The sequence below is a fragment of the Pseudooceanicola nitratireducens genome, from assembly GCF_900109195.1.
GTDB classification, from domain to species: domain Bacteria; phylum Pseudomonadota; class Alphaproteobacteria; order Rhodobacterales; family Rhodobacteraceae; genus Pseudooceanicola; species Pseudooceanicola nitratireducens.
Window position 1 is genome coordinate 256,191 of record NZ_FNZG01000002.1, and the last position, 56,148, is coordinate 312,338.

Annotated in this window: 52 protein-coding genes (1 of these 52 cut by a window edge); 28 read left to right on the top strand and 24 right to left on the bottom strand. The window is 65.5% G+C overall.

Going from position 1 to position 56,148, the window contains the following annotated elements; genetic code table 11:
• Window positions 1–167: 167 nt before the first annotated feature.
• The gene (locus BMX99_RS07095) at window positions 168–1,778 is read right to left on the bottom strand and encodes a methyl-accepting chemotaxis protein (protein ID WP_139199453.1); all 1,611 of its coding nucleotides are present in this window, start codon (window positions 1,776–1,778) and stop codon (window positions 168–170) included.
• Window positions 1,779–2,229: 451 nt separating this feature from the next.
• On the opposite strand from BMX99_RS07095, the gene BMX99_RS07100 reads away from it, so the two are divergent.
• From BMX99_RS07100 to BMX99_RS07115, 4 genes are all read left to right on the top strand, one after another.
• Window positions 2,230–3,018 carry an exodeoxyribonuclease III gene (locus BMX99_RS07100; protein ID WP_093449356.1) on the top strand — a complete coding sequence of 263 codons (789 nt, stop codon included), beginning with the start codon at window positions 2,230–2,232 and terminating at the stop codon, window positions 3,016–3,018.
• A gap of 133 nt (window positions 3,019–3,151) precedes the next feature.
• Window positions 3,152–4,084, top strand: a complete 933-nt coding sequence (locus BMX99_RS07105) for a thioredoxin family protein (protein WP_093451156.1) — start codon at window positions 3,152–3,154, stop codon at window positions 4,082–4,084.
• Between the two features lie 40 nt (window positions 4,085–4,124).
• Window positions 4,125–4,787 carry an LON peptidase substrate-binding domain-containing protein gene (locus BMX99_RS07110; protein WP_093449359.1) on the top strand — a complete coding sequence of 221 codons (663 nt, stop codon included), beginning with the start codon at window positions 4,125–4,127 and terminating at the stop codon, window positions 4,785–4,787.
• Entirely contained in the window at window positions 4,784–4,987 is a 204-nt protein-coding gene (locus BMX99_RS07115) for a Trm112 family protein (RefSeq protein ID WP_093449362.1), read from the top strand. The genes BMX99_RS07110 and BMX99_RS07115 overlap by 4 nt, the downstream gene beginning before the upstream one ends.
• On the opposite strand, the gene BMX99_RS07120 is transcribed toward BMX99_RS07115, so the two are convergent.
• A complete protein-coding gene (locus tag BMX99_RS07120) occupies window positions 4,984–6,195 on the bottom strand; it encodes an FAD-dependent monooxygenase (protein ID WP_093449365.1) in 1,212 nt (403 codons plus the stop codon). The genes BMX99_RS07115 and BMX99_RS07120 overlap by 4 nt on opposite strands.
• A gap of 81 nt (window positions 6,196–6,276) precedes the next feature.
• Between BMX99_RS07120 and BMX99_RS07125 the strand changes: the two genes are divergently transcribed.
• The 4 genes from BMX99_RS07125 to BMX99_RS07140 all read left to right on the top strand — a co-directional run bounded on the left by BMX99_RS07125 (window position 6,277) and on the right by BMX99_RS07140 (window position 13,048).
• The gene (locus BMX99_RS07125; protein ID WP_093451159.1) at window positions 6,277–7,602 is read left to right on the top strand and encodes an amidase; all 1,326 of its coding nucleotides are present in this window, start codon (window positions 6,277–6,279) and stop codon (window positions 7,600–7,602) included.
• Window positions 7,603–7,755: 153 nt separating this feature from the next.
• A complete protein-coding gene (locus tag BMX99_RS07130; protein ID WP_244525490.1) occupies window positions 7,756–8,934 on the top strand; it encodes an aminotransferase class I/II-fold pyridoxal phosphate-dependent enzyme in 1,179 nt (392 codons plus the stop codon).
• 12 nt (window positions 8,935–8,946) lie between these two features.
• A complete protein-coding gene (locus BMX99_RS07135) occupies window positions 8,947–12,003 on the top strand; it encodes a DNA translocase FtsK (RefSeq protein ID WP_093449370.1) in 3,057 nt (1,018 codons plus the stop codon).
• Between the two features lie 442 nt (window positions 12,004–12,445).
• Entirely contained in the window at window positions 12,446–13,048 is a 603-nt protein-coding gene (locus tag BMX99_RS07140) for a LolA family protein (protein ID WP_093449372.1), read from the top strand.
• Window positions 13,049–13,088: 40 nt separating this feature from the next.
• On the opposite strand, the gene BMX99_RS07145 is transcribed toward BMX99_RS07140, so the two are convergent.
• Window positions 13,089–13,670 (bottom strand): transglycosylase SLT domain-containing protein, encoded by a 582-nt coding sequence (locus tag BMX99_RS07145; protein WP_093449374.1) that lies wholly within the window; start codon window positions 13,668–13,670, stop codon window positions 13,089–13,091.
• Between the two features lie 87 nt (window positions 13,671–13,757).
• Window positions 13,758–14,639 carry an AEC family transporter gene (locus BMX99_RS07150; RefSeq protein ID WP_093449377.1) on the bottom strand — a complete coding sequence of 294 codons (882 nt, stop codon included), beginning with the start codon at window positions 14,637–14,639 and terminating at the stop codon, window positions 13,758–13,760.
• Window positions 14,640–14,722: 83 nt separating this feature from the next.
• Here BMX99_RS07150 and hspQ point away from each other — a divergent pair, with 83 nt between their 5' ends.
• Window positions 14,723–15,049, top strand: a complete 327-nt coding sequence (hspQ, locus tag BMX99_RS07155; RefSeq protein WP_093449380.1) for a heat shock protein HspQ — start codon at window positions 14,723–14,725, stop codon at window positions 15,047–15,049.
• Between the two features lie 53 nt (window positions 15,050–15,102).
• Here hspQ and BMX99_RS07160 read toward each other — a convergent pair whose 3' ends face one another.
• The 3 genes from BMX99_RS07160 to BMX99_RS07170 form a co-directional block, all read right to left on the bottom strand.
• The gene (locus BMX99_RS07160) at window positions 15,103–16,680 is read right to left on the bottom strand and encodes a gamma-glutamyltransferase family protein (protein WP_093449382.1); all 1,578 of its coding nucleotides are present in this window, start codon (window positions 16,678–16,680) and stop codon (window positions 15,103–15,105) included.
• A 423-nt stretch (window positions 16,681–17,103) separates the two neighbouring features.
• Complete coding sequence (locus BMX99_RS07165) at window positions 17,104–17,640, bottom strand: ATP-binding protein (protein ID WP_139199455.1); 537 nt, start codon at window positions 17,638–17,640, stop codon at window positions 17,104–17,106.
• Entirely contained in the window at window positions 17,630–17,968 is a 339-nt protein-coding gene (locus BMX99_RS07170; RefSeq protein ID WP_093449385.1) for an STAS domain-containing protein, read from the bottom strand. Before BMX99_RS07170 ends, BMX99_RS07165 begins: the two co-directional genes overlap by 11 nt.
• 88 nt (window positions 17,969–18,056) lie before the next feature.
• On the opposite strand from BMX99_RS07170, the gene BMX99_RS07175 reads away from it, so the two are divergent.
• Genes BMX99_RS07175 through BMX99_RS07190 form a run of 4 tightly spaced genes read left to right on the top strand, consistent with a single transcriptional unit; the run spans window position 18,057 to window position 21,477 of the window.
• A complete protein-coding gene (locus BMX99_RS07175) occupies window positions 18,057–19,229 on the top strand; it encodes a thiolase family protein (protein WP_093449388.1) in 1,173 nt (390 codons plus the stop codon).
• Between the two features lie 46 nt (window positions 19,230–19,275).
• Window positions 19,276–20,316, top strand: a complete 1,041-nt coding sequence (locus BMX99_RS07180; RefSeq protein ID WP_093449391.1) for an alpha/beta hydrolase — start codon at window positions 19,276–19,278, stop codon at window positions 20,314–20,316.
• Complete coding sequence (locus tag BMX99_RS07185; RefSeq protein ID WP_093449394.1) at window positions 20,313–20,777, top strand: GAF domain-containing protein; 465 nt, start codon at window positions 20,313–20,315, stop codon at window positions 20,775–20,777. The genes BMX99_RS07180 and BMX99_RS07185 overlap by 4 nt, the downstream gene beginning before the upstream one ends.
• Window positions 20,778–20,829: 52 nt before the next feature.
• Window positions 20,830–21,477, top strand: a complete 648-nt coding sequence (locus tag BMX99_RS07190; protein ID WP_093451165.1) for an RluA family pseudouridine synthase — start codon at window positions 20,830–20,832, stop codon at window positions 21,475–21,477.
• Window positions 21,478–21,498: 21 nt separating this feature from the next.
• On the opposite strand, the gene BMX99_RS07195 is transcribed toward BMX99_RS07190, so the two are convergent.
• The 3 genes from BMX99_RS07195 to BMX99_RS07205 all read right to left on the bottom strand — a co-directional run bounded on the left by BMX99_RS07195 (window position 21,499) and on the right by BMX99_RS07205 (window position 24,406).
• A complete protein-coding gene (locus BMX99_RS07195; protein ID WP_093451168.1) occupies window positions 21,499–21,990 on the bottom strand; it encodes a transglycosylase SLT domain-containing protein in 492 nt (163 codons plus the stop codon).
• Window positions 21,991–22,112: 122 nt separating this feature from the next.
• Window positions 22,113–22,769 carry a hypothetical protein gene (locus BMX99_RS07200; protein WP_093449397.1) on the bottom strand — a complete coding sequence of 219 codons (657 nt, stop codon included), beginning with the start codon at window positions 22,767–22,769 and terminating at the stop codon, window positions 22,113–22,115.
• A 191-nt stretch (window positions 22,770–22,960) separates the two neighbouring features.
• Window positions 22,961–24,406 carry an aldehyde dehydrogenase family protein gene (locus tag BMX99_RS07205; protein ID WP_093449400.1) on the bottom strand — a complete coding sequence of 482 codons (1,446 nt, stop codon included), beginning with the start codon at window positions 24,404–24,406 and terminating at the stop codon, window positions 22,961–22,963.
• A 198-nt stretch (window positions 24,407–24,604) separates the two neighbouring features.
• Here BMX99_RS07205 and BMX99_RS07210 point away from each other — a divergent pair, with 198 nt between their 5' ends.
• Together BMX99_RS07210 and BMX99_RS07215 are read left to right on the top strand one after the other, a co-directional pair.
• Window positions 24,605–25,258: a peroxiredoxin gene (locus BMX99_RS07210; RefSeq protein ID WP_093449403.1), complete on the top strand. Its 654-nt coding sequence runs from the start codon at window positions 24,605–24,607 to the stop codon at window positions 25,256–25,258.
• 113 nt (window positions 25,259–25,371) lie between these two features.
• The gene (locus BMX99_RS07215; protein ID WP_170848675.1) at window positions 25,372–26,145 is read left to right on the top strand and encodes a DUF4336 domain-containing protein; all 774 of its coding nucleotides are present in this window, start codon (window positions 25,372–25,374) and stop codon (window positions 26,143–26,145) included.
• A gap of 7 nt (window positions 26,146–26,152) precedes the next feature.
• On the opposite strand, the gene BMX99_RS07220 is transcribed toward BMX99_RS07215, so the two are convergent.
• Window positions 26,153–27,190: an NAD(P)/FAD-dependent oxidoreductase gene (locus tag BMX99_RS07220; protein ID WP_093449406.1), complete on the bottom strand. Its 1,038-nt coding sequence runs from the start codon at window positions 27,188–27,190 to the stop codon at window positions 26,153–26,155.
• Between the two features lie 84 nt (window positions 27,191–27,274).
• On the opposite strand from BMX99_RS07220, the gene mnmD reads away from it, so the two are divergent.
• Both mnmD and BMX99_RS07230 read left to right on the top strand, forming a co-directional pair.
• Entirely contained in the window at window positions 27,275–27,997 is a 723-nt protein-coding gene (mnmD, locus tag BMX99_RS07225) for a tRNA (5-methylaminomethyl-2-thiouridine)(34)-methyltransferase MnmD (protein ID WP_093449409.1), read from the top strand.
• Window positions 27,990–28,856: a DMT family transporter gene (locus tag BMX99_RS07230; RefSeq protein WP_093449412.1), complete on the top strand. Its 867-nt coding sequence runs from the start codon at window positions 27,990–27,992 to the stop codon at window positions 28,854–28,856. Before mnmD ends, BMX99_RS07230 begins: the two co-directional genes overlap by 8 nt.
• Here the strand turns inward: BMX99_RS07230 and BMX99_RS07235 are convergent.
• On the bottom strand, window positions 28,821–30,824 hold the full coding sequence (locus BMX99_RS07235; protein ID WP_093449415.1) for a lytic transglycosylase domain-containing protein: 2,004 nt from the start codon (window positions 30,822–30,824) through the stop codon (window positions 28,821–28,823). The two genes, BMX99_RS07230 and BMX99_RS07235, sit on opposite strands and share 36 nt — an antisense overlap.
• A 135-nt stretch (window positions 30,825–30,959) precedes the next feature.
• On the opposite strand from BMX99_RS07235, the gene dapA reads away from it, so the two are divergent.
• Window positions 30,960–31,835 carry a 4-hydroxy-tetrahydrodipicolinate synthase gene (dapA, locus tag BMX99_RS07240; protein WP_093449417.1) on the top strand — a complete coding sequence of 292 codons (876 nt, stop codon included), beginning with the start codon at window positions 30,960–30,962 and terminating at the stop codon, window positions 31,833–31,835.
• A 102-nt stretch (window positions 31,836–31,937) separates the two neighbouring features.
• Here dapA and BMX99_RS07245 read toward each other — a convergent pair whose 3' ends face one another.
• Together BMX99_RS07245 and BMX99_RS07250 are read right to left on the bottom strand one after the other, a co-directional pair.
• Window positions 31,938–32,294 (bottom strand): hypothetical protein, encoded by a 357-nt coding sequence (locus BMX99_RS07245; protein WP_093449420.1) that lies wholly within the window; start codon window positions 32,292–32,294, stop codon window positions 31,938–31,940.
• Window positions 32,295–32,341: 47 nt separating this feature from the next.
• Window positions 32,342–33,052: a DUF599 domain-containing protein gene (locus tag BMX99_RS07250; RefSeq protein WP_093449423.1), complete on the bottom strand. Its 711-nt coding sequence runs from the start codon at window positions 33,050–33,052 to the stop codon at window positions 32,342–32,344.
• 89 nt (window positions 33,053–33,141) lie between these two features.
• On the opposite strand from BMX99_RS07250, the gene BMX99_RS07255 reads away from it, so the two are divergent.
• The 6 genes from BMX99_RS07255 to BMX99_RS07280 all read left to right on the top strand — a co-directional run bounded on the left by BMX99_RS07255 (window position 33,142) and on the right by BMX99_RS07280 (window position 39,054).
• On the top strand, window positions 33,142–34,578 hold the full coding sequence (locus tag BMX99_RS07255) for an FAD-linked oxidase C-terminal domain-containing protein (RefSeq protein ID WP_093449427.1): 1,437 nt from the start codon (window positions 33,142–33,144) through the stop codon (window positions 34,576–34,578).
• Window positions 34,575–35,765, top strand: coding sequence for an FAD-binding protein (locus BMX99_RS07260; RefSeq protein WP_093449430.1), 1,191 nt, complete (start codon window positions 34,575–34,577; stop codon window positions 35,763–35,765). The genes BMX99_RS07255 and BMX99_RS07260 overlap by 4 nt, the downstream gene beginning before the upstream one ends.
• A gap of 25 nt (window positions 35,766–35,790) precedes the next feature.
• A complete protein-coding gene (locus BMX99_RS07265) occupies window positions 35,791–36,147 on the top strand; it encodes a hypothetical protein (protein ID WP_093449433.1) in 357 nt (118 codons plus the stop codon).
• Entirely contained in the window at window positions 36,147–37,436 is a 1,290-nt protein-coding gene (glcF, locus tag BMX99_RS07270; RefSeq protein ID WP_093449436.1) for a glycolate oxidase subunit GlcF, read from the top strand. The genes BMX99_RS07265 and glcF overlap by 1 nt, the downstream gene beginning before the upstream one ends.
• 83 nt (window positions 37,437–37,519) lie before the next feature.
• Window positions 37,520–38,356 (top strand): trypsin-like serine peptidase, encoded by an 837-nt coding sequence (locus tag BMX99_RS07275; protein WP_093449439.1) that lies wholly within the window; start codon window positions 37,520–37,522, stop codon window positions 38,354–38,356.
• A gap of 212 nt (window positions 38,357–38,568) precedes the next feature.
• Entirely contained in the window at window positions 38,569–39,054 is a 486-nt protein-coding gene (locus BMX99_RS07280; RefSeq protein WP_093449442.1) for an Hsp20 family protein, read from the top strand.
• A 190-nt stretch (window positions 39,055–39,244) separates the two neighbouring features.
• Here BMX99_RS07280 and BMX99_RS07285 read toward each other — a convergent pair whose 3' ends face one another.
• The 4 genes from BMX99_RS07285 to BMX99_RS07300 form a co-directional block, all read right to left on the bottom strand.
• Window positions 39,245–39,646 (bottom strand): PaaI family thioesterase, encoded by a 402-nt coding sequence (locus tag BMX99_RS07285; RefSeq protein WP_093449445.1) that lies wholly within the window; start codon window positions 39,644–39,646, stop codon window positions 39,245–39,247.
• Between the two features lie 48 nt (window positions 39,647–39,694).
• Window positions 39,695–40,309, bottom strand: a complete 615-nt coding sequence (locus tag BMX99_RS07290) for a VOC family protein (protein ID WP_093449448.1) — start codon at window positions 40,307–40,309, stop codon at window positions 39,695–39,697.
• A gap of 140 nt (window positions 40,310–40,449) precedes the next feature.
• Complete coding sequence (locus BMX99_RS07295) at window positions 40,450–40,872, bottom strand: GlcG/HbpS family heme-binding protein (protein WP_093449451.1); 423 nt, start codon at window positions 40,870–40,872, stop codon at window positions 40,450–40,452.
• Entirely contained in the window at window positions 40,869–43,022 is a 2,154-nt protein-coding gene (locus BMX99_RS07300) for a malate synthase G (protein WP_093451174.1), read from the bottom strand. Before BMX99_RS07300 ends, BMX99_RS07295 begins: the two co-directional genes overlap by 4 nt.
• Window positions 43,023–43,124: 102 nt before the next feature.
• Between BMX99_RS07300 and BMX99_RS07305 the strand changes: the two genes are divergently transcribed.
• Window positions 43,125–43,880 carry an IclR family transcriptional regulator gene (locus BMX99_RS07305; RefSeq protein WP_093449454.1) on the top strand — a complete coding sequence of 252 codons (756 nt, stop codon included), beginning with the start codon at window positions 43,125–43,127 and terminating at the stop codon, window positions 43,878–43,880.
• Between the two features lie 11 nt (window positions 43,881–43,891).
• Here the strand turns inward: BMX99_RS07305 and BMX99_RS07310 are convergent, their stop codons facing one another.
• From BMX99_RS07310 to secA, 3 genes are all read right to left on the bottom strand, one after another.
• Entirely contained in the window at window positions 43,892–45,445 is a 1,554-nt protein-coding gene (locus tag BMX99_RS07310) for a phosphate ABC transporter substrate-binding/OmpA family protein (protein ID WP_093451177.1), read from the bottom strand.
• 24 nt (window positions 45,446–45,469) lie between these two features.
• Window positions 45,470–46,546 (bottom strand): translocase, encoded by a 1,077-nt coding sequence (locus tag BMX99_RS07315; RefSeq protein ID WP_139199457.1) that lies wholly within the window; start codon window positions 46,544–46,546, stop codon window positions 45,470–45,472.
• Window positions 46,547–46,762: 216 nt separating this feature from the next.
• Window positions 46,763–49,531 carry a preprotein translocase subunit SecA gene (gene secA, locus BMX99_RS07320; protein ID WP_093449460.1) on the bottom strand — a complete coding sequence of 923 codons (2,769 nt, stop codon included), beginning with the start codon at window positions 49,529–49,531 and terminating at the stop codon, window positions 46,763–46,765.
• 203 nt (window positions 49,532–49,734) lie between these two features.
• On the opposite strand from secA, the gene BMX99_RS07325 reads away from it, so the two are divergent.
• The 3 genes from BMX99_RS07325 to mutT are packed head-to-tail and all read left to right on the top strand — an operon-like array spanning window position 49,735 to window position 52,260.
• A complete protein-coding gene (locus BMX99_RS07325; RefSeq protein WP_093449463.1) occupies window positions 49,735–50,628 on the top strand; it encodes a peptidylprolyl isomerase in 894 nt (297 codons plus the stop codon).
• A 4-nt stretch (window positions 50,629–50,632) separates the two neighbouring features.
• Window positions 50,633–51,862 carry a bifunctional glutamate N-acetyltransferase/amino-acid acetyltransferase ArgJ gene (gene argJ / locus BMX99_RS07330; protein ID WP_093449466.1) on the top strand — a complete coding sequence of 410 codons (1,230 nt, stop codon included), beginning with the start codon at window positions 50,633–50,635 and terminating at the stop codon, window positions 51,860–51,862.
• A complete protein-coding gene (gene mutT, locus BMX99_RS07335) occupies window positions 51,859–52,260 on the top strand; it encodes an 8-oxo-dGTP diphosphatase MutT (RefSeq protein ID WP_093449469.1) in 402 nt (133 codons plus the stop codon). The genes argJ and mutT overlap by 4 nt, the downstream gene beginning before the upstream one ends.
• 541 nt (window positions 52,261–52,801) lie before the next feature.
• Here mutT and infB read toward each other — a convergent pair.
• The 3 genes in view from infB to nusA are tightly spaced (at most 42 nt apart) and all read right to left on the bottom strand, a layout consistent with a single transcriptional unit that may run on beyond the window.
• The gene (gene infB, locus BMX99_RS07345; protein ID WP_093449474.1) at window positions 52,802–55,324 is read right to left on the bottom strand and encodes a translation initiation factor IF-2; all 2,523 of its coding nucleotides are present in this window, start codon (window positions 55,322–55,324) and stop codon (window positions 52,802–52,804) included.
• Between the two features lie 42 nt (window positions 55,325–55,366).
• Entirely contained in the window at window positions 55,367–55,957 is a 591-nt protein-coding gene (locus BMX99_RS07350; protein WP_093449476.1) for an RNA-binding protein, read from the bottom strand.
• A 27-nt stretch (window positions 55,958–55,984) separates the two neighbouring features.
• A protein-coding gene (gene nusA, locus BMX99_RS07355; RefSeq protein WP_093449479.1) for a transcription termination factor NusA crosses the window boundary here: on the bottom strand, window positions 55,985–56,148 show its 3' portion. It continues 1,447 nt past the right edge of the window; only the last 164 of its 1,611 coding nucleotides appear in the window; its start codon lies beyond the right edge, outside the window; it ends in the stop codon at window positions 55,985–55,987.

Sequence of the window (56,148 nt, forward strand, 5' to 3'; positions counted from 1 at the left end):
CCGCTGCCGCTGCCGCTGCCGCTGCCGCTGCCGCTGCCGCTGCCGCTGCCGCTGCCGCTGAGCATTGTGGGTGGCGGGTGAACCGCCGATTGCCTTGTCAGGTCAGGTCCGATCTGATCAGGGCGGGGTCAGGCGCGGACGGGGCGAGGCTCCGCCCACGACACGCCTCAAAATTCGCTCCATTCGCCTGTGGGGGCGGGGGAGGGGGCGTTTACAACTTTGCGCAGCGGTTCGGCGCGGGCGGTTGTGGCAATGCTCGGGCCGTGCGGGGTGGCAGATCCGATGTTGAACCGCGCCACGGCGTCGTTCAGGGACTGTGCCTCTTGCGTCAGGGCGACCGAGGCGGCGGAAGTTTCTTCGAACATGGCCGCGTTCTGCTGGGTGACGTTGTCGAGTTCCTGCATCGTGCCCTCGATCGCGGAAATCGTGCCGGCCTGTTCCTCGGCCGAGCCGGCGATGGCGGCGACGTGGTTCGAGACCTCGGAGACAGAGCCGCTGATCCGGGACAGCGCCTCTCCGGCGGCGCGGACCAGTTGCACCCCGGCCTCGACCTGTTCGTTGCTTTGCGCGATCAATTCCTTGATCTCGCGCGCGGAGTTCGAGGAGCGGGCGGCCAGTGCCCGCACCTCGGTCGCGACGACCGAGAAACCGCGGCCATTTTCCCCGGCGCGCGCGGCCTCGACCCCCGCGTTCAGGGCAAGAAGGTTGGTCTGAAAGGCGATTTCGTCGATGACCTCGGTGATCGAGGAAATGGCGTGGGAGGAGGTTTCGATGGCCGACATGGCGTCGGTTGCGCGTTTCACCACCTCACCCGAATCTTCGGCGTGGTGGCGGGCGGTGTCGACGACAGAGTTCGCCAGTCGCGCCGCATCGGCGGAACTGCGGACCGAGGCCGAGATCTGCTGGATGGCGGACACGGCCTCTTCCAGGCCGGCGGCCTGGCGTTCGGTGCGGGTGGCCAGATCGTTGGCGGCGGCGGAAATCGACCCCGCGTCGGTCGAAACAAGGTCGGCGTTGGTCACGACGATTTCGACGGTGCGGCGCAGTTCCTGAACGGCGGTGTTGAAGTCCTGCCGAAGCTGATTGTTTTCCGCCCCGAGGTCGGCGTCGATCTGGGCGGTCAGGTCACGGTCGGCCAGACGCGCCATGGCCTGGCGCAGGTGGTCGACGATGGCGCGTTGCGCGGCCAGGGCCTGGGCGCGGTTCTGGTGATCTGCGGCCTCGGCCTGGCGGGCGGCGTCATGCGCGGCGGCGACATCGGCATCCATGGCGATCCGCTGGCGGATGGCGATGAACAGCACCGCCGTTTCGATCACGACGATGGTGCCGTGAATCGCGGTGCGTTCCAGGTTCGCCACCAGGTCAGACGACGGATAGATCAGCGCGGGCATCAACAGCGACAACCCGGCGTGATGGGCGGCGGTCACCCCCGCGCCCAGAAGGATCACCCCGGGATCGGCCATGGCCATGGTCACGGCGAGCAGGGCGAAGAACAGCATGTGGCTGTCGACCTGCCAGTCGTGTCCGGCCAGAGCCGCGGTCAGGGCCATGGCCTGCCCCAGCAGGCCAAGCGCGGTCATCATCCGCCCCGAGGCCCCGCCCGAAAGCGATCCGAAATAGCCCGCACCGGCGGCGAGGGCGGCAAACAGCAGCACCGGCAGGGGGGCGTTGCCGACGGCCCAGGCCACCAGCGGGGCAAGGGGCACGAAGGCCAGCGTACCAAGGGCGATGCGCGTCATCGCCTGGTGCTGCGCCTGTTCAAAATCCGTCCGATCCATCAGCCTGTCCATCCACATAGGGCCGCGACCACCCGGCCGTTCAGGACCGCCCAGGCCCCGGAAGCCCGCAGCGCCGCGGGAAAATCTGCCGTGAGGTCCGCCGTTTCGGGCGTGGCAAGCAGCCCAAGCCAGGATTGCCCGGGCCCGACCGGTCGGCCACCGGCATCCGCCACCACCTGCAGGGCATCGCCCCAGGGGGGTGTCAGCACAAGCACAGGGCCATCGCCCGCCCCCCGCACTGGCGGGGCGGCAAGAAGGGGCAAAAGGGGGCCGGCCAGCACAAGGCCCGCCGCCATCCCCCATGCAAGAGAGAGTCGGCCATCGATCATGCCCCCTGCCTAAGGCAAAACCTTTTCCCGCCCGTTAACAGCCCCCCGAAACCGCGCGTTTTCGCATATTCCTTCGGGCCGTGCCGTGTTACCCCGGGGCCGAACAGACCCGGAGGCTGAACATGGGCTTTACGCTTGCAACGTGGAACATCAACTCGGTCCGGCTGAGAGAGCCGCTGGTGCTGCAGGTGCTGCAGGAAGAGGGCCCCGATGTCCTGTGCCTTCAGGAATGCAAATCCCCCGTCGACAAGATCCCGCGTGAGGCTTTTGCCGAGCTGGGCTATACCCATATGATCGCGCGCGGTCAGAAGGGCTATAACGGGGTGGCGATCCTGTCGAAGCTGCCGATCGAGGACGCGGGCGACCGGGATTTCGCCAGCCTCGGCCATGCGCGCCACATCGCGGGGCGGCTGGAAAACGGCGTGACGATCCACAACTTCTACGTCCCCGCGGGGGGTGACAAACCCGACCGCGCGATCAACGAGAAATTCGGCCAGAAGCTGGATTACCTGACCGAGATGCGCGACTTTTTCCACGCCGAGACGCCGGAAAAGGCGATCCTTGTGGGCGATCTGAACATCGCCCCGCGCGAAGACGACGTCTGGGATCACAAGAAGCTGTTGAAGGTCGTCAGCCATACCCCGATCGAGGTCGAGCATCTGGCGCAGACCCAGGACGCGGGCAAATGGGTCGACATCACCCGGCAGGACATCCCCGAAGGGAACCTCTATTCCTGGTGGTCCTACCGGTCGCCCGACTGGGATGCGGCCGACAAGGGCCGGCGGCTGGATCACATCTGGGCCACGCCCGATATCTCGAACGCCGGTCACGGGTCGCGCATCCTGCGCCACGTCCGGGGCTATACCCAGCCCTCGGATCACGCGCCGGTTCTGGCGACCTTTGATCTGTAATCCGGTCCAGTCGGGGCGGCTGTGGCTTGGAAAGCGGGGGGCCGCGCCCTTATATAGGCCGCAACAGCCGCTGTGACGCGGCACGGACAGCATTCGGGCCCCTGGAGCGGGCCAAGATATGGGGATGGACAAGATGATCGAACTGGGCGGAACGCAGACACAGGCCCCGGCAGGCGACCTGATCAAGGACGTGACCGAGGAAAACTTCATGACCGACGTGGTCGACGCCTCGAACGAGGTGCCGGTGATCGTCGATTTCTGGGCCACCTGGTGCGGCCCGTGCAAGACGCTTGGCCCGATGCTGGAAAAGGCCGTGATCGCCGCCAAGGGCGCGGTGAAGATGGTCAAGATCGACGTCGACCAGAACCAGCGGCTGACCCAGGCGCTGTCGCAGCAGGGGCTGCCGCTGCAATCCATTCCGACCGTCGTCGCCTTTGTGCAGGGGCGTCCGATCGACATGTTCCAGGGCGCGGTTCCGGGATCCGAGATCGACGCCTTCATCAAGCGCGCGATCGAGGCCGCCGGGGGCGATGCCTCGGGCGGGCTGGATGATGCGGTGGCCGCCGCGGAAGAGATGCTGGAGCAGGGCGCGGCCGAGGATGCGGCAGAAACCTTTGCGGCGATCCTTCAGGAGGACCCCAACCATGCGGGCGCCTACGGCGGGCTGGTGCGGTCCTACCTGGCGCTTGGCCAGGTCGACCAGGCCGAGGCCGCGCTGAACGGTGCCCCGGCCGAGATTTCCGCCACCCCCGAGCTGGAAGCCGCCCACGCCCAGATCGAGCTGGCCAAACAGGCCGCAAACGCCGGTCCGGTGGCGGATCTTCTGGCCGCGGTCGAGGCCACGCCGGACGATCACCAGGCCCGGTTCGATCTGGCGCAGGCGCTGCATGCCTCGGGCGATGCGCAGGGCGCGGTCGACCAGCTTTTGGACCTGTTCCGCCGGGACCGCGAGTGGAACGACGGGGCGGCCAAGGCGCAGCTTTTCACCATCTTCGAGGCGCTGGATGCCAAGGATCCGATCGCGCTGAACGGACGGCGGAAACTCAGCTCGATGATATTTGCCTGATCCCCTTTGCCTGATCCCCGGCGCGCACTAGTTCTGGATCATGCTGAAAAGGTCCGATCTTCCGCAGGTGATCCCTGTCTTTCCGTTGCCCGGGGCGCTGCTGCTGCCCCGGTCGCGGTTGCCGCTGCATCTGTTTGAACCGCGCTACCTGGCGATGTTCGAGGATGTGCTGAAAACGCCGGATCGGCTGATCGGGATGATCCAGCCCGATCCGCGCTTTTCCGGGGCCGAGGACGAGGCCAAGGGCCCGCCGCTGCACCTGATCGGATGCGCCGGGCGCGTCACGCAGTTTTCCGAAACCGAGGATGGGCGGTACATGATCACGCTTGCAGGCGTGTCGCGGTTCCGGCTGCGCGAAGAGGTCGCGGGCTTTGTGCCCTACCGCCGGGCCTCGGTCGACTGGGCGGGGTTCGAACAGGATCTTGCGCGGGAAGAAGAGCGTGATCCGGGCTTTGATCGCGCGACCTTCCTGACGCTTCTGGACAAGTACTTCCGCGCCAAGTCACTGGACACGGATTGGGAAACGCTGGAAAAGGCCGAGGATGAGATGTTGATCAACTCTCTGTCCATGTTGCTGGGCTTCGACCCCGAGGACAAGCAGGCGCTTCTTGAGGCACCTTCGCTGACCACGCGGCGCGAAACCCTGGTGACGCTGATCGAATATGCCCTGCGCGGCGGGGACGAGACCGGAGTGCTGCAATGAGCGATGCCAACGAGACCCCGCGCCAGACGCCTTTCGACCGCCGTATGCTCGAGGCGCTGATCTGTCCGCTGACCCAGACCACGCTGTCCTATGACGCCGAACGTCAGGAGCTGGTCAGCAAGGCTGCGAACCTGGCCTTCCCGATCCGCAACGGCATTCCGATCATGCTGGAAGACGAAGCCCGCGTGCTGGACGCCTAACGCATCAGCGCGGGCAGGTCGCCGGTCAGGCCGGCGGCTTCGCGGATGAAGGTGCGGCGCAGGCGCGGGGTGGCGTTGATCGCCCCCATGCCGATGTCACGGGCCATGCGCAGCAGCGGATTGTCACTGGAAAACAGCCGGTTGGACAGGTCCGTCGCCATGGCCAGCGATGCGGTGTCAAAGCGCCGCCATTCCTGATAGCGCCGCAACACCAGGATCGAGGCCACGTCTTCGCCCCGCGCCCGCGCTTCGCCCAGGACCTGGGCCAGGGCCCCGATGTCGCGCAGCCCGGCGTTCAGGCCCTGACCGGCAATCGGATGCATCCCGTGGGCCGCATCCCCGACCAGCGCCAGCCGATCCGCGATGAAACTGTCGGCAACCGTCAGGCTAAGCGGATAGGTGAAGCGCTTCCCGGCCAGGGAAATGTCGCCCAGAAAATCACCGAAGCGCGGCCGCAGGACGGTCAGGTAATCGTCATCGCTCAGCGCCTGGAAGGCGGCGGCATTGGCGGCGCTCTCGCTCCAGACAATGGAACTGCGGTTGCCGGGCAGGGGCAGGATGGCCAGCGGTCCGGGCGGCAGGAAGAACTGATGCGCCACGCCGTTGTGCGGCTTTTCGTGCTGGATCGCGCAGACCAGCGCGGTCTGGCCATAGTCCCAGCCGGTGCGTTTGATCCCGGCCCGTTCCGCGGTGCCGGACCGGCGCCCGTCACAGCCGATCAGCAGCGATCCGGTCAGCACCCGTCCCGAGGCCAGGGTGACCCGGGCGGCCCCGTCGGTGTCCTGCGCCACGACGGTTTCGCCGTTCAGCACGGTGATGCGGGGGTTGGCCTCCATCGCGTCCATCAGGGCGCGGCGCAGATAGCGGTCCTCGACCATGTGGCCCATGGGGCCTTCCTCGATCTCGGCGTGGTCGAAATGCATCAGGAAGGGGCTGGGGGTTTCCCCTGCGCGGCCGTCGGTGACCTTGATCTCCAGCATGGGATGGCTGTGGTCGGCCACGTGGTCCCAGACCCCGATACGCCGCAGCAACCGGACCGAGGCCAGCGCCAGCGCATAGGACCGGCCGTCGAAATCCTGATCCTGTCGCGGGGCGGCGGGCAGGGCGTCGATCACGGTGCTGGTCAGCCCGGCATGGGCCAGGGCCAGGGCGGTCGCGGGGCCGTTCAGGCCGCCGCCGACGATCAGGATATCGCTGTCATGTTCCATGCCGCCGAATATGGGCTTCCGGGCGGGATTGTCCATGCGCCGCGGTGCCGCTACCGTCGCGGCAAAATCGGAGGGTGCATCATGGATGAATGGCGGTGGATGACGGCGGCGGACCTGGGGCGCGGGATCGCGGCCGGTGATATCGACCCGGAGGCCCTGTGCGAGGTCTTTCTGACGGCGATCGAGGCGCATGAGCACCGCGACCGCATTTATGCCCGGCTCACCCCCGACCGCGCCCGGGCCGAGGCGCGCGCCGCCGCGATCCGCGCCCGCGCCGGCACGCGCAAGTCCCCGCTGGACGGGGTGCCGGTGTCCTGGAAGGACCTGTTCGACAGTGCCGGCATCGCGACCGAAGCCGGGTCCGCCCTGCTGGAAGGCCGGGTGCCGGATCGTGACGCCCATGTGCTGGAGGTGGCCTCGGCCCATGGGCTGGTCTGCCTGGGCAAGACGCATCTGTCGGAACTGGCCTTTTCCGGGCTGGGCCTGAACCCGATGACCGAAACCCCGCCCAATGTGCATAACCCCGACTGGGTGCCGGGGGGATCGTCCTCGGGGGCGGCGGCCTCGGTCGCCTTCGGGCTGGCAGCGGCGGCCATCGGGTCGGACACCGGCGGATCGGTGCGGATCCCGGCCGCCTGGAACGACCTTGTCGGGCTCAAGACCACCTCCGGCCGGCTGTCGCTAGAAGGGGCGGTGCCGCTGTGTACCTCATTCGACACCGTGGGCCCGCTGTGCCGCAGTGTCGAGGATGCGACCCTGCTTCTGTCGGTGCTCGAAGGCTCTAAACCGGCGGATTTGCGGGGGACGTCGCTGAAGGGTCTGCGCTTCGGGGCGTTGCAGACTGCGGTGCTGGACGACATCCGCGACGCGCCCCTGGCGGGCTATGACGCGGCGGTCGGGAAACTGCGCGCCGCCGGGGCCGAGGTGGTGCCCTTTGATGCGCCCGAGGTCACGGATGCCCTGGCCCAGTCGTCGGTCTATGCCGCCGAAGCCTATGGGTTGTGGAAAGACGTGATCGAGGCCGCGCCCGAGAAGATGTTCGACCAGATCCTGGGCCGCTTCCGGTCAGGGGGTGAGATGTCCGCGCCGGATTTCGTCGCCGCCTGGACCGTGCTGAAGGATGCGCGCAAGGCCTGGGACGCCCGTGTCGCCGGGTTCGACGCGGTCATCGCGCCGACCGCGCCGATCCTGCCGCCGGACCGCGACCGCCTGATGACGGATCAGGACTATTACGTGACCGAAAACCTGCTGGCCCTGCGCAACACTCGCGTCGGCAACGTGCTGGGGCTGTCTGCGCTGACGCTGCCCACGGGCACACCGGCCTGCGGGCTGATGCTGATGGGCCGTCCCATGGGCGAAGGGGCGCTGGTGCGGATCGGGATCGCGGCGGAACGCGCACTGGCCTGAGGGCGGGTTTTCCGCACCTGCGCCGCGGGACAGAACGCCATGTCTGAAATGCCACAACGGCCCTACGGCATGGCTATCCCACTGGACGCAGCCACAACATTTGGATAAAGTTTTGGGAAACGGGGCACGAATGATCCCGATCCTGAGGCAGTATTGATGTTTCCCGAGCGGTTTTCGAACCTTCCGGCTTATGCGTTCCCGCGCCTGCGTGCGCTATTGGACAGCCATGTCCCGGGCGGTCCGGTCGTCAACATGACGATTGGAGAGCCCAAGCATCCCTTCCCATCCTGGGTGGGCGATGTGCTGGCGGCCAATGTGGACGGATTTGCCAAGTATCCGCCGAATGACGGCACGCCCGAGCTGTTGCAGAACATCTCGGACTGGATCGCGCGTCGCTATGACGTGTCTGTTGGCGTGGACCGGATCATGGTGCTGAACGGATCGCGCGAAGGGCTGTATAACGCCGCCATGGCGCTGTTGCCGGAACAGAAGGCGGGCAAGCGGCCCGTCGTGCTGATCCCGAACCCCTTCTACCAAGTCTACATGATCGGCGCGATTTCCGTGGGGGCAGAGCCGAAATTCGTCTCTGCAACAGCGGAAAACGGGTTCATGCCTGACTATGCGTCGCTGCCTGCGGATCTGCTGGACCGGGTGACCGGGGCCTATATCTGTTCGCCCGCCAACCCGCAGGGGGCCGTGGCCAGCCGCGCCTATTGGAAGACCCTGCTGGCGCTGGCGGAAAAGCACGATTTCACCGTGTTCAGTGACGAATGCTATTCCGAGATCTACCGGAACGAACCGCCCGTCGGCATCCTCGAGGTCGCGCAGGAAATCGGTGCCGATCCTGAACGGGTGGTGATCTTCCAGTCGCTGTCGAAACGGTCGAACCTGCCGGGCCTGCGCTCGGGCTTTATTGCTGCCGGGCCTGAATCGGCCAAGCGGATCCGCCAGCTGCGGGCCTATTCCGGGGCGCCGCTGCCGCTGCCCCTGCAGAAGGTGGCCGAACGCGTCTGGGCGGATGAAGAGCATGTGGTCGAGAACCGCGCGCTTTATCAGGAGAAATTTGCCGTGGCCGATCGCATTTTCGACGGCGTGCCCGGCTATCAGGGGCCAGAGGGCGGGTTCTTCCTTTGGCTGCCGGTCGAGGATGGCGAAGCCGCCGCCCTGGACCTTTGGACACAGACGGGGATCCGGGTCCTGCCCGGGGCCTACCTCGCCCGCGAGGTGGACGGCGAAAACCCCGGAAAACCCTATATCAGGGTCGCATTGGTGACCCCAAAAGACGAGATGGCCAAGGCGCTGACCACGCTGCGCGACCATCTGTATAAATGAGGACGAGGCGAGATGGCATTCCAGACACGTGGCGGAGACCCTTTGTTCGATAGCGAGATGCAGGCATCCATCGAACGGCGCGGCAAGGAACTGGCCGGGTTGGTCCTGATCCTGGTCGGGGTCCTGGCCGTGATGCTGATCGCCTCTTACACGCCGGACGATCCGTCGTGGATGTCGGCGCATGACGCGCCGGTGCAGAACTGGCTGGGCCGGTTCGGGGCGTCCATCGCTGCGCCGATGTACATGGTCATCGGGGCCGGAAGCTGGGGCGTCGCCGTGGTCGTGCTGGCCTGGGGCATCCGTCTGGCGATGCACCGCGGTGAAGACCGCGCCATCGGCCGTCTGATCTTTGCTCCGATCTGGGTTGCGCTGCTGTCGGTCTATGCCTCGACCATGGTGCCCGATCAGGACTGGTCGCATCGCTTCGGCATGGGTGGTCTGTTCGGCGACACCGTGCTGGGCGCGACGCTTGGGATTGCGCCCGTGGGGCCGTCTTTCGCGCTGAAGATGGTATCGATCATCCTGGCCGCGCCGGTCGTGGCGCTTGGGTTGTTCGTCACCGGGTTCTCGGCGCTGGAACTGCGGCGCATCGCGCAATACCTGCTGGTCGGCGTCATCATGATCTATGCCTTCGCCGCCCGGATGCTGGGTCGCGGGGCTGTCGGGGCCCTTCAGGGGGCGGCCCAGTTGCAGGCCATCCAGCGGGAACGCAGTGAACGCCGCCGCGCGGATCGCGCGCAGGCCGCGCAGATGCAGGGGCAGGACGCCTATGCCTATGGCGATCAGCAGCGCTGGTCCGACACGGAAGAAGAACATTGGGCCGCGCCGGAACCCAGCATGGCAGGCCAGTCGCGTCCCGGCCTGATGGGGCGAATTCCGTCTCTGATCCGCCGTGCAGAGCCTGAAGTCATGCCCGAGCCCGAGCTGATCGAGGAAGCCCCGCGCATGGTTGCCGCCCCGGTCCCCGCGCCCGGCAACGACCGCATCCGCGCCCGCATCGCCGAGGTCGTCCGGTCGCGCACCGCGCAGCCGCAGTCGCAAGCGGTCGAGGCCCCGATGCAGGACGACAAGCCGCTGACCCGGGGTCGTGGTCATGGCCCGCGTCCTCTTCTGTTCGACAAGCAGCGCAGCGAACCGCCGCTGACGTCGGTTGCGCCGCGTGCCGTGGCCGAACCTCCGCTGACCGCGCCCGCGCCCCGCGTGGTGCAGCCCGCAGCACAGGCTCCGGTCCAACCAACGGCCCAGCCCGAGGCGCAGATGGTCGAAGACGGCTATGACGACTACGCGCCCTATGACGCCTATGCGGAAGAGGCCGAGTATATCGAGGCCGACATGGCCCCCGATTATGACGCCGAGTATGACGCGGCCTACGACGCGTCCTATGACGTCCCGGCCCAGCCGATGGCCGCCCCGCAGCCCGCGCCGGTTCCGCGCGCCGCCCCGGCCGCACCCCGCGCCAGCGTCGTGCAGCATACACCGCGCAAGGCCATCGTGCCCTCGACCCGGGCGCAGCTGGAACAGCAGCCCTCGCTTCAGTTCGAAGACAGTGCCGTCGACTATGAACTGCCGCCGCTTGGTCTTCTGGCCGACCCGCGCAACATCGAACGCCACGTGCTGAGCGATGAGGCGCTGGAAGAGAACGCGAAGATGCTGGAAAACGTGCTGGACGACTATGGCGTCAAGGGCGAGATCGTCAGCGTCCGCCCCGGCCCCGTGGTCACCATGTATGAACTGGAGCCCGCGCCGGGCCTGAAGGCATCCCGCGTCATCGGCCTGGCCGACGACATCGCGCGGTCCATGTCGGCGCTGTCCGCACGGGTTTCGACCGTGCCGGGCCGCTCGGTGATCGGGATCGAACTGCCGAACGAAAAACGCGAAATGGTGTCGTTCCGAGAAATCCTGTCGACCCGGGATTACGGCGACGGCAACCAGAAGCTTCCCCTGGCGCTTGGCAAGGACATCGGCGGCGACCCGATCGTCGCGAACCTGGCCAAGATGCCCCACCTTCTGATCGCGGGGACCACCGGTTCGGGTAAGTCGGTCGCGATCAACACGATGATCCTGTCGCTGCTGTACAAGCTGACGCCGGACGATCTGCGCCTGGTGATGATCGACCCCAAGATGCTGGAACTGTCGGTTTACGACGGCATTCCGCACCTGCTGTCTCCGGTCGTTACAGACCCTAAAAAGGCGGTTGTGGCCCTGAAATGGGTCGTGGGCGAGATGGAAGAACGTTATCGCAAGATGTCCAAGATGGGCGTGCGGAACATCGACGGCTACAACAGCCGGGTGGCCGACGCGCAAAGCCGGGGCGAGATGTTCAGCCGGACCGTGCAGACCGGCTTTGACGACGACACCGGCGATCCGGTGTTCGAGACCGAAGAATTCGCGCCCCAGAAGATGCCCTATATCGTCGTCATCGTCGACGAGATGGCCGACCTGATGATGGTCGCCGGGAAAGAGATCGAAGCCTGCATCCAGCGTCTGGCACAGATGGCGCGGGCGTCCGGCATCCACCTGATCATGGCCACGCAGCGTCCGTCCGTGGACGTCATCACCGGCACGATCAAGGCGAACTTCCCGACCCGGATTTCCTTCCAGGTGACCTCGAAGATCGACAGCCGCACCATCCTGGGCGAAATGGGTGCCGAACAGCTTCTGGGCATGGGCGACATGCTTTACATGGCCGGCGGGGCCAAGATCACCCGCTGCCACGGGCCCTTCGTGTCGGACGAAGAGGTCGAAGAGATCGTGAACCACCTCAAGGCCTATGGTCCGCCGTCCTATGTCGGTGGTGTGGTCGAGGGCCCGGATGACGACAAGGCCGACGACATCGATGCGGTGCTGGGTCTGAACACCGGTGGCAACACCGATGGCGAAGATGCGCTGTACGATCAGGCGGTGGCCATCGTGGCGAAGGATCGCAAATGCTCGACCTCGTATATCCAGCGCAAACTGGGCATCGGCTATAACAAGGCCGCCCGCCTGGTCGAACAGATGGAGGATGCAGGCCTGGTGTCCCCGGCGAACCACGTCGGCAAACGCGAGATCCTGGTGCCCGAGCAGTAAGCCCGGACCCATGGTTTGATGACAAGCGGCCGTCCGGACATCCGGGCGGCCGTTTTCATTCCGGGACGGGCTGAGGGGCGCAAACAAAAAAGGCAGCCCGTGGGCTGCCTTTTTTCGTGGCTGGCTTGCTGCTGCTGGCGAGCGTTATGCGAGCTGGCGTTAAGCTGGCTGGCGATCTGCTGGCTGGCGCTGGCTAGCGGGCCGTTCTTGAACCAAGACTTAGGATCATCGCAAAAGGGTTTCAAGAGAAAATTCAATAAAATCATATAGTTGACAGATATTGTCAGGAATGGCCGGCGGTGTTGAAATCCGCCAAACCGGCTAAGACCCTGAAAAAGCGCGGCTTCTAGCCCGGCAAAGATGGGCCGATTGAAAGGAACGTTGACCGCAATGTGAGCGTTGCCCTCTGGTACGTGACTGACGCGAGGCCTATTTTCGAGCCATGAAACCACTTCGCCTGATGGCCGCTTCGGCCCTGACCCTCGCCCTGGCTGCGCCTGCTGCCTGGGCCGAGAAGATTCCCCTGAACACCCTGTCGTCCTATCTGAACGGCATCACGACGGCGCAGACCAAGTTCACCCAGATCGCGGGCGACGGGTCGGTGTCGACGGGGACGCTGTACCTGAAACGGCCGGGGAAGATGCGGTTCGAATATGACCCGCCGAACAAGGCCTATGTGATCGCGGATCACGGGGTGGTCGGCATCTTCGACGAAAAGGGCGACGAGTCGGTCGAGCAATACCCCCTGAAGCGCACGCCGCTGAACATTATCCTGGACGAAACCGTCGACCTGGGCCGCGCCAACATGGTCACTGGCCACCGGGAAGAGGGGCCCTCGACCATCGTGAAGGCACAGGACCCGGAGAACCCGGAATACGGCTATATCGAACTGGTCTTCACCGCGAACCCGACGCAGCTGCGTCAGTGGGTCGTACATGACGACAGCGGCTCCGCCACGACCGTGGTGCTGGGCGACATGCAGACGGGCATGAGCCTGAGCCAGCGTCTGTTCAACTTCCAGGATGGATTTGTGGCCGACAGGTGATCCTGCCGGCCACAAAAGCTAACCGATTGCCTGCTGCCGCTTAGCGATAGCGGCAGCGCGCCAGCTGACCCTGGTACAGCTGCGCACGGGCCGCGACGCGCTGTGACACATCCACCAGCCAGGCCTTGCTTTTCCAGGTGCCACGGGCATAGCCGGAATGGCCATCATGATAGGCCAGGTACTGGTTCATCGCGTCGGACAGCGGGATCCCCAGCTTGTCGCGCGTCTTGTTCATGTACCAGCCCATGAAATCCGTGGCGTCGTCGAAATTGTTGCGCCGCGCGCCGCGGTTGCGGGTTTCGTTGCGGTAATCATCCCAGGTGCCATCCAGCGCCTGGCTGTAGCCATAGGCCGAGGACTGCCGCCCCATGGGAATGATGCCCAGGGCAAAGCGGTGTGGGGTACGGGCGTTGCCGTCGAATTTGCTCTCCTGATGGATCATCGCCATCATGACATGGGTCGGCACGCCCCACTTCCGCTCGACCTTGCGGAAGGCGCGGGCGTAGGGCTTGCGCTCCTGCAACAGAAGGCAGGCGTTATCGAGATTTCGGGGGGATCCCTTCGGGCCGCCGCAGGACGCAACCAACAATAGGATCAGCACGGCGCTTAACGCTCGGATCATCTGTCTGCTCGCTCTTTTGTGTCTGACGCACTTTCGTGTCGTTCTAACAAAAACGCGCCTGCGGGTGAACTCACAATTTGGCGGGGTTCACAGCAGCACGGCAAGAATCACCGGGATGGCGAGAACGGACAACAGCGTCGAAACAACCACCAAACCGGCCACGGATTGTGCATCGGCGCCATATTTTTCCGCAAGCAGGTATGAGGTCACGGCGACCGGCGTCGCGATCTGAAGAACCAGAACGGCAAAGGCCACGTCATCCAGCGCGAACATCCGGCCTACGCCCCAGGCGATCGCGACGCAGAGCACCAGTTTCACAACCGACATGCCGATGGCGGCGACCAGGTTGCCGGGCGACAGCCGCGCCACGGCCACGCCAAGCGTGATCAGCATCAGCGGAATCGCCATCTGGCCGATCAACTCAAGCGTGTTGGTCAGGAAAGGCGGCGTCTGCCAGCCCTGCCACAGGAAGATCCCGCCCAGCACCGTGCCCCAGACCAGAGGTTCCTTCAGCGCCTTGGTCAGCGACCCGCCGCCCGAAACAATCCAGATGCCGTAGGTGAAGGACCAGATGGCCATGACGGCAAAGACCACGACCGCGTAGGACAGGCCGGTTTCGCCAAAGGCAAACAGCGCCAGCGGCAGGCCGAGGTTGCCGGTGTTGCCGAAGATCAGCGGGGCCTGGTACGTCCTCTGGTTGTAGCCGATCATCGCAAGTGCGGCGGCGACCACCAGGGTCAGAACCCCATAGGCCACGACCGAGGCCAGCGATAGCGCGGTCAGCGCCGAGGGGTCGATCTGCGCTTTCATCAGCGCCACGAAGATCAGGCAGGGCACCGAAAGCGTCATCGCCAGGCGGGTGACGAATTCGACCCGGTACTCGAATCCGGCCTTGACCCAGCCAAAGCCGATCGCGGCCAAAAGGAAAACTGGAGCAACAATTTCAAGCACTGTCAGGGCGAGGTTCACAGAGTGTTTCCTTAATTTTTCGTTACATTGTTGGACATAGCCCGGATGATGAGGGTAGGTGTGGCACAAGGGGGCCGCAAGACATGTTGAAGACTCGCGCCAAATATCATCTTGGACAGGTTGTCCGGCACAAGAAACACCCCTTCCGGGGTGTGGTCTTTGACGTCGACCCGGAATTCGCCAACACCGAGGAATGGTATGACGCCATTCCCGAGGACAGCCGCCCGTCGAGAGAACAGCCGTTCTATCACCTGTTGGCCGAAAACGACCAAAGCTATTACGTGGCCTATGTGTCCGAACAGAACCTGGTCGCCGATTATTCCGGTGAGCCGGTGGACCATCCCGATATTCCCGACCTGTTCGGGCCGTTCCAGGATGGCACCTATCCCCTGCATTTCCAGCTGAACTAAGCTATCCGACTGCGGGTGCCCGCAGCTGGCTACGTTTCTGCGACGCGACCGGGTCAATACCCGATCGCGCAGCCGTCCTTGCGCGGGTCCGACCCGGCCTCGAGAAATCCGTTGTCGTGAATGCGGATCGCCTGGGCCCCTCCGATGGCGGTCTTGGGGGCGCCAAGTGTGTGGCCCATGTCCGACAGCTCTTGCAGGACCTCGGGGGCAAAGCCGTTCTCGATGGTCAGCACATCACCTTCGGGGAAGGCGCGGGGGGCGTCGATGGCGGCCTGGGGGTCCATGCCGAAGTCGCGGATATTCGACAGGAAATGCGCGTGACCACAGGCCTGGTAGGCCCCGCCCATGACGCCGAAGGGCATGATGACCTTGCCGTCCTGCTTCAGCATGCCGGGAATGATCGTGTGCATCGGACGTTTGCCGGGGGCCATTTCGTTGGCGTGGCCCGGCGTCAGGCTGAAGCCTGCGCCGCGGTTCTGCAGCATGATGCCGAACTTGTCGGTGCAGATGTTCGACCCGAAGCCGTGGAAGACCGAATAGATCAGCGACACGGACATGCGGTCGCTGTCGACCACGGTGATATAGACCGTGTCCTTGTGCACCGCGTCGGCGCTTTCGGTCAGTTTGGCAGTGGCCTTTGCGGGGTTGATCAGCGCGGCCAGGCGGCGCGCGGTGTCCAAGTCCAGCATGTGATCCAGCCGCGCCATGTGATCGGGATCGGCGAGAAGGCGGTTGCGGGCGTCATAGGCCAGGCGGGTGGCCTCGGCCTGAATATGCATGCGCTTGGCCCCGTTGGGATCCATCGCGGCGATGTCGAACTGGGCCAGGATGTTGGCCAGCAGGATGGCGGTTGCGCCCTGGCCGTTTGGCGGATGTTCCCACAGTTCGATCCCGTGGTATTCGGCTGAAATAGGGTCTGTTTCCATGCCCTCATGGGCCGCCAGATCGTCCAGCGTATGCGGCCCGCCCAGGGCGGTGAGCGTGGTGATGATGTCCTCGGCGACCTCACCGGTATAGAAGGCCTGGGCCCCGTCGGAGGCCATGCGGCGCAGCACCTGAGCCTGTCCGGGAAGGGTCAGGCGGTCACCGGGCCTGGGCGCGCGGCCCCAGGGCAGGAAATGTGCCTTCCCGGCTTCGGTCATGTTGGGGGCCAGCCCGGCATAGTCGCTGACCACGCGCGGGGCCATGGCAACGCCGGTTTCGAAATAGTGGATGGCGGGGGCCAGGATCGTGTCCATGCCCTTCTTCCCCCACAGGGCGTTCATGCGGAAGAACCCGTCGACGGCCCCCGGCACGGTGACAGCCAGCGGGTCGGTCAGCGGCACGGACGCCTCACCCCGGTCGCGCAGCACCTGAGGATCGGCCCCGGCGACGGCGCGGCCCGAACCGTTGAAGGCGTGGATCTCTTCGCTTCCAGCCGGAGAGATCAGCGCAAAACAATCCCCGCCCAGCCCGCACATGGGCGGTTCGGTGATGCCAAGGACAAAGGCCCCGGCCATCGCGGCATCCAGGGCGTTGCCGCCATCGCGCAGCATCTGCACCGCCACCTGCGCCGCAAGGGGGGAGGAGGTCGCGCAGACGCCGCCCTCGGCCCAGACGGGCGAGCGGCCCGGAAGATGAAAATCGCGCATATGGTGTCCCCCCTGGTTGTATAGGGCGCATCATGGTGCAGATTTTGTCGGGGGGAAAGGCCGGGCCGGGTTTGCGGGATTCGGCGGGCACCGGGCGGCCTGCGGGGCTGTTCGCAACCGCTTTTGCCAGCCCGATCTGCGGGCAGACCTCTGGGCCGGACTGCGATTTTGCTGGGCAATGCCGGGGGGTGTAGACCTCGGCGCCGCGTACTGGGTGGGGGCTGAATTGACGCGACGCCGAGGGAAGCCATGCAGCTACCCTTTCTATATCGCGTTGGTTTCGGGCGCAGGTGCGGAGCAATCGGGACAATTTCTGGACCATTCGAAGGTTCGCGCCCCGGGTTGCGCCATAATGATTGCCGTTGCGTGAAGTGCACCCGGCGCAGGACCGGATAAGCTGTGGTCAGCCCCATTCAGTCCCGGTCATCCTTGGCCAACCAGCCCGACGGCCAGACGATAGGTCAGCACGTTCAGGTCCCTTTCGCGGCGATACTGCACGTTGCGGGCCAGGGCGGTGATCAGGAACCAGCCGAATCCCCCTTCGGGCAGGTCGGGCAGGTTCGCGGGCGGCTCCGGCGCGCCGGCATGATCCATCAGGGGCATCCGGCCGTCGGGCATCGGGGTTCCGTCATCCTCGATCCGGATCAGAAGGCCGGTTGCGCCGAAATCCCAGGTCAGGCGGATCTGTCCGTGACTGTCCCCGCCATGAGCATGTTCGACGATGTTGTTCAATGCCTCGGCCGTGACAAGTTCGACCGACCCAAGTTCTTCTTCCTCGAACCCGAGGGGAGAGAGGCGGCGGCGCAGGTCGGCCAGGGCCGCGCGCACCTTGTCCGGCGCGGTTGGCAGGGTGATCTGACCAGGTTGTGTTTGGGGCTGTGTTTGGGACTGCGGCCCGGGTCCACAGCCTGTGGTGCGGGGGGGCGAGGGTGCGGTCATGGGGGCAGGATCAGCCGGCATTGGCCTGGTCGGTCCTTTCCAGCGCCTCGTGGATGGTAAAGACGGTGTCCATGCGGGTCAGGCGAAACACCTTGGCCACATTGGGGTTCAGCGCCGCCAGTTCCAACGCCTGATCGTCGCGCATCTGTTTCATCGCGGCGACGATGGCGCCCAACCCGCTGGAATCGATGAAGGTCACCGTTTCAAGGTCCAGAATCACCCGCTCCCCCGCCTGATCGGTCAGGGCCCGCATCGAATCCTTGAAACGGATCGCCACGGCGGCGTCTATCCGCGCCTCGGGCACATGGATCACGGTGGCCGTGTCCAGATCTTCGGCTGTCAGGTTCATCGTCGCCTCCACCTTTCCTTGCTGAGCGGGAAAGCTAGACGGCAATCGTTACCATCCGGTATGCATGGCCTGACCGGAGGAGGATTTCATGCAAGATGTAGTGATCGCGGGCGCGTCCCGCACGGCCATGGGCGGATTTCAGGGCGCATTCGACGGGGTCGAGGCCGCGACCCTTGGCGGCGCGGCCTTGCGCGCGGCGCTGGAGGGTTCGGGCGCGAAAACGGTGGATGAGGTCCTGATGGGCTGTGTCCTGCCGGCCGGACAGGGCCAGGCCCCCGCGCGTCAGGCCGGTTTCGCGGCTGGTTTCGGCGAAAGCGTCCCCGCGACGACGCTGAACAAGATGTGCGGGTCGGGGATGAAGGCCGCGATGATGGCCTTTGACCGGCTGGCGCTTGGTCATGCGGATGTGATCGCGGCGGGCGGCATGGAATCCATGTCCAACGCCCCCTACCTGCTGCCCAAGATGCGCGGCGGCGCGCGGATCGGCCATCAGCAGGTGCAGGACCACATGTTCCTGGATGGGCTTGAGGACGCCTATGACAAGGGGCGCCTGATGGGCACCTTTGCCGAAGATTGCGCCGAGGCCTTCCAGTTCACCCGCGAGGCGCAGGATGATTACGCGCTGAAGTCGCTGCAGAATGCGCTGGATGCCCAGGCCTCGGGCGCGTTCGACGGCGAAATCACCCCCGTCACCCTGACCACCCGGAAGGGAGAGGTCACCATCGGCGCGGATGAGCAGCCCGGCAATGCCCGCCCCGAGAAGATCCCGCATCTCAAGCCCGCCTTCCGCAAGGACGGCACGGTGACCCCGGCCAATTCGTCCTCGATCTCTGACGGGGCGGCGGCGCTGATCCTGGCCAGCGGTGCGGCGGCCGAGGCGCAGGGGCTGAACGTCCGCGCGCGCGTGCTGGGCCATGCCAGCCATGCGCAGGCCCCGGCGCTGTTTCCGACCGCGCCGGTCCCGGCCGCGCAGAAGCTGCTGGAGCGGATCGGCTGGTCCAAGGAAGACGTCGACCTGTGGGAGGTGAACGAAGCCTTCGCCGTCGTGCCCATGGCCTTCATGCATGAAATGGGTCTGTCGCGCGACGTGGTGAACGTGAACGGCGGGGCCTGTGCCCTGGGTCACCCGATCGGCGCTTCGGGCGCGCGGATCATCGTGACGCTGCTGAATGCGCTGGAAAAGCGCGGGCTGAAACGCGGTGTCGCGGCGATCTGCATCGGCGGTGGCGAAGGTACGGCGATTGCCATCGAACGGGTCTGAAAACAGGCTCTAACCAGCGGAACAGAGCCTGATCGGGAGAGGCGGGATGAAAGCATTGCGGATGATCTGGGGGCTGATCAAGGTGGTCGGCCCCGAGGGGCTGGCGCGCCGCGCCTATTCGGGCAAGCTGGATCAGGTGGACGGTCGGGTGATCGACGCCAAGGCCAAGGCGGTCAGCGATCTGGTCGCCCAGATCCGCGATCCGAACCAGATGCCGACGCTGGAGGACAGCCGCAAGCAGCTGGATGCCCTGGCCGCCAAGTTCGACCAGCCCTGTCCCGATGGTGTCGTGGTCAGTGAGATCACTCTGCCCGGACTGACAGGGCCCCGCTGCGCGCGGGTCTATGTGCCCGAGGGCGGCGATCCGATGGCCCCGCAGTGGACGCTTTTGTACCTGCATGGCGGCGGCTGGGTTCAGGGATCGCTGGACAGTCACCATTCGCTGTGCGGGAAGCTGGCGGCGCAATCCGGGGTGCGGGTGATTTCCTACGATTACGTGCTGGCGCCCGAACACAAGTTTCCCGCCGCGCCGGATGATGTCCTGCAGGTCTATACCGCGCTGCTGGACGGGGCCGGGGGGCTGGGCGTCAGCGCCGACCGGCTGATGATCGGGGGCGACAGCGCGGGGGCCAATCTGACAGCCGCCTTGATGCATGATCTGGGCCGGACGGGGGGTGCGCTGCCCCGGGCGCAGCTGCTGCTTTATCCGGCGGTGGATGGGCGCATGTCCTCGGCGTCGATGCAGGCGCTGGCGGATCAGCCGCTGTTGCCGCGCAAGAGGATCGAATGGTTCCAGGCCTTCTATCTCCCCGAAGGGCAGGACGTCACCGATCCGCGCTATTCGCCGCTGTTCTCGGATCAGCTGAAGGGGCAGCCACGCGCCTTCATCATCGCGGGCGGGCACGATCCGCTATGGGATGACGCGCTGAGCTATGGCAAGGCGCTGGAAGAGGCGGGAACCCGGGTTGACCTTGTGACCTTCGAGGGGCAGGTGCATGCCTTCATGTCCCTGACCAAGGTCATTCCCGAGGGGCGCGAGGCGGTCGATCTGACCGCCGCCTGGATGAGAGCGAGAGCCGCAGAATGAGTGTCGATTACGCCGAATTGAGCCGCACGATCGCCAGCCTGACCGAGGGCGAGACGGACGCAGTTGCCCTGATGGCGACCCTGTCGTGCGAGATCCACCATGCCGACGACAGGTTCGACTGGACCGGGTTCTATCGCGTGACCGAGCCCGAGTTGCTGAAGATCGGGCCCTATCAGGGCGGCCACGGGTGCCTTGTCATCCCGTTTTCGCGCGGGGTCTGCGGGGCGGCGGCGCGGACGCGGCAGGTGCAGCTTGTCCCGGATGTCGAAGCCTTCCCCGGCCATATCGCCTGTGCCTCCTCGACCCGGTCGGAAATCGTGCTGCCGGTCTTCGACCAGACGGGCGCGGTGATTGCGGTGCTGGATATCGACAGCGATCAGCCCGATGCCTTCACCGACGACGATGCAGAGGCGCTGACCCGGATCCTGCACGACACGTTCACCGCGCGCGCGCTAAGCTGACAGTAGCCCGACCCATGGTCATGACCCGCGCGGCAGGCTATCAGGCGGCATGATGTCCGATGCCTACACTCCGCCCGATACGCCGCTTTCGGTGATCCACGAAGATCACGAACTGCTTCTGGTCGACAAACCGTCGGGGCTTTTGTCGGTGCCGGGGCGGGGCGAACACCTGGCCGATTGTCTGCTGACACGGGTGCAGGCCGCCTTTCCGACCGCGCTTCTGGTGCATCGGCTGGACCGCGACACATCGGGCATCATGGTCTTTGCCCTGACGCCTCATGCGCAGCGCCACCTTGGGCTGCAGTTCGAACATCGCCGCACCAAGAAGACCTATGTTGCCCGTGTCGCCGGCCGGTTGGAGCCGAAGACCGGCACCGTGGATCTGCCGCTGATCGTCGACTGGCCGAACCGGCCGCGCCAGATGGTGGACCATGAGAACGGCAAACCGGCGCAGACCGACTGGCGCGTGCAGCGCTATGGCGAGGACGAGACCCGCGTGCGGCTGATGCCGCGCACCGGGCGGTCGCATCAGCTTCGGGTGCATATGCTGGCGCTTGGGCACCCGATCCTGGGCGATCCCTTCTATGCCAGCGGCGCGGCGCTGGATCATCCCCGGCTGATGCTGCATTCCGAAGAGCTGCGGCTGCTGCACCCCGACGGCGGCAAGGGCATGACCTTCAAGGCCAAAGCCCCTTTCTAGAGCCTGATTTCCGGGCGATGCCTAGCGGCAGGCGCTGAGGGTTTCGTAGTCCTGCAACCCGGTGGCGACCAGCATGCAGCGGTCGCGGGCTTCGTAGTAATAGCCCCGCGCGTACCAGCCGACGGCCGTGGGTTCATCGCCATCAGACAGAAGCCAGGCCCCCCGCAGGTATTTCACCGCCCATCTCAGGTTGGTGTCGGCATCCAGAAGCTGTTCGGGATGGCCTTCGAAGCCCATGCCTCGGGCGGTGGCGGGCAGGATCTGCATCATGCCGTAATAGGGGCCGTTGCGCGCCTGGGGGCGGTAGTCGCTTTCGCGCTGGATGACACGGTGGATCAGGCTGGCGGGCACGTCGTAGTGGTCGGCGTACTTGTTGACGAGGGCCCGGATCTCGGGGGTCTCGCCGGGGTGCAGTGCCATGGCCTGCGGGGCGGGACCGGGGCCGCCACAGGCGGCAAGGGTGAGGGTCAGGAAAACGGGGATCAGAAACGCGCGCGCGCGGGATACTGGCATCATTTACGGGGGTCCAAGTTGTGCGACAGGCGCATTTGGCCCCGTTCGGGCGGCTTCCGGCAAGCGGTCCGTCAGATGCGCGCGGAAGTCTGCCGAAGATGAGGGACGTGCCGGACCCGGTGTTAGCCCTTGCCGAACTTGGCGTCGTCCCGGTCGATGTCGGCTTCAAGGTCGGCCGCTGTCGGGTCGAACATCAGAAGTTGCGCGAAGAACAGACACATAAGCAGTGCGGCGGTGTAGTGCGACATGTTGGTGAAAGGCGGGATCTGGTCCAGCGTCAGCGCATCGACAAAAATCCCCGCGGTCACCGCGCAGCTGCCGATGGCCCCGAACAGCGGCACGTGCAGCCGCCAGTCCGCGTGCAGGGGCAGCAGGTTCAGGCGAATCGCGGGTGCGATCGACAGCAGAAGAAGCCCCAGGATCGTTGCATCGGAGACCCCGTCATTGGGGTTGGATTCAAAGATCACCAGATCCTCAAGCGGCAGGTCCAGCCCGAACAGGCGCAGCAGCACCAGCGACCCCAAGAAGGCGATCGCCAGGACCAGGGCCAGGCGTTGCAGCAGCCATCCCGATGTATGCGACGCCAGCGGCATCGTGGCGAAGCCAACCAGCGCCATGCACAGCGCGGTGGCCGGGACCATGGCGTTCTGGTCGGTGGAAAAACGCACAAGCGGGTCGATGCCAAGGCTCCAGCCCAGACCAAGGCTGAAGAGGCAGAATAGGATGCTTGCCAGGGCGAGCGTAAAGCTCACCGCGTTTTTGGAATCTCTGTCGGTCATGTCTTCTGAAATATGAATCGGAACGGCCACCTGCCGATGCCGGATACATTAGTTCGCAAAGGAGGGATTGCAAAAAATAAAGTGACGCAGAGTCATCTGCGTCACTTTTTATTTTGAAAACAGGCCCGTCAGGCCGTTCGGGGGCCTTTCAGGAGGGCCGGTCCGGGTGGTCCAGTGCCGATCAGTTCCGGTCAGGCGGTCTTGGCATCCCAGCCGGACACGGCCTTGACCTCCATGAAGTCTTCCAGACCCCAGACGCCGCCTTCGCGGCCGGTGCCGGACATCTTCATGCCGCCAAAGGGTGCGCCCGCGCCGCGGGGCTGGCCGTTCATCTCGACCATGCCCGACCGCAGCGACATCGCCATGCGGTTGGCGCGCTCACCGTCCTGGGTCTGGACATAGTTGGTCAGACCATAGGGGGTGTCGTTGGCGATCTCGATGGCCTCTTCTTCGGTGTCGAAGGGCATGATGGTCAGGACGGGGCCAAAGATTTCCTCGCGCGCGATGGTCATCTGGTTGTTGGCATCCGCAAAGACCGTCGGTTTGACAAAGAAGCCGCGGTTCAGCCCGTCGGGGCGACCGGTGCCGCCGGCGACCAGTTTCGCGCCTTCGTCGATGCCCTTCTGGATCAGGTCCTGGATCTTGTTGAACTGGCTTTCGTTCACGACCGGGCCGATGTGGCGGCCTTCTTCGTGGGCCGAGCCGACGGTGACCGCGTTGGCGGCTGCGGCGGCTTCCTCGACGGCCTGGTCATAGCGTTCGCGCTGCACCAGCATCCGCGAGGGCGCGTTACAGGACTGGCCCGAGTTGTTCATCATGTGCATGACGCCGCGCTTCACGGCCTTGTCGTCGGCATCGGCGAAGATCACGTTCGCGCCCTTGCCGCCCAGTTCAAGGTGCACCTTCTTCAGGGTTGCGGCGGCGTTCTGGCTGATGGCGATGCCGGCGCGGGTCGATCCGGTGAAGGACACCATGTCGACATCCTCGTGCCCGGTCAGGGCCGATCCGACGCCCATGCCGTCGCCGTTCACCAGGTTGAAGACACCGGCGGGCACACCCGCCTCGTGCATCATCTCGGCGAAGAGCAGCGCGTTCAGCGGGCTTTCCTCGGACGGCTTCAGGATCATGGTGCAGCCGGCGATCAGACCTGCGATGACCTTCAGGGTCACCTGGTTCATCGGCCAGTTCCAGGGCGTGATCATCGCGCAGACGCCGAAGCCTTCATAGACGATGCGGTCGTTCGGGGCGTGATCGCCAAGCGGGCGGACGAACTGGAATTCCTTCGCCGCCTTCAGGAAGTTGCGCGTGTGCGAGAAGCCCGCACCCCACTGCTGGGCCTTCGCCATGTCGATCGGCGCGCCCATCTCCATCGAGATGGCCTTGCCCATGTCTTCCTGGCGGGCGGTGTAGATTTCCAGGAACTTCTCGACGATCGCGATCCGTTCTTCGGGCGCGCGCTTCATCCAGGCGGGGAAGGCGGCCTTGGCGGCGGCAACGGCCTTGTCGACGTCGGCGGCTGACCCAAGCGAGATCACCGCGCAGGGTTCTTCCGTCGAGGGATCGATCACATTGTGGTCGTTCGGCGTGACGGGATCGACCCATTCACCGTTGATGTAAAATTGGCGTTTCTCGATCATCGGTTCTCTCCCTAACCAAAGTATCGCGGGGCCATCCCGCATCGCGGGCGAATGTCCCGCAGATTCCGCGCCAATCTGTCACCGCCTCCCGGGGCTTGCAAGGCGGCCTTGCAAGGAGGGGGGTGCAAATGCGCGGGGTGGTCTCTAGATAGGGGGGGAACCTTGCAGAAACAAACGTCATACGTCACGGAGGACACCATGGCACTGCGCATCAACGCGACCGTTCCGGATTTCAAAGCGGACACCGATCAGGGCGAAATCAGCTTTCACGACTGGATCGGCGACAGCTGGGCGATCCTGTTTTCGCACCCCAAGGATTTCACCCCGGTCTGCACGACCGAATTCGGGGCCGTGGCGCAGCTGGCCGACGAATGGGCCAAGCGCGGCACCAAGGTGATCGGCATTTCCGTCGATGGCGTCGAGGACCACAAGAAGTGGAAGGGTGACATCGAAAGCTTTGCCGGGGCCAACGCGGGCTTCCCGATCATCGCGGACCAGGGTCTGGACGTGGCCAAGCTGTTCGACATGCTGCCCGAAGAGGCCGTGCTGCCCGATCAGCCGACCCCGGCCGACAGCGCGACGGTGCGGTCCGTCTTCATCATCGGCCCCGACAAGAAGCTGAAGCTGTCGATGACCTACCCGATGACCATCGGCCGCAACTTCGCCGAGGTGCTGCGCGCCCTCGACGCGCTGCAGGCTACGTATGAGGTGCCGCTGGCTGCGCCGGCGAACTGGGTGCCGGGCGAAGACGTGATCGTCGCCCTGTCGCTGAACGACGAACAGGCTGAAGAGAAGTACGGCAAGCTGGACAAGAAGCTGCCCTACCTGCGGTTCGCCAAGGCCCCGTCCTGAGGCTGGGCCCAGGCCCGTCCTGATGTTTGCCATCAGAGACTGACACCGGACGCGCGCCCGATTGTGGCGCGCGTTTTCCTTTCCGGCTAGGCTCATCGGGAAGGGAGCCCGCGATGACCCGATCCGACCCGAACCCAGCCGACTCTACCGCCAACCCAATCCACAATCCGATCCCCGAACAGGATCAAAGCACAGGCCCGGTGCCGCAGGTCTTCGGCCCCGACATCTGGATCCATGACGGCCCGCAGGTCGAAGGCGCGGCGGGGTTCCAGTTTCCGACCCGCATGGCGCTGATCCGGCTGGCCGACGGCGGGCTTTTCGTCTGGTCGCCCGTGGCGCTGACCCCGGCGCTGGCGGATTGGATCACCGAAACCGGCCCGGTCCGCCACATCGTCGCGCCCAATGCGCTGCACCACGTCTTCCTGCCCGCCTGGCAGGTCGCCTATCCGCAGGCGCAGATCCACGGCGCGCCGGGGGTTGCGGAAAAGCGCGAAGAGATCCGGTTTGCCTCTCTCCTGGGGGATGCTGTGCCAGAGGACTGGAAAGGCCAGGTCGAACAGGTGCTGATCCCCAACCGCATCGCGGACGAGGTCGTCTTTTTCCACCGCGCCAGCGCCACGGTCATCGTGACCGATCTGTTGCAGGCCATGCCGCCTGGGTCCTTCCGGGGGTGGCGGGCGCTGGTGGCGCGACTGGATCTGATGACTGGCGACACCCCCCGGGTGCCGCGCAAGTTCCGCATGGCGCTGCGACCGCGCGACGTGGTGCGGGGGCGGGTCGAGCATGTGCTGGGCTGGCCGGCCGAACGGCTGATCCTGGCCCATGGCAGGCCCGTGACCCGCGATGCCCATGCGCTGCTGCGCCGGGCCTTTCGCTGGCTGTATTAGACCCTAATCAGGGGAACAGGGTCGACGCGCGGAAGGCCTCGGGGATGGTGTCGTGGCCGTCCAGGATCAGGTCGGCCATGACCTCTCCGACCTTGGGGGCCATGCCAAAGCCGATCTTGAACCCGCCGTTGGCGATGTATTCGCCGGGCTTGCCGGGCCAGGCCCCCAGCATCGGTGCGCGGGATCGCGACCGGGGGCGGACACCGGCCCAACGTTCGATCACCTCGGCCCCTTCCAGCGCGGGCACGGCGGCGCGGGCGGCGGCGATGACCTGATCCAGCTGCGCATCGGTGCTGCGCGGGTCGTCATAGTCGCGTTCGCTGGTCGACCCGATCGCCACGGTGCCATCCGCATGGGGCACCACGTGCACGCCTCCGGCAAAGACCTGCGGCACCGCGCCGGCGTCATGGCGCAGCAGGGCGGCCTGTCCCTTGACGCCTGTGCCGATCATGCGCCCGGCCTCGGTGCTCATTGCTTCCAGCCCCGGGGTGCCGGTGGCGTGCAGCAGGGCGCCTTCCTCGGGGCCGTCGGTGACGATCTCTGCTCCGTAGCTCTTCAGCGCCTCGACCAGTGCAAAGCAGGATTTGCGCGGATGGATGCGCGCGCTGAGCGTGTCGAAGACAAAAAGCCCGGTCGGAGAGGTCGGCGCAAAGGGGCCGGGGGCGTCGGTGACCTGCCATGTGGCGTGGTCCTGCCACAGGTCTTTCGCGGTCTCTTCGCGGCCGCGGGCCAGGGTGACGGCATGATCATCGGCCAGGGGCTGGATCCGGCCAAGGCGGGCATATCCGCTGGAAAGCCCCGAAACAGTCTCGATTTCCTGCCAATAGGCGCTGGCCATCAGAAGGCTGTCCAGCTGGAACTGTTTCTTGTCGTTCCAGGTCTCGGGCACATGCGGGGCCAGCGCGCCCACCACCCCGCCCGAGGACCCGGCCGCCACGCCGAAGGGGTCGATCACCCGTACCTTCGCGCCGCGTTTGGCGCAGGACCAGGCACAGGCCAGGCCGAAGGCTCCGGCCCCGCGAATGGTCACGTCGATCCTTGTCATCTTCCCGTCTCCGCTTCATGGTGTCGGGCACCGTCCCGGTGCTTTCTTGCCGTGCGTTCAGGGCGGCTTCTAAAGGATCCCAGCATGACCGGCCAGCACGAGGGCCCGACCAAGGCCGATTACTCCGGCCCGCACGACCCCGAGCTGTCCTGGCGCGAGGGGGTGACGCCCGTGTCGACCCAGTTCGACGACCCCTATTTCAGTCTCGAAAACGGGCTGGAAGAGACGGGCTATGTCTTTCTGACCGGCAATGACCTGCCCGCGCGCTTCCGACCCGGGTTCCAGATCGCCGAGCTGGGGTTCGGCACCGGGCTGAACCTGCTGGCGGCGCTGCGGGCCTGGCGGGCAGCGGGGATCGAGGGCCGGCTGCGTTTCACCACCTTCGAGGCCTATCCGATGCTGCCCGAGGACATGATCCGCGCCCAGGCGGCATTCCCCGAGGTCGCCGACCTGGTCACGGAACTTGGCCCCTATTGGGGCGGGGATGAGATCACCCTGCCGGATCTTGAGCTGCGGATTGTCACCGGCGACGCCCGCCAGACCCTGCCCGCATGGCAGGGCGCGGCGGATGCCTGGTTCCTGGACGGCTTCGCCCCCGCGAAGAACCCCGAACTGTGGGGTGCGGATCTGATGCAGGCCGTGCATGACCACACCGCGCCCGGCGGCACCGCGGCCACCTACACGGCGGCGGGCCATGTGCGCCGCGCCCTGGCCGATGCCGGGTTCGAGGTCACGCGCCTGCCCGGCTATGGCCGCAAACGCCACATGACCCGCGCAACCCGTGCAACAGAGACTGAACATGACTGAACAGAACACCCGCCAGGGCATCATCCTGATGATCGTGACCACCCTGGTCTTTGCCGTGCAGGACGGGATCTCGCGCCATCTGGTGGCGGATTACCCGGTCCTGATGGTGGTGATGATCCGCTATTGGTTCTTCGGGCTGTTCGTGATCGTGCTGGCGGCGCGCAAGGCGGGCGGGGTGCTGAATGCGGCGCGCACGGAACAGCCGCTGATCCAGATCTTCCGTGGGGTGCTTCTGGCCTTCGAGATCTGCGTGATGGTCACCGCCTTTGATCTGCTGGGGCTGGTGGAAAGCCACGCGGTCTTTGTCTGCTATCCCCTGCTGGTGGCCGCCCTGTCTGGGCCGATCCTGGGTGAAAAGGTCGGCTGGCGGCGGTGGTCGGCGATCGGCGTCGGCTTTGTCGGGGTCATCATCGTGCTGGAACCGGGCTTTGGCGTCTTCGCGATCGAGGCCCTGGTGCCGCTGGCCGCTGCGCTGATGTTCGCGCTTTACGGTCTGTTGACCCGCTATGTGGCGCGGCGCGACAGTTCCGCGACCTCGTTCTTCTGGACGGGGGTCAGCGGGGCCGTGGTGATGACCGGCGCGGGGATCTGGTTCTGGGTGCCGATGGCCCCGGACGCCTGGATCTGGATGGGCACCCTGTGCCTGACCGGCGCCCTGGGGCATTACCTGCTGATCCGCGCCTACGAGGTGGCCGAGGCCAGCGCCGTGCAGCCCTTTGCCTATTTCCAGCTGGTCTTTGCCGCCGCCATCGGCCTTCTCGCCTTTGGCGAGGTGGTGCGCCTGAACGTGGCCATCGGGGCGGCCATCGTGATCGCGGCGGGTCTATTCACCCTGTGGCGGGAACGCCGAAATCGTTGATCCCCCCAGTTCAAGGCTGAAGGGCACCGGAAGGGGCGTCTGACCCAGTCGGGCGCGGTAGACCGGCAGGCTTTCCGCGACCCGTTGCACGTAATTGCGTGTCTCGCGGAAGGGCAGGTGTTCGATCCAGTCGACGGGGTCGGTGGCCCGGTCGCGCGGATCGCCGAATTGTTCCGACCAGCGGATCGACCGGGACGGGCCGGCGTTATACCCGGCCGAGATCAGCAGGACATTGCCGCTGAACTCATCCGCCAGCTGCGCCAGATAGGCCGAGCCAAGCGTCGCGTTATAGGCCCAGGTGCCAAGGCGGCCGGTGACATCATCGGTGTCCCCGACCTTTTCGGCCATGGCCTGCGCCGTGCGCGGCATCAGCTGCATCAGCCCGCGTGCGCCCACATGGCTGGTGACCGATGGATCGAATTCGCTTTCCCGGCGGGCGATGGCCAGCGCCATCTCCATCGAGACGGGCAGGGTCATCTGCGTCATCGGGTGCATGGCGTAGTAATGGCGTGGCAGGACGATGCCCCGCGCGGCTGCGGCCTTGCCCAGCATGACCTCAAGATGCGGATCGCCGGCCTCTTCGACCATGCGGCCCAGGGCATACAGCTCGGCCGAGGGGGCGGTTTCCGCCATATGGGTCAGGAAGCGTTCGGCGTCATAGGATTGCCCGGCGGCGCGCAGCAGCATCACCGCCTCGCGCAGGTCGCTTTGGGCCAGCGGTGTCTCGCGCCAGTCGGTTCCGGTGTCGGTGCCGTACAGGCTGGGGTCGAAGGCGATCCCGGCTTTCTCGGCGGCAAGAAGCCCGTAGAAGGACGTCTGGTGATCGGCCCCGGCGGCATAGGCGGCGCGCGCCTCTTCCGGGCGGTTCAGCGCGTCCAGCGCACGCCCCCGCCAGTACCCGGCCCGGCCCGAGGAAATCGGGGTCTGCACGGCCTCGTCCAGGTGGTTGAAATGGGTCAACGCCAGCGCCGGGTCGTCCAGGTAGCGCAGGGCGATATAGCCCGAAAGCCATTCCAGATCGGCATAATCGCCGCCCTCGGTCAGCTGGTGGTTGGCGGCCAAGTCATAGGCGCGCCGCGCATTGCCGGCGCGCATTTCCTCGCGCGCGAAGGACCGGCGGCGGTTCGACCATTTGTCGGGGTACGCCAGCCCGCCGGGGATCGCGCTTTGCGTGATCAGCAGGTCCTTGGCGCTGTCGTCCAGCCCCTTGCGGATGCGCCAGTTGAAACGATCATAGGCCAGGCCGGGATCGTTCTGAAGCGCCAGCGGCACGGCCTTGATCTGGGCGTTCACATCGCTGTCGTTGTCGCGCAGGGCGATCCGCGCGCGGGCCAGCGCGGCCTGATCGGAGGAAACAAGGTCCAGCATGCGGTCGGTGTCGCCGGTGCGGCCTTCCCAGATGGCGGCGGACAGGCGGGCGGCGTGGTGGTCGCGCAGCAGGGGGCCATAATGGGCGCGGAAGGCATCGTGTTCCTCGGCGTCCAGATCAAGGGTGCGCCAGGCCAGGACGATGGTCGCCTCGGCCTCTCCCTTTGCGCCGGCGGCCTCAAGCGCGCGGGCCAGGCGCAGGGCGCCGGACCCGGTGGCGGGGGTGTGACCGCGGAACAGGGCGCGGACCTGGTCATCGCTGGCCTCTGCAAAGGCGGGTTCGCTTTGGCGGCGCAGGTAGTCAAGGCCGGGCCAATGGGCTTTGCGGTCCAGGAAGGCCAGGACTTCGTCCGGGGTGCCCTTGCCGCTGCGCAGGCGGACCCATTCGACATAGTCGCCCGCAACCGGCCCGTCCCTGTCGGCAAGGCGTCTGGCCAGGGCAAAGTCGCCCGATCCAAGCGCCGAGATGGCCGAGGCAAGCGGACGGGGAGAGATATCCTCGATCAGCTGAGAGGCATTGGCACCGGGATTGCCCGGCAGGGCCGTCAGGCCAAGGGTCACCAGCCCGATCAAGAGGGCGCGGTGCAGTACTACTTGCATTTCTGGTTCCGAACCCGGATAGACACCCGACGAATGTAAGGCTTTGGCCGGGTTGCTCAAGGATTCGCGGGCGATACGGCAAAGATCCGCAACCGGGACGGCATTCCGCCACCCGCCACACGAAAGGAGCGTGTCATGTTTCACGGGTCAATTCCTGCCCTGGTCACGCCGTTCAAGGACGGCGAGTTGGATTTGGATACGCTGAAGAAGCTGGTCGACTGGCATGTGGATCAGGGCTCGAACGGGCTGGTGCCTGTCGGCACCACCGGGGAATCCCCGACGCTGTCGCTGCGCGAACATGAGATCGTGGTCGAAGAGGTGGTGAAATACGCCGCCGGCCGCATTCCCGTGATCGCCGGGGCCGGTGCCAACAACACCAAGGAAGGCGTGCGCCTGATCAAGCACGCCGAAGAGGTCGGGGCCGATGCGGCGCTGGTCGTCACGCCCTATTACAACAAGCCGACGCAACGCGGGCTGATCGCGCATTTCACCGCGATGCATGACGCCTGTGACCTGCCGATCATCATCTACAACATCCCGCCGCGTTCGGTCATCGACATGGTGCCCGAAACCATGGGCGAACTGGCCAAGCTGCCGCGCATCGTCGGCGTCAAGGACGCCACCGCCAAGCTGGATCGCGTCGCGTCGCAGCGCCTGGCCTGCGGTGCGGATTTTGTGCAGCTGTCCGGTGAGGACGGCACCGCCGTCGGGTTCAACGCCATGGGCGGGGTCGGCTGTATTTCCGTCACCGCGAACGTCGCGCCCAAGCTCTGCGCCGAGATGCAGGCCGCCTGCGCCGCCGGCGACTACAAGACCGCGCTTGAGTACCAGGACCGCCTGACGCCCCTGCACGAAGCGATCTTTACGGAACCGGGTCTGTGCGGCGTGAAATTCGCCATGTCCGAACTGGGGCTGTGTTCCGATGAGGTCCGTCTGCCGCTGATGACCGTCACGGATGAGACCAAGGCCAAGCTGCGCGCGGCCATGCGCCACGCGGGTCTGGTGAACTGATCCTTCGGGACATCAAGTGATGTGAAAGGGCCTGCGGTGACGCGGGCCTTTTTGTTTGGTGGGCCTTTTGTTTTCGGCCTGCCGCCCAGGCGATGGCCCGGCCTACCGTCCCAGACGCAGCTTGTAGACCTGATCGCCCCAGCCATCGCGGTTGCAGCGCGCGCGGATCAGCACCTTGCGGGTGCCATCGGGGATCATCACCGACGACAGCGACCGGGTGAAGGGCACGTCGTTGCCATGCGGATGCGCCAGATCGCGCATGCCCAGAAGGTTGCCGGCCATGTCCCGCACCTCCCACCCGTCGGCGTAATGGTCCCAGCCGGTGTCGGGATGCGTCAGCGTCACGCTGATCTTCCAGCCCATGCCCGACCGCTCGGCGCGGGCGTCTAGGATCTGGGGCGCGTCGGCCATCAGGCGCAGGGGCAAAGCCAGCAGGAGGATCAGGAACAGGCGGGTCATGTCACCGGATATACCGCAAGTCGGGCCAAGAAGAAGCGCACGTCGTTTCACATCGCCGTGGGGCTGTCGTCGACCATCAGCGCGGCGCGGGATTTCGACGCGAACTCCCGCCTCCATAGAACGAACAGCGTGATACCGGTGGCGATCATCAGTGCCACGGGCCCCAGCAGCCAGGCAGTGACGCCCAGGGCGAAATAGATCGACCGCAGCCCGCGGTTGAAGCTGCGCGCGGCGGTGATGTTGATCGTCGCGGCCTTGTCGGCGCGGGGCAGGGCGCGGGGGTCCTTGGGGTCGTTCGGCACGGCCCCCATCAGCACGGCGCAATAGCCGAACAGGCGGTTCGACCAGACGAATTTCAGGAAGGCGTTGATCAGGAAGAACAGGATGGCGATCATCTTGATTTCCCACACGAAGGTGGGGTCGCTTTCCAGCGTGATCTGGTTCGCCAGCCCCATCAGCCGGTCCGCATTGGCGATCGAGGCCAGCACGCCCCCGATGGCGATCATCGTGGCCGAGGCGAAGAACGAGGTGCTTTCGCGCAGCGTCGACAGGGTCTGGGCGTCGAAGATGCGGGGCTGGCGGGTCACCATTTCGCGCATCCATTCGCGGCGATAGGCCCCCATCAGCGTCGAGGTCGAGGGGCGGCGGCGGGGCGGGTTCTCGATATGCCAGCCGATCAGAAGCCAGGTGGCAAGGATCAGGCCAAGCGCGGCCAGGTCCAGGGTCGAAAACAGCGAAAGTCGGTCCATCCAGGTCATGGCTCCAGTTAGCCCAAGGCGGGTCGCCTTGCCAATCCGCCCTGTTCGGCGCTAGACATTTCCTGTTTCCGCCAGATGCGAGGCCGCCCATGCAGATGCCCGTTCCAGATTCCCGGATCCTGTCGCAAAAACCGCAGCTGACGGCCGCGCTGCGCAAGGTTCTGCCCGCGGATGCGGTCATCACCGACCCCGCCGAAACCCGCGCCTATGAATGCGACGCGCTGACCGCCTATCGCTGTCCGCCGATGATCGCCGTGCTGCCCTCGACCACGCAGCAGGTCTCGGACGTTCTGAAGATCTGTCACCAGTTCGGCGTGCCGGTGGTGCCGCGCGGCTCGGGGACCTCGCTGGCCGGGGGGGCGCTTCCGACCGAGGATTGCGTGATCCTGGGCGTGGCGCGCATGAACGACGTGCTTGAAACCGACTATGACGACCGCTTCATCCGGGTGCAGACCGGCATGACCAACCTGTCGGTCACCGGCCGGGTCGAGGGCGAAGGGTTCTTCTATGCCCCCGATCCGTCGTCGCAGCTGGCCTGCGCCATTGCCGGGAACATCGCGATGAACTCGGGCGGGGCGCATTGCCTGAAATACGGGGTGACCACCAACAACCTGCTGGGCGTGACCATGGTCATGATGGACGGTGAGGTGGTCGAGATCGGCGGGCCGTACCTTGACAGCGGCGGGCTGGATCTTCTGGGGCTGATCTGCGGGTCCGAAGGGCAGCTGGGTGTCGTGACCGAGGCCGTGCTGCGCATCCTGCCCAAGCCCGAGGGCGCGCGCCCGGTGCTGGTCGGCTTTGACACCAACGAGGTCGCCGGTGCCTGTGTCAGCGACATCATCGAGGCGGGCGTGCTGCCCGTGGCGATCGAATTCATGGACCGCCCCTGTATCGAGGCGACCGAGGCCTTTGCCGGTGCCGGCTATCCCGATTGTGAATCGCTTCTGATCATCGAGGTCGAGGGATCGGATGCCGAGATCGACGAACAGCTGGCCGTGATCACCGCGATTGCCCGCCGCCACAACCCGGTCGAAGTGCGCGAAAGCCGGTCTTCGGATGAAAGCGCGCGGATCTGGCTGGGCCGGAAATCCGCCTTTGGCGCCATGGGGCAGATCAACGATTACATGTGCCTCGACGGCACGATCCCGGTCAGCGAACTGCCCCGGGTTCTGGGCCGGATGAACGAACTCTCTGACGAATTCGGCCTGAAGGTCGCCAATGTCTTCCATGCGGGTGACGGCAACCTGCATCCGCTGATCCTGTTCGATGCGAACAAGGACGGCGATCTGGAAACCTGCGAAGTCATGGGCGCGGAAATCCTGAAGCTTTGTGTCGAAGTGGGTGGCTGTCTGACCGGCGAACACGGCGTCGGGGTAGAAAAGCGCGACCTGATGAGCCACCAGTATGACCCTGCGGATCTTGAGGCGCAGATGGCCGTGAAGGATGTCTTTGACCCGAAATGGCTGCTGAACCCGGCCAAGGTCTTTCCGCTGGCCAATTCCGAAACGCGGCGGGGGGCACAATGATCCGACCAGAGAATGAGGCCCAGCTGGCCGAGGCGATCCGCGATGCGAGCGGTGCCCTGTCGATCCGGGGCGGGGCAACGCGCGGGCTGTCGCCTGCGGGCGCTGCGATCGAGACATCGGGCCTGCACGGGGTGCGGCTGTATGAACCCGGCGCGCTGACGCTGGTGGTCGGGGCCGGCACGCCGATGGATGACATCGACACGATTCTTGGCGAAAAGAACCAGCGTCTGGCGTTCGAACCGATGGATCACCGCGCGCTTCTGGGCACCAGCGGCGTGCCGACGATTGGCGGGGTCGCGGCGGCGAATGTCTCGGGGCCGCGGCGGCTTCAGGTCGGGGCGGCGCGCGATCACATGCTGGGCGTGCGCTTTGTGACCGGCACCGGAGAGATCGTGAAGAACGGCGGCCGGGTGATGAAGAACGTCACCGGCTATGATCTGGTCAAGGTGCTTGCCGGGTCCTACGGCACGCTTGGCGTCCTGAGCGAGGTGTCGCTGAAGGTTCAGGCCATTCCCGAGGCGCAGGCGACCCTGGTGCTGCGCGGACAGGGCATGTCCGACGCGCTGGCCGACCTGATGCGCGCCATGTCGACGCCCTATGACGTGTCGGGCGCGGCCTATGTGTCTTCCGTGAACGGCAAAACAGGCTCTGAACGGCGGATCAGGGTCGAAGGCATGGCCGGATCGGTGGCCTATCGCGCCGGCAAGCTGGCGGATCTTCTGGGGGCCGATGCGGTCATCGAGGGCGAGGACAGCGCCGCCCTGTGGCAAGAGCTGCGGGATGTCGCACCCTTTGCCGGGCGCGATGGTGCGGTCTGGAAGGTCTCGACCCGGCCGTCGCGGGCGGCGGGGCTAAGCCAGGCGCTGGTCGAAGGCGGTCAGCCGCACGAGGTCATCGCGGATTGGAGCGGCGGTCTGCTGTGGCTGCTGGTCCCCGAGGCCGGCGATCTGGGCGCTGCGGCGATCCGCGCGGCGGTGGCGCAGGCGGGCGGACATGCGACCCTGATCCGGGGCGACCTGGCCCGGACCGGCGTGACGCGGTTCCAGTCCCAGGGGCCGATCCAGGACCGACTGGCGGCGGGCCTTCGGGCCAGGTTTGACCCGCGTGGCATTCTGAACGCCGGTCTTATGGACATGACAAAGACAGGGCCCGGCGCAGATGCGGCGCGGGTCAAAGACCCGGTCTAACGGGCGCAAGGAAGGACATGAACACATGCTGCTGACCCTATTCGTGGTGCTGACGGCGATCGTCGGCGTGGGGCTTTATGTTTCACTTGTGCGGCGGATGCCGAACGGCAGTTTCTTTCCGCTGCTGGGACCGGGGGTCCTGTTGCTGGGGCTGGCCGGGATCGGCATCCTGCGGCTTCTGCCAGTGGATGCAACGGAAAGCCCGGTGCGGGTGATCCTGGCGCTGGTGATGCTTTGGGTTGGCTGGGTTGGCCTGATGGCGCTTCTGGCGCAGACGCTCAGCCGGTCGATGCCGGGGGCGCAGCCCTGGCCCGTGCTGACCGGAGGCGCGGCGACACTTGCCCCGGCGCTTGGATTTATCGTTGCACGGATGGTGGCCTGATGCGGACCGAATTCACCCCCGACCAGCTGAAAGACCCTGGCACCGCCCGAGCGAATGAAATCCTGCGCGCCTGTGTGCATTGCGGGTTCTGTACCGCGACCTGCCCCACCTACCAGGTGCTGGGCGACGAATTGGACAGCCCGCGCGGCCGGATCTACCTGATCAAGGACATGCTGGAAAACAACCGCGTGCCGGACGAAAAGACCGTCAAGCACGTGGATCGCTGCCTGTCCTGCCTGGCCTGCATGACGACCTGCCCCTCGGGCGTTCATTACATGCACCTGGTCGACCATGCCCGCGCCTATATCGACAAGAATTACAAACGTCGCTGGGACGATCGGGCGCTGCGCTGGATCCTGGCCCGGATCATTCCGTATCCGACGCGGTTCCGGCTGGCGCTGTTTGCCGCCGGCCTGGCGCGGCCTTTCTCGCGGATCCTGCCGGACAAGCGGCTGCGCGCGATGGTGGCTATGGCCCCGCGCCGCCTGCCGACACCGTCGCTGAACGACAGCCCGCAGACGCATTTGGCGCAGGGACCCCGGATCAAGCGCGTCGCGCTGATGACCGGCTGCGCCCAGAAGGCGCTGAACACCGACATCAACGACGCCACCATCCGCTTGCTGACCCGCGCGGGGGTCGAGGTGGTGATCCCCAAGGGCGAAGGCTGCTGCGGATCGCTGACCCATCACATGGGCAAGGAAGACCTGGCCCACGGGTCCGCCGCGCGCAACATCCGCGCCTGGGCGGCCGAGATGGACGGCGCAGGCCTGGACGCCATCGTCATCAACACCAGCGGCTGCGGCACGACGGTGAAGGATTACGGCCATATGTTCCGCAACGATCCGCTGGCGACGGATGCGGCGCGGGTGTCCGCCATCGCCAAGGACATCACCGAGGTGCTGGGCGATCTGGATCTGCCGGCCCAGGCCCCCGAGGCGCTGCGCATCGGCTATCATTCCGCCTGTTCACTGCAGCATGGCCAGAGGATCAAGGACCTGCCCAAGGATCTGCTGACCCGCGCGGGGTTTCAGGTCGCGACTCCCGCCGATCCGCATCTGTGCTGCGGGTCCGCCGGGACCTACAACCTGATGCAGCCCGAGATCTCGGGCCAGCTGAAGGCGCGCAAGATCCGCACGCTTGAGGCCGTTCAACCCGACATCATCGCCGCCGGGAACATCGGCTGCATGATGCAGATCGGGTCGGGCATCGGCGTGCCGGTCGTGCACACGGTCGAGCTGATGGACTGGGCCACGGGCGGGCCGAAACCTGCCGCATTGAAACCCCATTAGGCCGCCCCCCGCGCCGCATTTCCGCCCCATGAACCGGCTAGAAATCCGTTACAGGATCTCCAGTTTCGTTCATGGGCAGTGGCATGTTGCAAAGATTGATTCCCGGGCTCGCCTTGGCCCTGACCCTCATCCTCTCGCTTGTGCGGGTCGGCCATGCCGAAGCCGGCGGGCTGCGCCTTCTTAGCACCGGCGATGACAGCCGTGGATGGGAAGCGGTCGGTCGTCTCGAACTGGACGGGCGGGGCTTTTGCACCGGCGCGCTGATTGCCGAGGATCTGGTCCTGACCGCCGCGCATTGCCTGTACGACAAGGCCAGCGGCACACGGTTTGCCCCCGATCAGATCGAATTCCTGGCGGGCTGGCGCAATGGCCGCGCGCAGGCCTATCGGCAGGTGCGGCGTGCGGTGATCCCGCGCAGCTATTCCTTCGACAGCGCCACCTCGCCCGAGAGGGTGAAGGACGATATTGCCCTGCTTCAGCTGTATCAGCCGATCCGCACCGGGGCCGTCACGCCCTTTGCCCTGTCGCAGCACCCCCGCGGAGGCGATGCGATCGCGGTTGTCTCATACGCCCATGACCGGGCCGAGGCCCCGTCGCTGCAGGACACCTGCAATGTCATCACCCGCCAGCAGGGCGTGCTGATCATGTCCTGCGAGGTGGATTTCGGATCCTCGGGCGCGCCGGTCTTCAGCCTTGAAGGCGGGGTGCCGAGGATCGTGTCTGTTGTCTCGGCCATGGCCGAGGTGCAGGGCAACGAGGTCTCGCTTGGCACCGACCTGGGCCAGATCGCCAGCCTGATGGATGAAATCCGCCAGGGCGGCGCGCCGCTGCCGCAGGCGAACCGGATCACCCTGGGCGCCGCCACCGGGCTTGCCGGTCAGCGCAACATCGGGGCCAAGTTCATCCGCCCCGGCGGCTGACGCAGCCAAAAGGGCGCGCGACCGGGCCAGGCGCGCAGCCCTTGCAAAGAGGCCCCCAGGCGGGGGTCTGCCATCAGACATCATCAGGATCTTGAAACGCGGATCGGGGGCGCCCAGATCTGTGTCACCGGGGTGCCAAGACGGGCCCCGGCGATCCTGCCTGTCCCCTGAAGGGAAGGCGCAACCCTGTTATCGCTCAAAGAGGATGACCCATGCGTAACTTTGATCTTGCACCGCTTTACCGTTCCACCGTCGGCTTCGACCAGCTGGCCAACTTGATGGACCGTGTTCTAAGCAACGAGGTCGCACAGCCGACCTATCCGCCCTACAACATCGAAAAACTGGATCAGGATGCCTATCGCATCACGATCGCCGTCGCCGGGTTCACCGATGCCGACCTGGCGATCGAGGTGAAGGAACACGCCCTGATCGTGTCGGCCAAGAAGGCCGATGAAGACAAGCGCAGCTATCTGCACCGGGGCATTGCCACCCGCGCCTTTGAACGCCGCTTCCATCTGGCGGACCACGTGAAGGTGACCGGCGCGACCCATGCGGACGGGCTGCTGCACATCGACCTGGTGCGCGAAGTGCCCGAGGCGCTGAAGCCCCGCCGGATCGAGATCACCAAGACCGATGGCCGCACGGTCAATGCCAAGGCGCTTGAGGCCAAGCAGACCGAGGCACAGGAAACCGTCTGATCGGCCGCAGAGACTGATCCGCACCGATCAAGGACGGGGTGAGCCAGATCCCAAGACCCTCGATTTCACACAGTCACTGGATCACCGGAAAGGGCGCGGCGCAGGTCGCGCCCTTTTTCCGTCCGCTGGCGGGTCTGGCAGGGCAATCCCGCGCAGGCACGGTCGCGGGCGAATTCGCCTTATTCAGTCTCTAATCCTGTCTCTGACGCGAGGCCACGTGGCTGGAGGTCAGGTCCAGCAGAAGCAGCCCGGCATCGGTTTTCACCTCGGTTCGGACGGTCTGGATCGTGCGGCCGCGACGCACGAAGGACGACCGCGCCATCAGCGTCCCCGAGGTGACGTTCTGCAGAAGCTGCGCGGTCATGTTGATCGACAGGGGAAAGCCGCTCATCCCGCCGTGGGGTTCCACCCCCTGAAGCGCCAGGCGGGTGGCACAGACATCCGCGAACCATATCAGTGCCCCGGCATGCACCGTTCCGAATGGGTTCAGGATGCCCTCTTGTACCGGCATCATGCCGCGGGTCTCTCCGGGGCCAACGGTTTCGGTATGAAACCGGATATGGCCGCCGTACTGGCGTGCTTCGATGTTCATCTGTCCCTCCGTCCCTGGGGGAAGGATGACCAGAGGGGGGCGACCTGTCTACCGCAGGGTCACGCTGCACCCGCGAACCGTTAACTGCGCTTTAATCCCGACAGGGCCGGTGTGATAGCTGATCCGGGGGTCGGGCAGCAGCGGTTCCAGCCAGTGGGCCAGGGTCTTTGCCTGCGGGTGATGCAGTTCCAGCGCGGTCAGGGCGGCATCCGCGCCCTCCATGCGGGTCGGTGGCAGCGGGGCGGTCTGCCAGTCGATCAGGCTGGGCGCCACGCCGTCCAGAGGCAGGCTGCCATCCTCGGGCACCGTCAGAAGCCAGCGCAGGTCACCGCGCGTGACGGGAATGGCGGGGCCGTGGGTGTCAGGGAACAGCGGATGGGTCGCCGCCATATCCGTGCAGCGGACCACCCAATGCGACAGACGCGGGTGCTGGACCGGTTGGTCCAGGTTGAACCAGCGCGGCCGCTGCGGGGGCGGGGCCTCGGGGTTCACGGCAATGACTTCCAGGAATTCATCCGCGCCCATCCGGACCAGGTGGTTGTGCGTGCCCATCAGGGGATGTTCGCCGCCCTTGGGCATGTCGATGCCGGTCTGGTCGCGCACATGGGCGGTGCCTTCGGCAAGCGAGGGCGCGGCGATGACGATATGGTCAAGGGCAAGCATGTTCGGGTCCGGTGTACTGAAGCGCTGTGGCGACACTAGTGCAGCCGCGGTGCCCCGGTCAAAGGGGCAGGGGCCGAACGGAAAACCGGCCACCCTAGGGGGCGGCCGGTGTCTGGGGATTTTCGTCGATCAGGGGGCGGTCAGACCGTGGCCAGCACCGCGTCCAGCCCGGCCTGAGCGACCTCCATGTCCTGCGCAGGCGTGCCCGAGCTTACGCCGATCCCGCCGACGCACTGGCCGTTCACCATGACGGGCAGCCCGCCGCCGACGACCATCAGCCGCCCGCCGATGGCCGAGGCGATGCCATAGGCCGGTTTCCCGGGCTGGCTGGCGTCACCATATTCATGCGTCGCCTTCTTGGCCCCGCTGGCGGTGAAGCTTTTGTCGATGGCGATGGTCGAGGAGGTCACCTTGCCGCCGTCCATCCGTTCGAACGCCACCAGGTTGCCGGCGTCGTCGGTGATGGCGATGCACATGGGCACGCCGATCTCATCCGCCTTGGCGCGCGCGGCCCTTAGCATCACGTGGGCGTCGTTCAGATCCAGTCGGGTGACGGTGATCATGCTTGCAGTTCCTTTGCCTTGCGCCGCCATGCATGCAGCAGCGGTTCCGTATAGCCCGAGGGTTGGGTCACCCCCTGGAAGATCAGGTCGCGGGCGGCCTGGAAGGCCGGGCCCTCCGGGTTCTCGACCAGCGAGGTATAGGCCGGATCGCCCGCGTTCTGGGCATCGACCTTGGCGGCCATTCGCATCAGGGCGTCGTTGACCTCGGTTTCCGTGATCAGCCCGTGCAGCAGCCAGTTCGCCAGGTATTGCGACGAAATCCGCAGGGTGGCGCGGTCTTCCATCAGGCCGACATCGTTGATGTCCGGCACCTTGGAGCAGCCGACGCCCTGGTCGACCCAACGGACCACATAGCCCAGGATCCCCTGGCAGTTGTTGTCCAGATCGCGGCGCACTTCGTCCTCGGTCAGGTTGCGGCCCGAGAGCACCGGCTGGGTCAGCAGATCAGCGAGATCCGCGCGGTCGCGCGAGGCGAGCGCGTCCTGACGCTCGGCCACGCTGATCTGGTGGTAATGCGTCGCATGCAGGGTCGCCGCCGTGGGCGAGGGCACCCAGGCCGTGTTTGCGCCCGCATTGGGGTGGTTGGTCTTGGCCTGCAGCATCTCGGCCATCATGTCGGGCTTGGCCCACATGCCCTTGCCGATCTGGCCACGCCCGCGCAGGCCAAGCGCCAGGCCCGCGTCGACATTGCCGTCCTCATAGGCCTTCAGCCAGACGGACCCGGCCATGTCGCCCTTGGGAATGAAGGGACCCAGCTGCATCGAGGTGTGGATCTCGTCGCCCGTGCGATCCAGGAAGCCGGTGTTGATGAACACCAGACGGTCCTTCACCGCCCGCATGCATTCGCGCAGATTGGCCGACGTGCGGCGTTCTTCGTCCATCACGCCCAGCTTCACGGTGTTCATCGGCAGGCCAAGGATGCCTTCGACGGCCGTGAAGATCGTGTTGGCAAAACCGACCTCTTCGGGGCCGTGCATCTTGGGCTTCACCACATAGACCGACCCGGCGCGGGAATTGCGCGCGCCCTCGGTCTTCTTCAGATCGTGCATTGCGGCGGCCACGGTGATCAGCGCGTCCAGCATGCCTTCGGGGGTTTCCTCGCCTTCGAACAGGACCGCATCGGTGGTCATCAGGTGGCCGACGTTGCGCACCAGCAGAAGGGCGCGGCCGGGCAGGGTCAACGTGCCGCCGTCGGGTGCGGTCAGCACCTTGTCGGGGTTCAGGGCGCGGGTCATCTGCTTGCCGCCCTTTTCGAAGGTTTCCTGCAGCTTGCCGGTCATCAGGCCGAACCAGTTGCCATAGACCTCGGCCTTGTCGGCGGCATCCACGGCGGCGACGCTGTCTTCGCAGTCCTGAATGGCGGTCAGGGCGGATTCCAGCACCACGTCGCGCAGGCCCGAAGCCGAGGTCGCGCCAACGGGGTGCGCGGGGTCGATCAGCAGTTCGATGTGCAAGCCATTGTGGCGCAGCATGTAGGATGCGGTATCGCCGTCCTCGGAATATCCGACAAAGGCGGCGGGATCGGCGAAGGCATGGGTCGCGTCGCCGACGCGGGCGACCAGCGCAGCGCCGTCGCGGGTATAGGCGGTGACGTCCTTGTGCGAGGCACCGTCCAGCGGCACGGCCTGGTCAAGGAAATCGGCGGCCCAGGCCACGGCCTGTGCACCACGCTTGGGGTCATAGCCCTTGCCCTCGGGTGCGCCGGGCAGGGCGTCGGTGCCATAAAGCGCATCATAGAGGCTGCCCCAACGGGCGTTGGCGGCGTTCAGCGCAAAGCGCGCGTTCATCACCGGAACAACCAGCTGCGGGCCTGCGATGCTGGCGATCTCGGGGTCGACATTCCCGGTGCCGATCTGGAAATCCGCGCCCTCGGGGACGAGGTATCCGATTTCTTCAAGGAAGGCGCGGTATTCGGCCCCGTCCACCGGCTGACCCTTGCGGGCCTTGTGCCAGTCGTCGATCTGCGCCTGAAGCGTTTCACGCACCTCAAGCAGGCGAAGGTTTTCCGGCACCAGATCGGCCAGCAAGCTGGCATAGCCCGCCCAAAGGTGATCGGGGGTGATGTCGAGATCGGGCAGGATCTGGCCTTCGACCAGATCGGCGATGCTTTGCGCGACCTGAAGGCCGGCGCGGTCAACATAATTGGTCATGTGCGACTCCTCTTCGTTGCGGAAGATATAGCGCAGGGCCCGGGGCGGGGCGCGGATCTTTCGGGACTTTTCCACATCGTGGAAAGTGTTATTCTGCCGGGCATGAGCAATGCCGTGCAATCCGTCGACCGGGCCCTGCGCCTGCTGGAACTTGTCGCCGCCGATCCCGACGGGCGGCGGCTGTCGGATCTGGCGCGGGCGGCGGGGCTGGCGGTGTCGACGACGCACCGGCTTCTGACCTCGCTGGAACAGCGCGGTTTCGTGCAGGTCGAGGGCGAGACAGGCCTGTGGCACGTGGGCCAGACGGCGCATCGGGTCGGCGCGGCCTGGGGGCGGGCGCGCACCATGCTGGCACCGGCGATGCCCCATCTGCGGCGGCTGCGCGATGCAACGCGGGAAACCGCGAACCTCGGGCTGATCGAGGACGGGTGGGTCGTGACGCTGGCGCAAGCGGAAAGCCGGGAAATCATGCGCGCGATCTCACCGCCCGGGGGGCGCGCGCCGACCTTCTGTTCCGGCATGGGCAAGGCCATCGTGGCCACCTGGCCCGATGCCCAGATCGACCAGCTGATCGACCGCCACGGGTTAGGTGCGGCGACCCGCAACAGCCTGACCCGGCGCGAGGATGTGCATGCGGAAATGGCGAAGATCCGGGACCAGGGGTTCGCCATGGATGATGAAGAATTCGTGCCGGGCCTGCGCTGTGTCGCGGCGGTGATCGAAGGGCCGGGGGGCGATGCGGTTGCGGCCGTGTCGGTGTCCGGTCTGTCGCTGCGGATGACGCCAGACAAGGTCGCGCGCTGCGCCGAGCTGGTGCAGCGGGTGGCGGTGGATCTGTCAGGCCGCGTGGCGGTCTGAGGGGCGGCCCGCTAGCGGATCCAGACCTCGACCCGGCGGTTGACCTGACGGCCCCAGGCGCTGTCGTCGCAGGCCATGGGCATGGCTTCGCCAAAGGCCTCGGTGGTCAGCGTCAGGCGGTCGGGGTCGGCATCGCGGGCGGCCAGTTCCACGGCGCGGCGCACCGCCTTGGCCCGGTCCAGCGCGATCCGCCGGTTGCCTGCCGCATCCCCGGACCCGTCCGAAAAGCCGACGAACATCAATTCGCGCCCGTCGTACAGGCCCTGTTCCAGCGCCGCGGCCAGCTGTTCAACGTTGGACCGGGATTGGGCGTCCAGCAGGGATGACCCGGCCTCGAACCGGAAGGAGATCGTCAGCCGGTCATAGGGGGTCAGCCGGGTGACCATGGCCTGAAGATCGGTCAGAGAGGTCTCTGGCCCCGCCTGGGTGATGGCATTGGCAAAACGTGCGCCCTGTTGGTTGATCGGGATTTCCTCGGGCATCTGGTCGACGAACCCGGCGCGGCGGATCACCATCTGGGCGGCGGGCAGGCGGGTGAAGGCCAGGAATTCGCGCGCCAGCTTGGGCAAGCGCCGGGCGGGCATGTACAGGAACGCGGGCGTGGTCAGGGGGTAATCTTCGGTCTTGGCGTTGATCCGCGTGGCCCCGATGGTGAACCCGCAGGCCCCGCTAAGTTCGACCTGCGCCGCCAGCCCGGTTTCCGAGGCCGTGGTCAGCCCGATGGCAAAGGGATCGCGCAGCACCGCATCCAGGATCGCGCGGTCGGTGTCGTGGCGCGTGGCGTTGTCGGACAGATCAAAGCCTGACGGTCCCATCAGCCGATCCTCGACCGCCTGACCCAGGCCCGAAGCCGCATCGCGCAGGTGCAGGGCAATCGGCGCATCCGGCCCGCCCAGGTCCTGCCAATTGTCCAGCTCCCCAGCATAGATGGCGGCCAGCTGCGGCAGGGTCAGGGCGCGTACGCCATTGCCCTGCGCCACGATCGGGACCAGCGCATCCAGCGCCAGCACGCGGTTGCGCCCGGCGGCGCGCAGATTGCCCATCCCGGCCTCGATCGCGCGGCGCAGTTCCTCGGGGCGGATTTCGCGCAGGGCCATGACCAGGTCGGCCTCGTTCGCAAGAAGATCGGCAAAGCCTTCGTCGGTGTTGGTCGAGCGCACGGTAAAGCGGCCCGCAATCTCGTCCGTGGTTTTTTCGGTCAGGATGTAGTCGACGACGCTGTCGCCCTGCGGCTCGCGGGTGATGCGGTGGCCGCTGCGCATGCCGAAGGCCTCGATCAGGGCGGGAATCAGCAGATCGCCCGTGGTTGCCGCGCCGGAAATTGTCAGCTCGGCCACGAAGGCCTGAAGGTTGGGGCAGGCGGGGCCATCGCAGCGCACGCCCGATCCATCGACGGTCAGTTCCCCGAAATCGGTTTCAACGCGGTAGAATTCGCCATCAAAGCCCAGCAGCATCCCCCGGATGGTGACGCTGCCATCGCGCGAGGTCAGGGTGACGTCCTGCGCGATCAGGGGGGTGGCGAAAAGAAGAAGTGCGGCGCTGAACGCCGCACGCATCATGGTCATCATCGAATGATCTGCCTGGCCTGCTTACCTGGCGGCGATCTTCAGGTCTTCGACCAGGTTTTTCAACAGCAGATAGTCGCCCACGCTGTCGCAGCCGGGCAGGGTCATCGCCAGATCGGATACCGAGGCGGTCAGATCCTCGGACAGCTGGATCACCTGGGCGGTGATGTCGCGGTCGCAGTTGGCGTCGGTCACGGCGATCTCGATGCTCAGCTCGACGTCGCCGGCGCTGGTCGTGGTGCCCGTGGGAAAGGTATAGACCTCGGCCAGGCGGGGCGCGTCGAGGCCGGGATCGCCCAGCCGGGTGACAAAGCCGCCCATGCCACGCGCGGCAAAGGTCGCATCGCGGGGCATGCCGGACCAGACGTGGCCGTCGGTGTCATACTCCGCGCCGAATTCCCGGGCATGCAGCGCGATGCCGCTGTCGCCCTGCCATTGCACGACCGCGCGGTCGTAGAAGGGCAGCGTGTCGACCACCAGTTCGACGGCGGCGGCATTGCCGTCTTCCATCGCGGCGATGAACAGCGCGTTTTCGGCAAGCGCCGGAACCTCGATCTGCAATTCGCCGTCGGCGTCGGTCAGGGCGGTGACGGTCAGATCTTCGTGGCGAAGGGAGACACGGGACAGGGGCTGGCACGGCGCGCTCAGGCGCAGGGCCACCATGGCGGCGGCGCGCGGTTCGCCGGTCAGGTCCAGCGCGCAGGCGTCGGCCTGCCGGGGCTCGGACAGGTCGGCGGTGTCGGGATTGGGGATATCCTCGGCCGTGGCGGCGATCAGCACCGGGGTTTCGGGGAACTCATGCGGCGCGGAAAAGGCGGCGGCCAGATCGGCGGAGGTCAGCGAAATCGAGGCCAGCTGCACCGGGCGCGCCGCAAAGCGCGGGGCGGCGAGGTCGATGGGAAGGCTGCTGGCCTGAACAATGTTGTCAGGATGGGGCGAGGGGGTCGGCAAAGCGGCGGCCGGGGCGGCCTGCGGGGTGAGCATCGGCGCAAGCTGAGCGGTCTGCACGGGATGCGTGCCCCCGGCCTGCATGTAGACACCGGCACCTGCGGCCAGAACCATGGTGCCACCGGCAATGGCAAGTGTTTTCAAGCTGATCATGATGAATCCCCACACGTCCATAATCAGAGCCCACCTACACGGACCCAACCAGAAGATGAATCGCAACTGGGGCGAGTTTAAGGCGCCGCAGGGGTCTAACTATGCCGACGACGGCGGGAAGGGAGAGGAAAACAAGGGGCCGGAACGCAATGATCCGGGCCGCGTGGCGGGCCCGGATCAGAAGATCGTTCGAAGGGATCTTGTCAGAAGATCAGGTCAGACCATCGCGCCGTGGCAATGTTTGAACTTCTTGCCCGAGCCGCAGGGGCATGGGCTGTTGCGCGTCGGGTTGCCCCAGGTGGTGGGGTCGTTTTCGTCAAAGCCCTCGACGGCGGCACCAGGGGCCTCGGCGGTCTGCTGATCAGGAGCGGGGGCGGCCGGGGCGGCGGGCGCGTCACCCTGCGGTGCGGCACCTTCGGCGGTCTCGGCCGCGGCCTGGGGCAGCATGCCTTCCTTTTGCAGCTGGGCCTGGATCATCGCCATCTGCTGGCGCTGTTCCTCTTCGGTCAGGGGGCGGACGCGGCCCAGGGTCTTGGTGACCTCTTCGCGCAGGCTGTCCAGCATCGACTGGAACAGCTGGAAGGCCTCGGTCTTGTATTCGTTCAGCGGGTCACGCTGCGCATAGCCGCGGAAGCCCACGACCGACCGCAGGTGTTCCAGCGTCAGAAGATGTTCGCGCCACTTGCTGTCGATGGTCTGCAGCAGCACCTGCTTCTCGATCGAGCGCATGTTCTCGGGGCCGAAGGCGGTGGCCTTGGCAGCCATGGCCTTGTCGGCCTCGTCGTCCAGACGTTCGGCGATCACCTCGTCGTCGACGCCTTCCTCGGCGACCCATTCGATCACGGGCACGTCGATGTTCAGGTTCTCGATGACGGCGGCATAAAGCCCCTCACCGTCCCATTGTTCGGCGTAGGTCTTCGGCGGGATGTAGGTCGCGACCAGATCGTCGATGACCTGCGACCGCATGTCGGCCACGATCTCGGACAGGTCCTTGGCTTCCATGATCTCCATGCGCTGCTTGAAGATGATCTTGCGCTGTTCGTTCATCACGTCGTCGAACTTCAGCACGTTCTTGCGCATGTCGAAGTTGCGGCCTTCGACCTTGGCCTGGGCGCGTTCCAGCGACTTGTTCACCCAGGGGTGCACGATCGCCTCACCGTCCTTCATGCCAAGCGAGGACAGCACCTTGTCCAGCCGTTCCGACCCGAAGATGCGCATCAGGTCGTCTTCCAGCGACAGGAAGAAGGACGAACGGCCCGGATCCCCCTGACGGCCCGAGCGGCCGCGCAGCTGGTTGTCGATCCGGCGCGATTCGTGGCGTTCGGTGGCCAGAACAAACAGACCGCCGGCGTCTTTCACCTTCTGCTCGTCTTCGTCATGGGCCTTTTCGATCTTTTCACGGATCTCTTCGGGATCGGCCTCGGGGTTGGCGGCGATCGCCTCCATGATCTTGAACTCGACGTTGCCGCCCAGTTTGATGTCGGTGCCACGGCCCGCCATGTTGGTGGCGATGGTCACCGCGCCCAGCTTGCCGGCATCGGCGACGATCTGCGCCTCTTGTTCGTGCTGGCGGGCGTTCAGGACGTTGTGCGGCACACCGGCCTTCGTCAGCATGTCGGACAGGAATTCCGACTTCTCGATCGAGGTGGTGCCGACCAGCGTGGGCTGACCCTTGGCATGGGCTTCCTTGATCGTCTCGACGATGGCGGCGAATTTTTCCTGCGCGGTGCGATAGACGGCGTCGTCGTCGTCGATCCGGGCAATGGGGCGGTTGGTCGGAACCTCGACCACGCCCAGGCCATAGATTTCCTGGAATTCCTCGGCCTCGGTGGCGGCGGTGCCGGTCATGCCCGACAGCTTGTCGTAGAGGCGGAAGTAGTTCTGGAAGGTCACCTGGGCCAGGGTCACGTTCTCGGGCTGGATGTCGACGCCTTCCTTGGCCTCGATCGCCTGGTGCAGGCCTTCCGACATGCGGCGGCCGGCCATCATGCGGCCGGTGAATTCGTCGATCAGCACGACTTCGCCATTGCGGACGATGTAGTCCTTGTCGCGCTGGAACATCTTGTGGGCGCGCAGGGCCTGGTTCACGTGGTGCACGACGGTGGTCGATTCCGGATCATAGAGCGACTGATCCTCGGGCAGGAGGCCACGGGCGTGCAGCTGCTGTTCCAGGAATTCGTTGCCGTCGTCGGTGAAGGTCACCTGACGCTGCTTTTCGTCCAGGGTGAAGTGATCGTCGGTCAGTTCCGGGATCAGCTTGTCGATGGCGGTGTACAGATCGCTGCGGTCCTGGGCCGGGCCCGAGATGATCAGCGGCGTCCGCGCCTCGTCGATCAGGATGCTGTCGACCTCGTCCACGATGGCGAAGTTGTGGCCGCGCTGGAACATCTCGGTGAGTTCCGATTTCATGTTGTCGCGCAGGTAGTCGAAGCCCAGTTCGTTGTTCGTGGCATAGGTCACGTCACAGCCATAGGCGGCTTTCTTCTCGGCCGCGGGCTGCTGCGGATAGATCACGCCGGTGGTCAGGCCAAGCGCGCCGAAGACCTTGGACATCCATTCGGCGTCCCGCTTGGCCAGGTAATCGTTGACGGTAACCACGTGCACGCCCTTGCCGGTCAGGGCGTTCAGGTAGGCGGGGAAGGTGGCGACAAGGGTCTTGCCCTCGCCCGTCTTCATTTCCGAGATATTTCCCTGGTGCAGGAAGACCCCGCCCATCAGCTGCGTGTCGAAGGCGCGCAGGCCAAGCGCGCGCTTGGCGGCCTCGCGGCAGTTTGCGAAGGCTTCGGGCAGCAGGGCATCCAGGCTTTCGCCCTCCATCGCGCGCATTGCCAGCGCTTCGGTCTTTTCCTTCAGACCTTCATCGCTCAGCTTCTCGAACTCGGGTTCCAGATCGTTGATCTGTTGGATGATCTTCCGGGTTGCCTTTACCTTGCGGTCGTTCGGCGTTCCGAAGACCTTTTTGGCAAGTGTGCCCATTCCCAGCATGATCAATTCCGTTTCGATTGTTGACGTCGATGTGTTGGCGATGTGTCAGCGGGTTGCTTGTACCGCCCTACGGCTGACCATAGAACTGGTGCCAAGCGGGGTCCCGCAAAGCCATTTGGCCCCTAAAAGCCATATGGCGATGTAAGGGGCGACCCCTACCCTGTCAACGCCGCGCACCGACGCGGCCCATCAAAGGTACTGATATGACGCAACGATTGATCCAAGTCGCCGCGATTGCCCTGGCTTTCGCCATTTCCTCTCCGGTTCTGGCGCAGGATACCGCTGCCACGGGTGCGGATGCCGCGGCTGCCACCGAAACCACCCCGGCCAGCGCCGACACCGTCGTGGCCATCGTCGACGGCAAAGAGATCACCCTGGGTCACATGATCCTGGTCCGCCAATCGCTGCCGCCGCAATACGCCCAGCTGCCCGATGCGATCCTGTTCGAGGGCATCCTGGAACAGCTGATCCAGCAGACCGCGCTGCAGGACAGCTTTGACGGCGACCGCCCGCGTCGCGTCGAAATGGCGCTTGAGAACGAGGAACGCGCGATGATGGCCGCCGAGGCCGTCAGCCGCGTGCTGGACGCCGCCGTGACCGATGCCGCCATCGAGAAGGCCTATCAGGACACCTATGGCAATGCCGAACCCGAGATGGAGTTCAAGGCCGCCCATATCCTGGTCGAAACCGAGGACGAGGCGAAGGCCATCGTCGAAGAGCTTGAAGGCGGTGCCGATTTCGCGGCCGTCGCGAAAGAGAAATCCACCGGTCCCTCGGGTCCGAATGGCGGTGATCTGGGCTGGTTCGGCAAGGGCATGATGGTCGCCCCCTTCGAAGAGGCGGTTGTGGCGATGGAAGCCGGCGACATCTCGGCCCCGGTGCAGACGCAGTTCGGCTGGCACGTGATCCTGCTGTCGGAAACCCGCATGAAGGAAGCGCCGGCGCTGGACACCGTCCGCGACGAGCTGCAGGCCCAGGTCGAGCAGGAGGTCGTCAAAGCACATATTGACGCGCTGGTCGAAAAAGCGAATGTCGACAAGAGCGGGGCCGAAGGCGTCGATCCCGCAGCCTTGAGCAACATCGACATTCTGGAGTGACCCCATGGGCGGAACACCCCCTCTTTCCCCGCTGGCGCCCGCCGCCTTTCCCGACCTGCCCGAAATCGGGGGCGTCGAATTCGCCACCGCCGAGGCAGGGGTGAAATACAAGAACCGGACCGACGTGATGCTGGCCAAGCTTGCGCCCGGTACGGCGGTTGCGGGGGTGTTCACCCGGTCGGCCACACGGTCGGCCCCGGTGCTGGACTGCCAGGACAAGATCGGTGGCGACGTCGCGGGTGGCGCGGCGATCATCGTGAACTCGGGCAACTCCAACGCTTTTACCGGCAAGAACGGTCGCGAATCCGTGTCGCGGATCACCGCGGCCACGGCCCAGGCCCTGGGCATCGAGGAGGCGCGCGTCTTCTCGTCTTCGACCGGGGTGATCGGCGAACCGCTGCCGCACGACCGGATCACCGCCAAGCTGGATGAGCTGGCGGGCAAGCTGGACAGGGGCGGCATCGCTGCCGCTGCCCGCGCGATCATGACCACGGACACCTACCCCAAGGGGGCCAGCGCCGAAGTCGAGATCGACGGCCAGACCGTGAAGATCGCCGGGATTGCCAAGGGCTCGGGCATGATCGCGCCCGACATGGCGACGATGCTGGTCTACATCTTCACCGATGCCGCCATCGAACGGTCCGTGCTGCAATCCATGGTCTCGGCGAATTCCGACCTGACCTTCAACTGCATCACCGTGGACAGCGACACCTCGACCTCGGACACGCTGCTGTGCGCGGCGACGGGGGCTTCGGGCGTGCGGGTGACAGAGGCCAACACGGGCTTCATCGACGCGCTGCGCGACGTGATGCTGGACCTGGCGCACCAGGTGGTGCGCGACGGCGAAGGCGCGACGAAATTCGTGCAGATCCACGTCGGCGGGGCGAAGTCCGACGCCGATGCGCGGACGCACGCCATGTCGATCGCCAATTCGCCGCTGGTGAAGACCGCGATCGCCGGTGAGGACCCGAACTGGGGCCGCATCGTCATGGCCGTGGGCAAATCCGGCGCGGCGGCGGATCGTGACCTGCTGTCGATCTGGTTCGGGGACAACCTTGTCGCCGACAAGGGCTGGCGCGCGGAAAGCTACAGCGAAGAGGCCTGCGCAGCCCATATGAAGGGCGAGAACATCGACATCCGTGTCGATCTGGGCCTGGGCGGCGGCACGGCCACCGTCTGGACCTGCGACCTGACCCATGGCTACATCTCGATCAACGCGGATTACCGGTCGTGACCAAGGTTGTCCTGGTTTCGGCCGTGGCCCTGATCGACCGTGACGGACGGGTGCTGCTGGCGCAGCGCCCGGAAGGCAAGTCGATGGCGGGTCTTTGGGAATTTCCCGGCGGCAAGGTCGAAGCCGGGGAAAGCCCCGAGGCGGCATTGGTGCGCGAATTGCGCGAAGAGCTGGGGATCGAGACCTGGAACTCCTGCCTGGCGCCTTTGACCTTCGCATCGCACGCCTATGACGATTTCCACTTGCTGATGCCGGTCTTTGCCTGCCGCAAATGGGAGGGCGTGCCGCAGCCGAAGGAAGGTCAGGTGCTGGATTGGGTGCGGCCGAACAAGCTGCGCGACTATCCCATGCCGCCCGCGGACATCCCGCTGATACCGATTCTCCGGGACTGGTTGTAACATCGGAAAATCTGTGCTGCACTGCAATATTCTGCGGTGCGGCGCAACAAAACTGTGTTACAAAAAGGCATCTGATACATTTAAGTTCAGAAAAAATTCATTATTCGATCATAAATTAATCAACTGCGAGTAGCGTCAACCCTGTTTTTGGTGTACTACTGGAAACAATCTTTTTGTGGGGAGAGGATTACTATGCTTAAGACTATCACAGTTGGTTCCTGCGTGTCGGTACAGGGAACTTATGTCGGTACTACCGCTGACGGTCGTGTCGAAGTCCGTGTTGGCAACCAGATTTTCCGTGGTCAACCGGTCAGCGGCGCAGCTGCTGCGTAACGAAAAACTCCCAGGTTTATCGTTGTACGGGCGTCCCTAGCGGGCGTCCGTTTCTGTTTGCGCACTTGGTCCGGGATGGGGCCCCGTGGACCATACCTGCGCGACCTGCCAGCCTTGACGCATGACGCCCAATGAAAAACGCGCCGCTGGGAAGCGGCGCGTTTTCTTTTGCGTGGTCCCCGGTTGGGGGACGATCAGGGCAGGGGGATCAGAGCGTACGCTCGATCTCTTCCCGCTCGAAGATCTCGATGACATCGCCGGGGCGGATATCATCATAGTTTTCAAAGGCCATACCGCATTCCTGGCCCGAGATGACTTCGGCCACCTCGTCCTTGAAGCGCTTGAGGGTCTTCAGCGTGCCTTCGTGGATCACCACGTCGTCGCGCAGCAGACGCACACCGGCGGACCGGCGGGCGACGCCCTCGGTGACCAGACAGCCGGCAACCTTGCCAACTCCGGTGACCTTGAACACCTCTTTGATGTTCGCGTAGCCGATGAACTTCTCGCGGATCTCTGCGGACAGCAGGCCAGATGCGGCGGCTTTGACGTCATCCACAAGGTCATAGATGACCGAGTAGTACCGGATCTCCACGCCCTTCTGGTTGGCGGCGTTCCGTGCGGGCGCGTTGGCCCGGACGTTGAAGCCGAAGACCGGGGATCCCGAGGCTTCGGCCAGGCCGACATCGGATTCGGTGATCGCACCAACGCCGGCGTGCAGCACGCGGACGCGGACTTCGTCGTTGCCGATTTTTTCCATAGCCTGAACAATCGCCTCGGCAGAACCCTGCACGTCGGCTTTGACCAGGATGGGCATCTCGGTGACGTTTTCGTCTTCCTTGGCCTTCTGCATCAGCTGCTCAAGGGTCGTTGCTGCACCTGCAGCGGCACGTTTGTCCTTGGCGGCCTTTTCGCGGTATTCCGCGATTTCGCGGGCCTGGGCTTCGGTTTCGGTCACGTTCAGGACGTCACCGGCCTCGGGCGTGCCGTTCAGGCCAAGCACCTCGACCGGAACCGAGGGGCCGGCTTCTTTCACGCGCTCGCCCTTGTCGTTCACAAGCGCACGGACCTTACCGTACTGCTCGCCCACGACGAAGACATCGCCCTGACGCAGCGTGCCGGACTGGACCAGAACGGTGGCCACGGGGCCACGGCCGACGTCCAGCTGCGCCTCGATCACGGCACCCTGGGCGGCGCGATCGGGGTTGGCTTTCAGTTCCAGGATCTCGGCCTGAAGCGCGATGGCGTCCAGAAGTTCGTCCAGACCCTGCCCGGTGTGGGCCGAGACCTCGACGTCCTGCACTTCACCGGACATCTGTTCCACGATCACTTCGTGCTGCAGAAGCTCGGTCCGGACCTTGTTGGCGTCGGCGGCCGGTTTGTCGACCTTGTTGATCGCCACGATCATCGGAACACCGGCGGCCTTGGCGTGATTGATCGCCTCGATCGTCTGCGGCATGACCGAATCGTCCGCGGCAACCACAAGGACCACGATGTCCGTCACCTGCGCGCCACGGGCCCGCATCGAGGTGAAGGCCGCGTGGCCGGGCGTGTCGAGGAAGGTCAGCGTCTGCCCGCCATCGGTGACAACCTGGTAGGCGCCGATGTGCTGGGTGATGCCGCCGGCTTCGCCCGCGACGACCTTTGCGTTCCGGATCGCATCCAGAAGCGAAGTCTTGCCGTGGTCGACGTGGCCCATGATCGTGATGACCGGGGCGCGCGGCTTGAGGTCTTCTTCCTTGTCTTCGACTTCCTTGATGACGTCTTCGACGTCGGAATCCGAGACGCGGATCATGTTGTGGCCGAATTCCTCGATGATGAGTTCGGCGGTATCGGCGTCGATCGTCTGGTTCTGCGTGACCATCATGCCCATCTGCATGAGCGCCTTGACCACATCACCAACGCGTTCGGCCATACGGTTGGCCAGTTCGCCGACCATGATCGCCTCGGGGACCTGAACGTCACGCACGACCTTTTCGCGCTGGACGGGGCCGCCCATGGCTTTCTGGCGTGCACGTTCCTGTTTCCGCTTCATCGCGGCCATGGACTTCTGACGGCCGCCTTCGCCACCGGTCAGCGCCTGGTTCAGCGTCAGCTTGCCGGAACGGCGGCCATCGTCGCGGCCCTTGCCGCGGCCACCGCGATCGTCACGGTCGTTGTTGCGGTTGTCGTTGCGACCGGGACGGTCGGCAGCACCGCCGCCACCACCACCGGCACCGCCACGCGGGGCCTGCTTGGGCGCACGGGCGTTGTCCTCCTGCGGGGCAGGGGCCGCAGCCTGGGCGGCCGCGCGCTTGGCGGCTTCCTCGGCTTCGCGCTTCTGACGCTCTTCTTCTTCGGCTTTCGCCTTCAGAGCCTCTTCGCGTTCCTTTTCCTCGCGGGCCTTCTGTTCGGCCTCTTCACGACGGCGTTCGCGTTCTTCCTCGCGGGCCTTTTCCTCGGCGGCGCGGGCTGCCGCTTCTTCCGAAGCGCGGGCCTGGGCGGCCTGAACGGCCTTCAGGCGACGTTCCATTTCCGCGTCGGTGATCCCGGCGGGACGTTTCGAGGGGTCGCCGATGGATCCGCCGGATGCGGATTTGCCCGAGGCACCGGGCTTGGGCACCACAACGCGTTTGCGTTTGGTTTCCACCACGACGTTCTTGGTCCGGCCGTGGCTGAAGCTTTGCTTGACATTCCCCGCACGGGGACCGCCGCCACGAACACCCAAAGTCTTTTTGCCGTCGTTGTCACTCATGTGGTTCTTTAATCCTTTCGGGCGGGGCCCTCCCCGCCGCCATCAGGCACGCAAGCCTCTTAGCCTTGCGGCTTCCTCTACAACTCTTTTGCTCAGACCGCCAGTTCCTAAGGCGGCGTGTATGACAGTTTCACGTCCAAAGGCCAACCCCAGCTCATTCGAGGTGAGCCAGCCGATGAAACTGCCCTCATATGGCGTGGACAATTTGTTCTTGCCCCGCTCGGATCCGTCGCTCGCCTGGATCAGCACGTCGGCATAATCCTTGGAAAGCCAGTCCTTCACCTTCTCGTATCCGGCGACGGCATCGCCGGACTTCCGCGCCATCGCCAGAAGGCTGGTGACGCGGTTCACCAATGCGGTTTCGACCAGCCCGGTCAGATCTTCGGGCAGGGTGACGGGCTGCTTGGCCGCGCGGGCGAAAAGTTTCTTCGCCACCGCGGTGTCCAGCGCCGTCCGGTCGGACGAAACCCAGATCCCACGACCCGGAAGCTTTTCCATGAGGTCGGGGACAATCATGTTGTCGGGCCCGACGACGAAACGGATCATCCCATGCTTGGGCTGTGCCTCGCCGGTGGCGATGCATTTCCGTTCCGGCCCGTCGGACCTGTCTTTCGCTTGGCCGCCTCGCGACATTTGCGGCGTCTCCCGTTCGGGTCAGGTTCAGGCGTCTGCCTGAACCTCCACTTCTTCAGATGCTTCTTCGGCTTCGAGTTCGGCCGGATCGACCCAACCCAGCATGACACGAGCGTTCATGACCATGTTCTGGGCTTCTTCCAGCGACACTTCGAAGGGTTCGAGAATGCCGTCGTCCTTGGTGCGCTCGC

Coding starts and splice junctions, on each gene's coding strand:
- BMX99_RS07095 (WP_139199453.1), bottom strand. CDS start 1,778: ATGGATCGGACGGATTTTGAACAGGCGCAGCACCAGGCGATGACGCGC.
- BMX99_RS07100 (WP_093449356.1), top strand. CDS start 2,230: ATGGGCTTTACGCTTGCAACGTGGAACATCAACTCGGTCCGGCTGAGA.
- BMX99_RS07105 (WP_093451156.1), top strand. CDS start 3,152: ATGATCGAACTGGGCGGAACGCAGACACAGGCCCCGGCAGGCGACCTG.
- BMX99_RS07110 (WP_093449359.1), top strand. CDS start 4,125: ATGCTGAAAAGGTCCGATCTTCCGCAGGTGATCCCTGTCTTTCCGTTG.
- BMX99_RS07115 (WP_093449362.1), top strand. CDS start 4,784: ATGAGCGATGCCAACGAGACCCCGCGCCAGACGCCTTTCGACCGCCGT.
- BMX99_RS07120 (WP_093449365.1), bottom strand. CDS start 6,195: ATGGAACATGACAGCGATATCCTGATCGTCGGCGGCGGCCTGAACGGC.
- BMX99_RS07125 (WP_093451159.1), top strand. CDS start 6,277: ATGGATGAATGGCGGTGGATGACGGCGGCGGACCTGGGGCGCGGGATC.
- BMX99_RS07135 (WP_093449370.1), top strand. CDS start 8,947: ATGGCATTCCAGACACGTGGCGGAGACCCTTTGTTCGATAGCGAGATG.
- BMX99_RS07140 (WP_093449372.1), top strand. CDS start 12,446: ATGAAACCACTTCGCCTGATGGCCGCTTCGGCCCTGACCCTCGCCCTG.
- BMX99_RS07145 (WP_093449374.1), bottom strand. CDS start 13,670: ATGATCCGAGCGTTAAGCGCCGTGCTGATCCTATTGTTGGTTGCGTCC.
- hspQ (WP_093449380.1), top strand. CDS start 14,723: ATGTTGAAGACTCGCGCCAAATATCATCTTGGACAGGTTGTCCGGCAC.
- BMX99_RS07160 (WP_093449382.1), bottom strand. CDS start 16,680: ATGCGCGATTTTCATCTTCCGGGCCGCTCGCCCGTCTGGGCCGAGGGC.
- BMX99_RS07165 (WP_139199455.1), bottom strand. CDS start 17,640: ATGCCGGCTGATCCTGCCCCCATGACCGCACCCTCGCCCCCCCGCACC.
- BMX99_RS07170 (WP_093449385.1), bottom strand. CDS start 17,968: ATGAACCTGACAGCCGAAGATCTGGACACGGCCACCGTGATCCATGTG.
- BMX99_RS07175 (WP_093449388.1), top strand. CDS start 18,057: ATGCAAGATGTAGTGATCGCGGGCGCGTCCCGCACGGCCATGGGCGGA.
- BMX99_RS07180 (WP_093449391.1), top strand. CDS start 19,276: ATGAAAGCATTGCGGATGATCTGGGGGCTGATCAAGGTGGTCGGCCCC.
- BMX99_RS07185 (WP_093449394.1), top strand. CDS start 20,313: ATGAGTGTCGATTACGCCGAATTGAGCCGCACGATCGCCAGCCTGACC.
- BMX99_RS07190 (WP_093451165.1), top strand. CDS start 20,830: ATGTCCGATGCCTACACTCCGCCCGATACGCCGCTTTCGGTGATCCAC.
- BMX99_RS07195 (WP_093451168.1), bottom strand. CDS start 21,990: ATGCCAGTATCCCGCGCGCGCGCGTTTCTGATCCCCGTTTTCCTGACC.
- BMX99_RS07200 (WP_093449397.1), bottom strand. CDS start 22,769: ATGACCGACAGAGATTCCAAAAACGCGGTGAGCTTTACGCTCGCCCTG.
- BMX99_RS07205 (WP_093449400.1), bottom strand. CDS start 24,406: ATGATCGAGAAACGCCAATTTTACATCAACGGTGAATGGGTCGATCCC.
- BMX99_RS07210 (WP_093449403.1), top strand. CDS start 24,605: ATGGCACTGCGCATCAACGCGACCGTTCCGGATTTCAAAGCGGACACC.
- BMX99_RS07215 (WP_170848675.1), top strand. CDS start 25,372: ATGACCCGATCCGACCCGAACCCAGCCGACTCTACCGCCAACCCAATC.
- BMX99_RS07220 (WP_093449406.1), bottom strand. CDS start 27,190: ATGACAAGGATCGACGTGACCATTCGCGGGGCCGGAGCCTTCGGCCTG.
- mnmD (WP_093449409.1), top strand. CDS start 27,275: ATGACCGGCCAGCACGAGGGCCCGACCAAGGCCGATTACTCCGGCCCG.
- BMX99_RS07230 (WP_093449412.1), top strand. CDS start 27,990: ATGACTGAACAGAACACCCGCCAGGGCATCATCCTGATGATCGTGACC.
- BMX99_RS07235 (WP_093449415.1), bottom strand. CDS start 30,824: ATGCAAGTAGTACTGCACCGCGCCCTCTTGATCGGGCTGGTGACCCTT.
- dapA (WP_093449417.1), top strand. CDS start 30,960: ATGTTTCACGGGTCAATTCCTGCCCTGGTCACGCCGTTCAAGGACGGC.
- BMX99_RS07245 (WP_093449420.1), bottom strand. CDS start 32,294: ATGACCCGCCTGTTCCTGATCCTCCTGCTGGCTTTGCCCCTGCGCCTG.
- BMX99_RS07250 (WP_093449423.1), bottom strand. CDS start 33,052: ATGACCTGGATGGACCGACTTTCGCTGTTTTCGACCCTGGACCTGGCC.
- BMX99_RS07255 (WP_093449427.1), top strand. CDS start 33,142: ATGCAGATGCCCGTTCCAGATTCCCGGATCCTGTCGCAAAAACCGCAG.
- BMX99_RS07260 (WP_093449430.1), top strand. CDS start 34,575: ATGATCCGACCAGAGAATGAGGCCCAGCTGGCCGAGGCGATCCGCGAT.
- BMX99_RS07265 (WP_093449433.1), top strand. CDS start 35,791: ATGCTGCTGACCCTATTCGTGGTGCTGACGGCGATCGTCGGCGTGGGG.
- glcF (WP_093449436.1), top strand. CDS start 36,147: ATGCGGACCGAATTCACCCCCGACCAGCTGAAAGACCCTGGCACCGCC.
- BMX99_RS07275 (WP_093449439.1), top strand. CDS start 37,520: ATGTTGCAAAGATTGATTCCCGGGCTCGCCTTGGCCCTGACCCTCATC.
- BMX99_RS07280 (WP_093449442.1), top strand. CDS start 38,569: ATGCGTAACTTTGATCTTGCACCGCTTTACCGTTCCACCGTCGGCTTC.
- BMX99_RS07285 (WP_093449445.1), bottom strand. CDS start 39,646: ATGAACATCGAAGCACGCCAGTACGGCGGCCATATCCGGTTTCATACC.
- BMX99_RS07290 (WP_093449448.1), bottom strand. CDS start 40,309: ATGCTTGCCCTTGACCATATCGTCATCGCCGCGCCCTCGCTTGCCGAA.
- BMX99_RS07295 (WP_093449451.1), bottom strand. CDS start 40,872: ATGATCACCGTCACCCGACTGGATCTGAACGACGCCCACGTGATGCTA.
- BMX99_RS07300 (WP_093451174.1), bottom strand. CDS start 43,022: ATGACCAATTATGTTGACCGCGCCGGCCTTCAGGTCGCGCAAAGCATC.
- BMX99_RS07305 (WP_093449454.1), top strand. CDS start 43,125: ATGAGCAATGCCGTGCAATCCGTCGACCGGGCCCTGCGCCTGCTGGAA.
- BMX99_RS07310 (WP_093451177.1), bottom strand. CDS start 45,445: ATGACCATGATGCGTGCGGCGTTCAGCGCCGCACTTCTTCTTTTCGCC.
- BMX99_RS07315 (WP_139199457.1), bottom strand. CDS start 46,546: ATGATCAGCTTGAAAACACTTGCCATTGCCGGTGGCACCATGGTTCTG.
- secA (WP_093449460.1), bottom strand. CDS start 49,531: ATGCTGGGAATGGGCACACTTGCCAAAAAGGTCTTCGGAACGCCGAAC.
- BMX99_RS07325 (WP_093449463.1), top strand. CDS start 49,735: ATGACGCAACGATTGATCCAAGTCGCCGCGATTGCCCTGGCTTTCGCC.
- argJ (WP_093449466.1), top strand. CDS start 50,633: ATGGGCGGAACACCCCCTCTTTCCCCGCTGGCGCCCGCCGCCTTTCCC.
- infB (WP_093449474.1), bottom strand. CDS start 55,324: ATGAGTGACAACGACGGCAAAAAGACTTTGGGTGTTCGTGGCGGCGGT.
- BMX99_RS07350 (WP_093449476.1), bottom strand. CDS start 55,957: ATGTCGCGAGGCGGCCAAGCGAAAGACAGGTCCGACGGGCCGGAACGG.